41 protein-coding genes, 7 pseudogenes and 1 other annotated feature (1 of these 49 running past the window's edge) are annotated in these 56,264 nt (G+C 71.0%); of the genes and pseudogenes, 27 read left to right on the forward strand and 21 right to left on the reverse strand.

Annotated elements, in window-relative coordinates; all coding sequences use genetic code 11:
* The 3 genes from J0910_RS31060 to fxlM all read right to left on the reverse strand — a co-directional run.
* On the reverse strand, positions 1-1,326 hold the start of the coding sequence (locus tag J0910_RS31060) for a lantibiotic dehydratase (RefSeq protein WP_420162329.1). Its footprint begins 1,683 nt before the window's first position; the window shows 1,326 of its 3,009 coding nt (coding positions 1-1,326); its start codon is at positions 1,324-1,326; its stop codon lies off the left edge, out of view.
* 86 nt (positions 1,327-1,412) lie between these two features.
* Positions 1,413-1,625 carry an FxLD family lanthipeptide gene (locus tag J0910_RS31065; protein WP_420162330.1) on the reverse strand — a complete coding sequence of 71 codons (213 nt, stop codon included), beginning with the start codon at positions 1,623-1,625 and terminating at the stop codon, positions 1,413-1,415.
* A 61-nt stretch (positions 1,626-1,686) separates the two neighbouring features.
* Positions 1,687-2,925: a methyltransferase, FxLD system gene (gene fxlM / locus J0910_RS31070; RefSeq protein ID WP_420162331.1), complete on the reverse strand. Its 1,239-nt coding sequence runs from the start codon at positions 2,923-2,925 to the stop codon at positions 1,687-1,689.
* Positions 2,926-3,159: 234 nt separating this feature from the next.
* Here fxlM and J0910_RS31075 point away from each other — a divergent pair, with 234 nt between their 5' ends.
* The 4 genes and pseudogenes from J0910_RS31075 (at position 3,160) to J0910_RS31090 (ending at position 6,155) form a co-directional block, all read left to right on the forward strand.
* Complete coding sequence (locus J0910_RS31075) at positions 3,160-3,432, forward strand: hypothetical protein (protein ID WP_420162332.1); 273 nt, start codon at positions 3,160-3,162, stop codon at positions 3,430-3,432.
* Positions 3,413-3,931, forward strand: coding sequence for a DUF6879 family protein (locus J0910_RS31080; protein WP_420162333.1), 519 nt, complete (start codon positions 3,413-3,415; stop codon positions 3,929-3,931). Before J0910_RS31075 ends, J0910_RS31080 begins: the two co-directional genes overlap by 20 nt.
* A gap of 15 nt (positions 3,932-3,946) precedes the next feature.
* Positions 3,947-4,795: a helix-turn-helix domain-containing protein gene (locus tag J0910_RS31085; RefSeq protein WP_420162334.1), complete on the forward strand. Its 849-nt coding sequence runs from the start codon at positions 3,947-3,949 to the stop codon at positions 4,793-4,795.
* Between the two features lie 93 nt (positions 4,796-4,888).
* Positions 4,889-6,155, forward strand: a pseudogene (locus tag J0910_RS31090) (IS3 family transposase).
* Positions 5,167-5,280: a sequence feature (AL1L pseudoknot), on the forward strand. It overlaps the preceding pseudogene by 114 nt.
* On the opposite strand, the gene J0910_RS31095 reads toward J0910_RS31090, so the two are convergent.
* The 3 genes from J0910_RS31095 to J0910_RS31110 all read right to left on the reverse strand — a co-directional run bounded on the left by J0910_RS31095 (position 6,152) and on the right by J0910_RS31110 (position 9,247).
* Positions 6,152-6,586, reverse strand: coding sequence for a hypothetical protein (locus J0910_RS31095; protein WP_420162335.1), 435 nt, complete (start codon positions 6,584-6,586; stop codon positions 6,152-6,154). The pseudogene J0910_RS31090 and the gene J0910_RS31095 overlap by 4 nt on opposite strands.
* Positions 6,587-6,765: 179 nt before the next feature.
* Positions 6,766-8,250 (reverse strand): hypothetical protein, encoded by a 1,485-nt coding sequence (locus tag J0910_RS31100; protein ID WP_420162375.1) that lies wholly within the window; start codon positions 8,248-8,250, stop codon positions 6,766-6,768.
* Positions 8,251-8,611: 361 nt separating this feature from the next.
* The gene (locus J0910_RS31110) at positions 8,612-9,247 is read right to left on the reverse strand and encodes a helix-turn-helix domain-containing protein (RefSeq protein ID WP_420162336.1); all 636 of its coding nucleotides are present in this window, start codon (positions 9,245-9,247) and stop codon (positions 8,612-8,614) included.
* Between the two features lie 548 nt (positions 9,248-9,795).
* Here J0910_RS31110 and J0910_RS31115 point away from each other — a divergent pair.
* Both J0910_RS31115 and J0910_RS31120 read left to right on the forward strand, forming a co-directional pair.
* Positions 9,796-10,752, forward strand: a complete 957-nt coding sequence (locus tag J0910_RS31115; RefSeq protein WP_420162337.1) for a hypothetical protein — start codon at positions 9,796-9,798, stop codon at positions 10,750-10,752.
* 408 nt (positions 10,753-11,160) lie between these two features.
* A pseudogene (locus J0910_RS31120) lies at positions 11,161-12,148 on the forward strand (IS630 family transposase); the annotation flags it as partial.
* Here J0910_RS31120 and J0910_RS31125 read toward each other — a convergent pair.
* Positions 12,148-12,282, reverse strand: coding sequence for a hypothetical protein (locus tag J0910_RS31125; RefSeq protein WP_420162376.1), 135 nt, complete (start codon positions 12,280-12,282; stop codon positions 12,148-12,150). The pseudogene J0910_RS31120 and the gene J0910_RS31125 sit on opposite strands and share 1 nt — an antisense overlap.
* Before the next feature lie 5 nt (positions 12,283-12,287).
* A complete protein-coding gene (locus J0910_RS31130; RefSeq protein WP_420162377.1) occupies positions 12,288-12,767 on the reverse strand; it encodes a hypothetical protein in 480 nt (159 codons plus the stop codon).
* A 541-nt stretch (positions 12,768-13,308) separates the two neighbouring features.
* On the opposite strand from J0910_RS31130, the gene J0910_RS31135 reads away from it, so the two are divergent.
* The 4 genes from J0910_RS31135 to J0910_RS31150 all read left to right on the forward strand — a co-directional run bounded on the left by J0910_RS31135 (position 13,309) and on the right by J0910_RS31150 (position 16,041).
* Positions 13,309-13,566, forward strand: a complete 258-nt coding sequence (locus J0910_RS31135) for a hypothetical protein (RefSeq protein WP_420162338.1) — start codon at positions 13,309-13,311, stop codon at positions 13,564-13,566.
* A gap of 146 nt (positions 13,567-13,712) precedes the next feature.
* Positions 13,713-14,327 (forward strand): hypothetical protein, encoded by a 615-nt coding sequence (locus tag J0910_RS31140; RefSeq protein WP_420162339.1) that lies wholly within the window; start codon positions 13,713-13,715, stop codon positions 14,325-14,327.
* Positions 14,328-14,797: 470 nt separating this feature from the next.
* On the forward strand, positions 14,798-14,920 hold the full coding sequence (locus tag J0910_RS31145) for a hypothetical protein (RefSeq protein WP_420162340.1): 123 nt from the start codon (positions 14,798-14,800) through the stop codon (positions 14,918-14,920).
* A gap of 23 nt (positions 14,921-14,943) precedes the next feature.
* Positions 14,944-16,041, forward strand: a complete 1,098-nt coding sequence (locus J0910_RS31150; RefSeq protein ID WP_420162341.1) for a methyltransferase domain-containing protein — start codon at positions 14,944-14,946, stop codon at positions 16,039-16,041.
* On the opposite strand, the pseudogene J0910_RS31155 reads toward J0910_RS31150, so the two are convergent.
* A pseudogene (locus J0910_RS31155) lies at positions 16,038-17,266 on the reverse strand (IS701 family transposase). The gene J0910_RS31150 and the pseudogene J0910_RS31155 overlap by 4 nt on opposite strands.
* Before the next feature lie 228 nt (positions 17,267-17,494).
* Here J0910_RS31155 and J0910_RS31160 point away from each other — a divergent pair.
* Positions 17,495-18,468, forward strand: a pseudogene (locus J0910_RS31160) (IS5 family transposase).
* A gap of 56 nt (positions 18,469-18,524) precedes the next feature.
* Here J0910_RS31160 and J0910_RS31165 read toward each other — a convergent pair.
* Entirely contained in the window at positions 18,525-21,284 is a 2,760-nt protein-coding gene (locus J0910_RS31165) for an IS630 family transposase (protein WP_420162342.1), read from the reverse strand.
* Positions 21,285-21,987: 703 nt separating this feature from the next.
* Here J0910_RS31165 and J0910_RS31170 point away from each other — a divergent pair.
* Positions 21,988-23,058, forward strand: a complete 1,071-nt coding sequence (locus J0910_RS31170; RefSeq protein WP_420162343.1) for an ABC transporter ATP-binding protein — start codon at positions 21,988-21,990, stop codon at positions 23,056-23,058.
* A 15-nt stretch (positions 23,059-23,073) separates the two neighbouring features.
* Positions 23,074-23,937 carry an ABC transporter permease gene (locus tag J0910_RS31175; RefSeq protein WP_420162344.1) on the forward strand — a complete coding sequence of 288 codons (864 nt, stop codon included), beginning with the start codon at positions 23,074-23,076 and terminating at the stop codon, positions 23,935-23,937.
* A 93-nt stretch (positions 23,938-24,030) separates the two neighbouring features.
* Here the strand turns inward: J0910_RS31175 and J0910_RS31180 are convergent.
* A pseudogene (locus J0910_RS31180) lies at positions 24,031-24,800 on the reverse strand (DegT/DnrJ/EryC1/StrS family aminotransferase).
* 95 nt (positions 24,801-24,895) lie between these two features.
* A pseudogene (locus J0910_RS31185) lies at positions 24,896-25,042 on the reverse strand (IS5/IS1182 family transposase); the annotation flags it as partial.
* A gap of 273 nt (positions 25,043-25,315) precedes the next feature.
* Here J0910_RS31185 and J0910_RS31190 point away from each other — a divergent pair.
* The 11 genes and pseudogenes from J0910_RS31190 (at position 25,316) to J0910_RS31240 (ending at position 42,601) form a co-directional block, all read left to right on the forward strand.
* Entirely contained in the window at positions 25,316-26,437 is a 1,122-nt protein-coding gene (locus tag J0910_RS31190; protein ID WP_420162345.1) for a nucleoside hydrolase, read from the forward strand.
* A complete protein-coding gene (locus tag J0910_RS31195; protein ID WP_420162346.1) occupies positions 26,437-27,063 on the forward strand; it encodes a hypothetical protein in 627 nt (208 codons plus the stop codon). Before J0910_RS31190 ends, J0910_RS31195 begins: the two co-directional genes overlap by 1 nt.
* 218 nt (positions 27,064-27,281) lie before the next feature.
* Entirely contained in the window at positions 27,282-27,527 is a 246-nt protein-coding gene (locus J0910_RS31200) for a hypothetical protein (RefSeq protein ID WP_420162347.1), read from the forward strand.
* Positions 27,528-28,769 carry a zeta toxin family protein gene (locus J0910_RS31205; protein ID WP_420162348.1) on the forward strand — a complete coding sequence of 414 codons (1,242 nt, stop codon included), beginning with the start codon at positions 27,528-27,530 and terminating at the stop codon, positions 28,767-28,769.
* A 215-nt stretch (positions 28,770-28,984) separates the two neighbouring features.
* Positions 28,985-29,299 carry a hypothetical protein gene (locus tag J0910_RS31210; RefSeq protein WP_420162349.1) on the forward strand — a complete coding sequence of 105 codons (315 nt, stop codon included), beginning with the start codon at positions 28,985-28,987 and terminating at the stop codon, positions 29,297-29,299.
* Positions 29,300-29,499: 200 nt separating this feature from the next.
* A pseudogene (locus J0910_RS31215) lies at positions 29,500-30,601 on the forward strand (IS701 family transposase); the annotation flags it as partial.
* 65 nt (positions 30,602-30,666) lie between these two features.
* Complete coding sequence (gene mobF / locus J0910_RS31220; protein WP_420162350.1) at positions 30,667-33,825, forward strand: MobF family relaxase; 3,159 nt, start codon at positions 30,667-30,669, stop codon at positions 33,823-33,825.
* A 439-nt stretch (positions 33,826-34,264) separates the two neighbouring features.
* A complete protein-coding gene (locus J0910_RS31225; RefSeq protein WP_420162351.1) occupies positions 34,265-38,716 on the forward strand; it encodes a hypothetical protein in 4,452 nt (1,483 codons plus the stop codon).
* Positions 38,717-38,997: 281 nt separating this feature from the next.
* Positions 38,998-39,255 carry a hypothetical protein gene (locus J0910_RS31230; protein ID WP_420162352.1) on the forward strand — a complete coding sequence of 86 codons (258 nt, stop codon included), beginning with the start codon at positions 38,998-39,000 and terminating at the stop codon, positions 39,253-39,255.
* Positions 39,245-40,471 (forward strand): zeta toxin family protein, encoded by a 1,227-nt coding sequence (locus J0910_RS31235; RefSeq protein WP_420162353.1) that lies wholly within the window; start codon positions 39,245-39,247, stop codon positions 40,469-40,471. The genes J0910_RS31230 and J0910_RS31235 overlap by 11 nt, the downstream gene beginning before the upstream one ends.
* 111 nt (positions 40,472-40,582) lie before the next feature.
* Positions 40,583-42,601 carry a hypothetical protein gene (locus tag J0910_RS31240; protein ID WP_420162354.1) on the forward strand — a complete coding sequence of 673 codons (2,019 nt, stop codon included), beginning with the start codon at positions 40,583-40,585 and terminating at the stop codon, positions 42,599-42,601.
* 45 nt (positions 42,602-42,646) lie between these two features.
* Here J0910_RS31240 and J0910_RS31245 read toward each other — a convergent pair whose 3' ends face one another.
* The 9 genes from J0910_RS31245 to J0910_RS31285 are packed head-to-tail and all read right to left on the reverse strand — an operon-like array spanning position 42,647 to position 52,215.
* Entirely contained in the window at positions 42,647-43,411 is a 765-nt protein-coding gene (locus J0910_RS31245; RefSeq protein ID WP_420162355.1) for a hypothetical protein, read from the reverse strand.
* Complete coding sequence (locus J0910_RS31250; protein WP_420162356.1) at positions 43,408-43,929, reverse strand: DUF4913 domain-containing protein; 522 nt, start codon at positions 43,927-43,929, stop codon at positions 43,408-43,410. The genes J0910_RS31245 and J0910_RS31250 overlap by 4 nt, the downstream gene beginning before the upstream one ends.
* Positions 43,926-45,665: a type IV secretory system conjugative DNA transfer family protein gene (locus J0910_RS31255; protein WP_420162357.1), complete on the reverse strand. Its 1,740-nt coding sequence runs from the start codon at positions 45,663-45,665 to the stop codon at positions 43,926-43,928. Before J0910_RS31255 ends, J0910_RS31250 begins: the two co-directional genes overlap by 4 nt.
* Entirely contained in the window at positions 45,665-47,254 is a 1,590-nt protein-coding gene (locus J0910_RS31260; RefSeq protein ID WP_420162358.1) for an ATP/GTP-binding protein, read from the reverse strand. Before J0910_RS31260 ends, J0910_RS31255 begins: the two co-directional genes overlap by 1 nt.
* Before the next feature lie 9 nt (positions 47,255-47,263).
* The gene (locus J0910_RS31265; RefSeq protein WP_420162359.1) at positions 47,264-48,760 is read right to left on the reverse strand and encodes an SCO6880 family protein; all 1,497 of its coding nucleotides are present in this window, start codon (positions 48,758-48,760) and stop codon (positions 47,264-47,266) included.
* Entirely contained in the window at positions 48,747-50,456 is a 1,710-nt protein-coding gene (locus tag J0910_RS31270; RefSeq protein ID WP_420162360.1) for a TrbL/VirB6 family protein, read from the reverse strand. Before J0910_RS31270 ends, J0910_RS31265 begins: the two co-directional genes overlap by 14 nt.
* Before the next feature lie 2 nt (positions 50,457-50,458).
* Positions 50,459-51,253, reverse strand: coding sequence for a DUF8175 domain-containg protein (locus J0910_RS31275; RefSeq protein WP_420162361.1), 795 nt, complete (start codon positions 51,251-51,253; stop codon positions 50,459-50,461).
* A 60-nt stretch (positions 51,254-51,313) separates the two neighbouring features.
* On the reverse strand, positions 51,314-51,607 hold the full coding sequence (locus tag J0910_RS31280) for a hypothetical protein (protein WP_420162362.1): 294 nt from the start codon (positions 51,605-51,607) through the stop codon (positions 51,314-51,316).
* Complete coding sequence (locus J0910_RS31285) at positions 51,604-52,215, reverse strand: DUF6668 family protein (RefSeq protein WP_420162363.1); 612 nt, start codon at positions 52,213-52,215, stop codon at positions 51,604-51,606. The genes J0910_RS31280 and J0910_RS31285 overlap by 4 nt, the downstream gene beginning before the upstream one ends.
* 328 nt (positions 52,216-52,543) lie before the next feature.
* On the opposite strand from J0910_RS31285, the gene J0910_RS31290 reads away from it, so the two are divergent.
* The 3 genes from J0910_RS31290 to J0910_RS31300 all read left to right on the forward strand — a co-directional run bounded on the left by J0910_RS31290 (position 52,544) and on the right by J0910_RS31300 (position 55,918).
* Positions 52,544-53,629 (forward strand): VldE C-terminal domain-containing protein, encoded by a 1,086-nt coding sequence (locus tag J0910_RS31290; protein WP_420162364.1) that lies wholly within the window; start codon positions 52,544-52,546, stop codon positions 53,627-53,629.
* Between the two features lie 1,040 nt (positions 53,630-54,669).
* Entirely contained in the window at positions 54,670-55,425 is a 756-nt protein-coding gene (locus tag J0910_RS31295) for a MinD/ParA family ATP-binding protein (protein ID WP_420162365.1), read from the forward strand.
* 10 nt (positions 55,426-55,435) lie between these two features.
* A complete protein-coding gene (locus J0910_RS31300) occupies positions 55,436-55,918 on the forward strand; it encodes a helix-turn-helix domain-containing protein (RefSeq protein WP_420162366.1) in 483 nt (160 codons plus the stop codon).
* The last annotated feature ends 346 nt before the right edge of the window (positions 55,919-56,264 follow it).

The raw sequence follows: 56,264 nt of genomic DNA on the forward strand, positions 1-56,264 counted from the left end.
AGTACCGCCGGCGGTGAGCCGGTCCAGGTCATCGGCGCCCAGAACGATCTCCTCCTCCCCGCTCATCAGCGCCTGCTGCACCAGCTCCAGCAGGACGGCGTCGCGGGCTTGGTGCGGCCGAGGGGCCATCTGGTGGGGCGAGTCCAGGAAGCCGGCCGGAAACCCCAGGCCGCCGTCGCCGACCAGCGCCAGAAGCGGAACGGCGGCGCCGGGACCGTAGCGGTCGCGGAAGCGCCGGTGGTAGTCGTGCCAGTGCGGCGCGCCGTAGGGGAACGGGGTGAGTCTGAGGAAGAGCTCTGCGGCGCGCTCGGCTTCGCGGCCGACAGCGGACGGGACGGCGATGTCGCCTTGCAGCGCCGTATCGGCCGCCAACACGCCCCCTGGGGAGCGGTGGCAGTGGCGCATGCGGCGCACCGCCTCGGCGAGGGAGGCCGGATCCGCGGTCGTGTAATCGCGCCCCAGTTCTCGGTGGACGGCGTCCAGGTCGTCGATCAGCGCCTTGGCCTCGGGGATCTCGGCGGCGCTGATCTCGGTGAGGACCTCCAGCAGGTGGGCCTGCGCGTCGACGCGGCCCATCGGCGCCCACACCCCCTCCAGCAGCAGCCCTTGCTCGAGGAGCCCGTCGAGCAGGCGGATGGTCCGGGCTTCGGTGGCGCGCGGGAACCCTTCTCCGATGCGGTCGGCCAGCTCCCCGTAGGCGATGGGCGTGCGGGCCGCTTCCAGGGCCGCGGCCGCCGGGGCGCTGCGGCGCACCGAGACCTCCACCGGGGCCGCCTGCACCGCCTGCTCGTCGGCGGGCTTGCCGGGGGCCACCAGCCGTCCGCCGCGGGGGTGCACGCAGGGGTTGGCCAGAACCGGGGCGCGCCACCGCAGTTCGGGGATGGCCAGGAGCCGGTCGATGACGCCGGCCAGCCATTCGGAGCCCGGTCGCAGGCCCAGCCGGTGCTCCTCTCCCCATGCGGCGCGCGCCGGGCCGAGGGCCAGCGGGGCGATGCCGGCGAACAGGCCCGCCGGGGTCGGGCGGTGCCGCCAGCGCAGCGCGAAGGCCGCCGAGGACAGCAATGCCTTGGTCTCACGACGTCCCAGCGGCGCCTCGCCGCTGCGGCCGTGCACCTTGGCGAGGCGCCGGTGCAGGACCGGGGAGGCCGAGCGCAGCGCCGCGTCCGGCACGGGGCGGCTCCACAGCCGTTTCGACCAGGAACGCAGCTGCTGCGCGCCGACGGCCTCATCCGGGTCGATCCCCGAAGGCGGGGCCGGATCTCCTTCGGCGGTGGTGGCCCGCACCATCGCCGCGCACACCCGGTAGCGCTTTTCCCGCTCCCCCACTTTCACCCTCCTGTCTATGCCCTGCGGAGAAGGAAGCGGGGGCGACACCGGTCGGCCCCCGCGGCCTGCGGTCCTCAGACCAGGGATCAGAAGGGGTCTCCGACGAAGCTGTTGCAGGCCGAGGCGCCGTTCTGGCAGGTGCTGCCGCACCCGTCGTTGGTGGTGCAGGCGAGCTTGCCGCTGGGGTGGGTGGTCAGCACCACCCGCACGTCGAGTTCGAAGTCCTCATCGAGCTCGGACGGCCCGGTGTCTGCTGCGGTGATGGACGGCGCCGGTTCCAGCAGGAGGGGGGTGGCCATGTTCTTCTCCGTTCCGATCGTTCACTGCCCGGCAGGGGCGATCCGGTCTCGCCCTGGGTGCTCAGGCTCCCTTTGGCCAGGCCAGGGTGATGCGCACATGCTCCTTGTCGATGACGGTGTCGCCTTCCAGCTCCTCGTCGGGGGTGGAGGCGGGGTAGGCGGTGATCTGGGGGCCGGGGCCGCCGCGGTGCAACCGGTCCCAGGCCGCCAACAGGCCGCACACCTCGTCGGCCAGTTCTGCGCCGCGGGCGCCGAAGGCGTGCACCCCGTACTCCACGTCCTCCCCGTCCGGGGTGCGGCGGACCAGCAGGTAGGCGAAGCTGTCGCCCTGGACCGCGGCCATCGAGAAGTAGGGGTTGCTGGGCCGGACCGGCCCGGTGTCAGCCTCGGGATCCACGCTCATCAGGCAGAACCCGCTCAGATGCGTGGCCAGGTAGAGCTGCAGGCCCATGACCGGTTCCTGCCGCCCCACCTCGACGCCGCTCCACACCTCGGTGCGCGGGCCGCGCACGGCGTTGTCCAGCAGCGAGGGGTCGGCCGGTGCGCCGTCGTCGAAGCGCAGCCCGACCGACTCATCGCCGTTGGCCAGCACCACCTGCTCGGCCCGGGCACCGGCCCCCTGCATCGGCACGAACCCGCATATCAGCGCCGAGTCGCCGACCAGGCGCTCCCCGCGGCGCTGGAAGGCCACCGAGCGGGTGAGCGAGCGCATCCGCAGCGGCACCACCAACCGCCCGGTTCCGGTGAGCTGGGCCCTCCAGGCCGGGGGGATGTCCCAGGCGCCGGCGGTGACGACGATCCGGTCGAAAGGGGCCTGCTCAGGCAGCCCGTCGGTGCCGTCGGCGGTGACGACCTGGACCTGCGGGTAGCCGGCCTCGGCCAGCAGCTTGCGGGCGCGCTCGGTGACCTCGGGGTCGATGTCGACGCTGGCCACATGCCCGGAGGGGCCGGCCAGCTCGGCGATCAGGGCGGCGTTGTAGCCTCCCGACCCGAGCTCCAGCACCCGCATCCCGGGTTCGACGCGGGCCTGGGCCAGCATCATCGCCTGGACCTGCGGGGCCGAGACCGAGCTGAGCGCCACTCCCCTCTCGTCCTGCTTGGTCTCCACCGCGGTGAACGGGCTGTGCGCGGCCTCCAGGTCGGCCCCGGGGGCGAACAGATGCCGCGGAACCTCCAGCAGCGCCCGCTCCAGCCGGGCCGGCAGCTCCATCCCGTTGAGCGCGCCGGGGGCTTTCAGCGCCTCCACCATCTCCCGGCGCCATACCTCGGGGGCCTTGGTCTTGTCGGCGGTTTCGGCCAATGGTCGTCCTCAGGGTCGCAGGGCTCCGGGAAGCGGTCGGCGGCTCAAAGCCGCCCCGCTGCCTCGACCGTAGAAAGACCGGTGGGGACGCCTCAATCAAGTTGCACGAAGTTGCACGGAATCCTGTCTAGCCGCCCGGCCGCCAATCCCTCCTCGGCCGGGCCCTTGCTCTGAGCAGCCAGAGGCGCAAGGCTCGTGCACGTTCGTGCGATCCACTCGGCGACAGGAGCGGCCGTGCCCCTAGAGTTCCTTGGGATCATCCCTGACACTCCGACCGATGAGTCACCGACCATCTGGCGCGACACGGAGACCGGAGACCTGCTGATCCAGTCCTACAAGGCGACCGACGAAGAGGTGAGGGCCTGCCAGGAGATCGGATCGATCCCCGGGCACTCCACGGACGTCCCCGAGCACGAGACCGTCATCCGCCTCCCCGCAGTCATGCTGAACTACATTCCCCGCCCCGACGACAACGGAGAGAAAGCAAGTGCAGCCACCCGCGCGTAACGCCCTGGCCCAGGCCCGGCACTCGGCGGTCCACCTCGAGATGCGCGATTCCTACATGCTCGACGATCCCGGCTTCATCGCCTGGCAGAACGGCCGACGCTTGGACCCCACCGACCGGGAATCGTGGTGGAACGGCTGGCACGACGCGGTCCGCGACGCCGTGGACCGCGGTGTGCAGGTCCGGCGCGCCCGGATCGTCTCCGAACCCCTCAGCGACTACATACGCTACGAACTCGATCTGACCTTCACCAACATCGCCGCCGGTGAGCAGGTCCGCTGGCTGCCCCGGCGCCGCACCACCGACCTGGCCCTGCCCGGCACCGACTTCTGGGTCTTCGACGCCGAGCTGGTTCTTCTCCACCACTTCACCGGCGATGGGCAGCTGGACGAGGACGGCCGAGAGTACACCGACACCCCTGAGCAGGTGAAGCTGTGCACCGAGGCCTTCGAGGCGGTATGGCGGCGCGCGATCCCCCACCAGGGATACCAGCCCTGCTGAACCGCCCCATTCCCCATGGCCGTCTCCGCCTCTTCCAGCGCCCAGCAGGCCCGGCAGGCCCTGGCCGACCGCCTCGCAGAGCTGTGCCGGGACGCCGGGCTGAACGGCCGCGGCCTCGCCGCTCTGTGCGGGTGGCACCCCTCGAAGTCCTCCCGGATCATCAACGCCCGTACACCGCCCTCTACTGAGGACATCCGGGCCTGGTGCCGGGCCTGCGGAGCCGAAGAGCAGGCAGAGGACCTCATCGCCTCCATGCGCACCGCCGAGGGCATGTGGGTGGGATGGCGGCGCATGGAACGCGCCGGGTTGAAGCAGGCCCAGCAGGCCCGTCTGCCTTTGTTCGAACGCACGCGCCGGTTCCGGGCCTATTCCTCCTGGCTCGTGCCCGGACTACTCCAGACGCAGGGCTACACCGAGGCCGTGCTGCGCGCGATCCAGCGCCGAAGAGTCCCCGTGGATGATGTCGCCGAAGCGGTGACCGCCCGCATGGAGCGCCAGCGCGTCCTGCGCGAAGGTCGGCGGCGGTTCGCCTTCATCGTTGAAGAGCCGGTCCTGCGCAACGGCCTCGGCGGAGCGGACGTACTGGCCGAGCAGCTCGACCGCCTGGTCACCGTCGGCTCCTCGCCCAACATCAGCCTGGGCGTGGTGCCCATGCGGGCCGACCGCTCCAGGATGCCTGTGGAGGGCTTTTGGATCTTCGACACCGCGCAGGTCAACGTCGAGCTGGTCTCAGGCCACCTCACCCTCACCCAGCCCAGCGAAGTTGCCATGTACGCCGACACTTTCGCCCAGTTGTCCGAGCTGGCCGTCTACGGCACGAAGGCCCTGACACTGATCGCTTCGGCCCGGGAGACGCTCGGCTGACTGCCCTCCCGATCATTCCAGAACCGCGGCGGCCGCCCTGATTGTTTCGTTCCGGGTGTGCTGGAGGCTGTCAACCCGGGAAGGAAGAGAAGCATGCCGGCACCGAGGAAATACCCCGATGAGCTGCGCGAACGAGCGATCCGGATGGCCGTGGAGGCCCGCCGGGACCCGGCCACCCGCGATGGGGCCATCGCCCGGATCGGCGACCAGCTCGGCATCGACCGCGAGACGCTGCGCAACCGGGTCCCCCAGGCCGAGACCAACGGCGGCGACCGCCCCGGCACCACCACCGACCAGGCCCGGCGCATCGCCGAGCTGGAGCGGGAGAACCGGGAGCCGCGCCGCGCCAACGCGATCCTCAGATCCGCGTCGGCTTTCTTCGCGGCGGAGCTCGACCGCCCGCACACCGGGTAGTCGCCCACGTCGACGCCCACCGCCAAGAGTTCGGGGTCGAGCCGATCTGCAGGGTGCTGCAGTTCGCCCCGTCCACCTACTACGCGGCCAAGACCCGGCCGCCCTCGGCCCGCTCACGCACCGACGCGGCCACGACCGAGGCGATCAGGCGGGTGCACGCCGACAACCACGGGGTCTAGGGGGTGCGCAAGGTCCACGCCGAACTCAACCGGCAGGGCCGGCGCGTGGCCCGCTGCACCGTCCACCGGCTGATGCGGGCGGCCGGGCCGCGCGGCATCGCCCGCGCCAAGACCCCGCGCACCACGAGGCCCGCACCCGTCCCTGACACGCGTCCGGACCTGGTGCAGCGCGCGTTCACCGCCGGCGGGCCCGACCGGCTCCGGGTCGCCGACATGCCCTCCTCGCCCGCCCTCGGGCAGGAGGGGCCCTCTATATCCGCACCTTCGCCGGCTGGTGCTGCGCGGCGTTCGTGATCGATGTGTTCTCCCGCCGGGTGGTGGGATGGCAGGTCTCCAGGTCGCTGCGCACCGAGCCGGCGCTGGACGCGCTGGAGATGGCGGTATGGAACCGCGAGCACGTGGGGCGGAGCCTGGACGGGCTGGTCCACCACTCCGACCGCGGGGCGCAGTATCTGGCGGTGCGCTATACCCGGCGCCTGGCCGAGGCCGGGGCGGTGGCCTCGGTCGGGACCACCGGGGACTCCTACGACAACGCCCTGGCCGAGGCGTTCCACTCGCTGCTCAAGGCCGAGCTGGTGCGCAACCTGGGGCCCTGGAAGGACATCGACGGAGTGGAGATCGCGGTGGCCGAGTACGTCGACTGGTTCAACCACCGCCGCCTGCACGGCGAGATCGGCCTGGTCCCGCCGGCCGAGTTCGAAGCAGACTTCTACCAGCACGATCACGCCTCAACAGAGGCCGAGGCGTTGCTTACCAGCCTCCACTAAACCCGATACGGAACACCATAGGTGCGTGCGGCCTTCCCACAGCCGGTCCGGCAGATCAGCCCCGCCGTCACCGCCGGCGCCAGGTTCCCGGCGAGCAGATAGGCGGCCCGGGCGGCCGTCTTCTCACCGGAGTCGGGCCGGACCGGCTGCAGCACGACGCGCCCGGGTCCCCGTAAGCCGCTGGCCGGCCCCCTTCCTTGCGCGTACGCCGGCTCGGCCCACCGCTGCACGGCCAGTCCGACGTTGCCATCGATGGTGGCCCCGCTTCGGCCTGCGCGGGGCTCCTCATCGATGCCCCCGATCTCCGCGCTGCACCCGAACCAGCGCGCGGCCACCGCGTGGCCGCGCTGCCGGAGCGCCGCGTCCTCGAGCCTCTTGAAGCCCGCGTGGGCCACCTGCGGGTGGGCGGACATGATCACCGTCGCCAGCATGATGACCGACTTCTCGCCATCGGTGTCGGACAGGACCTCCGGCAGCCGTCCCGCCGCTTCCCCGGTGCCGGCCGCGGTCTCCGAGCCGGGACGCTCGACAATCTAGGACCTTCTTGGCGGAATCCGTCCCGTCCGGCCCCGAACTCACCCCACCACGCCACCGAAGCGCCCCTCCGCACTCATCGGGTCAGCCAGTCCCGCCATGCCTGGGCACCGGTGCCCACCTCCTCAGGGATCCCGATACGGGCCAGTGCACCGGGATAGCAGCGCTCATAGACGGCATTGCACCGGACGGCGAGCTCGGGGGCGCGCAGCAGCCATGGGGCGGGCAGCCGCCGCGCCCGCAGCACCATTCCGTAGACCTCCCCGCTGTCGGCGCCGATCAGTTCTCCTTCGACCACGCCCCGGCGGATGAGTCCCGCGACCAGCGCCGCCCGCTCCTCCTCACGCCCCACCGGCCACGGTTGGTCCTCATCGGGGACCGGGTCGCCCTCCACGATCGCCGGCAGGCTCCAGGAGGGGGCCGACGGCGCATAGCTCACCGAGGCCGCCAGCCAGGGAAGACCGAGCAGCGCCGCGGTGTGGACGCGGTGATTGCCGTTGGCGCCGACTGCATAGACCGGCCCTTCCCAACCGGGGATCCGCACCAGATGTATCTCGTCGCTGACGAACAGCTCCTCGGTGAAGGAACCGGGGTCTGGGCCCTCTCGCAGCGCCGCGGCGATCTGGGCGGATACCTCGGGGCGATGATCGCCGAACCGGCCCCATCGCGGGTGCCAGGTCGCCACTACCAGACGGGTCGGCACCCACTCTGCGCTCTCCCACCTCCCCCAATGGTCGGGATTGCGGGGTTCACCGACGTCGCCGATGGCCTGGCAGTCCTCTACCTGCGGTGACCGGGCGTCCAGGGCTGCGGCGCGCCCGCCAAGCAGCGCCTGCAGGTCCTTGTCGGAAAGGCTGGCCAGCTCGGCCGAGGTCTTCTCCACCGCCGCCAGGTGCTCCTCAAGGCAGGGGCCGCCCGCGGCCACCAGCTCATCGGTGCCGACACCGGCCCCTGCCGGCAGGGCCACCGCGCCGTACCGTGGCCGCAGTGCCCCTGAAGCGGGAGGATCCTCGGTGACGGTGATCTCGGGTACCTGAGGGGACAGGCAGGAGGCCAGGGTGTAGGCGGCCGAAGCGGGGGTGGGGGCGGTTCCCCAGCCGCGCAGCGGCCCCCGCCCGGAGGGGTCAGGGTCGAGGCGGTGGGCGGTGAACCCTCCGTCGGGGCGGTAGCCGATACTCCACCGGCCCGCCGCCGGAGCCGGTTCGGGGCGCACCTGCTCCAGCTCGGCGTCCACGATGCGGGCCCGGTGCACGGCCAGGCGGCCCTGCAAGAGACCGGGGTCTTCCTCAGGGCAGGGGGCCAGGTCGTGGTGCTTGGCCCCGGCGAGCAGTGCTCGCAGCTGTGCGACCTCCTCGGCCAGGGCGCTGATCCGGCCGGACAGGCAGGCTGTTTCAAGGTCACCGATGGCCTTCAGCTCGGTGGCGGCCCGGTGCAGCAGAGTCTGGGCGGTGGCCGCGCGCGAGCACGCCGGTCCCCACCCTGAGGCGGCCGGGGCGGGGGCGTCGGGTAGGACGACCAGCGCCAGACGGGTGCGCTCACCGGCCGGAACCCAGCGGGCCAACCGCGGCACGAGGTGTTGGGCGGCCGCTGCCTGCAGGCGGCCGGAGTGCGGGGGCCGCCCGGCCCCGGTCGTGGTCGTGCACGGCTCACCGGGATGGGCGGCGCAGGAGGGGCAAGGCGGGGAGTACAGGCTCATGAGGGGACTGTAGGCCGCCGACCGGGGCGGCGCCGAGGGTTCACCACACCGCCCCGGCCGCTGCGCCCTGCCGGCAGTCCTCCTGTTCCTCGGCCGCTTCGGCCGACCGAGGACCTCCGCGGCACATCGTCTCGATGCAGGTACAAGAGGAAGGGTGCGGATCTTCCGTTTCCTCCCCCTCATACTCCCGGCGATACCGCGCGTGCCCGTCGACCTGCCGCCCCTGCTATGGCGGGCCCCACCGGAGCCTGCAGTCGGCGACTCCGCAGCGCCTCAGCCCTTCCGCCCGCATCCGGAGCCGCCACTCCCGGTGGGGGTAGGCCAGGCGCCACCAAGCGCTCCTCCAGGCGTCCACCGCCTGCTCGCCGACCCCGCAGGCCCGCACGTAGGCGGCCACCACGGCCAGGCTGGCACTGCGATCTCCACGCAGGACCGCGCCCACCGTCGACCGGGTGAGCCTCCTACTGCTGTCCCTCCGGGCGACCTCCCTCTGGGAGAGCCCTCTCTGGACGCGCAGCCCGTCCAGAGCCCGGAGGAAGTCGCGGTAGTCCGCCATCCCCCGCGGGGGCATGCCCCCGGCAGCGCAGCCCCGCAGGTCCCGCTCGAGCTCCTGCTGCAGGGCATGAGCGCGCTCCCAGCGCTGCTCCGTCTGCTCGATGCCCACCCCGACCAGCTCAGCGATCCGCCTGACCCTCTCCAGGGGCGGCAGCTCCCTCCCGGACAGGGCCCGCGACACCCTGGAGCGGTCGCACATGAGATGGGCGGCGACCTGCCTCTGGGTCAGCCCCTGCTCGCGCATCCGCCTCCGCAGGGGCCAGACGAGGTCCGCCAGCGCCCCAGCAGGGGCAGACCACGAGTACACGGCATCTCCCCCTCCTCCCGGACATGACACGAGGAGCTCCTCTCCCACTCGCTCACCGCGGCCTGCGATCGGCCGGTACGACAGGAGACTGCACCATGGTCCGCCCTCACGCCCCAGGCAGCGGCCGGCTGTGCGGGAGTGGCTACAAACACCTTCTCCTCAAGAGATAAGGCCAGGTCAGCGCCCACTAGAGGTCGTCGGAGGGACCGCCGGAAAAGTTTTTGTGCGTTTTCCTGCGACAGGCTCCTGGGAGGGGCTGCTCCTCTTCTCCGCGCACTCTCAGAACCTGCAGGTGCCCATGAAGCACGGGCCGCATCCCTCGACCGCTCCAACACAGGCCTTCTTAGCGGTGGAGGGGATTTCCGGTCGTCTGCTGCCAACCGCTGGGATGTCGGTCAGGGCGCCGGTGTCCCTGGAGGGCTCTGCCACGGTCCGACCGGCAGAGCTGCGGGGCACTCGCCTCGTTCTCCACTGCCGCGAGGTGCTCCGCCGTCGCCGAAAGGCGATAGAAAAGACAGGAAACGGTGCCACCTCAATACGGAAGATCCATGTCCCAAACCTTCTGCGTCTATGTCCCCCAGAAGTCGCTCGAGAACTTCGACATCGGCCGCGCCCAGCAGACCTGGGGGTGGCTTCCCGAGGCTCTCCAGAACAAGGTCGGCGGAGTGCCGGCCGACCAGATGGCCGCCTCCATGCAGCCCGGGGACACCATCCTCCTCGGCCACCACGCCAACGTCGGACCCCGCGTGCCCCACGGCCACATGGCCGACGCGGTGTTCGTACGCGTCGTGACCGGGAGGATCGAGGGAGCGCTGCATGAGGACGCCTCCCAGCTGTGGCCCAACGCCGTCTATGACAAGCGCGTCAAGTTCGAGCTCGTCAGCGAGACCGATGACGTTCCGGTGGCTTCCCTGGGCGGCCCTCAGGTCGCCGAGGCGTTCCGCCTGTCGGGCATCCACCGCGGCGTTCCCGTGATGGTGGATGAGAGCAAGCAGGAGCTGGCCGCAGCATTCGCCCTTCTCGACTCCGACCCGCAGGAACAGGATGAGGCGGACCAGCCCGACCCCGCTTCCTCCGGGCACATCGCCCACACCGGGGCCGTGGACACCGTCATCCTGGCCAAGGCCCGCGCCGAACACCGCAAGCTCAAGCAACAGAAGTTCGGCAAGGCCCCCACCATCGAGTGCTCGCTGTGCGGGCGGACCCTCCCGCGGCGGCTGGTGCGCGCCGCGCACATCAAAGCCCGCAAGCACTGCACCGACATGGAGTTCTTCGACGTCGCCAACCTGATGCCGGCATGCGCGCTGGGCTGCGACGAGCTGTTCGAACACGGCCACATCTACGTCGACGGCGAAGGGGTCATCCGTCCCGGGAGCAATACCACCGCGACGAAAGACTTGCAGAAGGCCGTGTCCCTTCTCGAAGGGAAGGAGTGCGCGGCCTTCTCCGACGACAGCAGTGCCTACTTCGCCTTCCACCGGCAGAAGACGGCCCATCCGGTGTAGGCACCGGTTCCACCGCCTCGCGAACGGAAAAGCCCGCACCGCCGCTCGTGCCCGCTGATGTCCTCAAGGGGCCGTAGGCGATCACCCGGGTCGCCTCGACGCCTTGCAGGAAGGCGATTTTCAGTGCCCCGGTGCTCCATCGATCCGCTCGCCTCCTTCGCACAGTCCCTGCGGGGCCGCGCTGCCGCAATGGCAGGCGCGGCCCTGCCGCTGGAAGGCCCCGGACCCACCCGGGTTCTAAGCGCCTTTCCTGAAGTCTTGCGCGTAACCAGACCAGGGCGCGGCGACAGACGCCCGTTGACAAGGACCCCGTCGGGAGTTGGATCGAGGTTGGAAGACCATCCCACTACCCGGCAGGGTCGTGATCAGTATGCGCCCGCCCACCCCCCGAACCCGCGGACGGCCCAGCTGCACCGCCACCTGCGCGGCCCATGGCGCCAGGCCACACGAGCGGTCATGGTCCTGCTGTCCCTGCACGGCCTGCCACCCGCCCTCATCGCCGACCTGCTGGACTACGACCCCGCCACCATGCGCCGCTGGATCAACCGCTACAACCACGAAGGCCTGGCAGCCCTGGCCGACCGGCCCCGCCCCGGGCGCCCCCGCCTGGGCGGCCCACACCTGCTCAGGCGCATCACCGCCCTGCTCACACGCCCCGGACCATGGACGCTTTCGCGCCTGTGGCGCTACCTGGGCCGGCCGCGCTTGAGCCCGCGCACCCTGTACCGCCGGGTGCGCCAGATCGCGGTGTGGCGCCGCCCCAAAGCCGTGGCTCGCGGCGATCCCGCACGCCAGGCCGTGCCGCGCCCTCACCGCACGAATACGCCTGCTCCCGGCCGGATCCGCCATCTGGGTCGCAGACGAGACCCACCTGCACCTGCTGTCCGCTCTGCGCGCTCTGCGCGCCACCTGGACACTGCGCGGGCACTGTCCGCGCATCCTCACCCCTGCCAGGAACCGGCAGATCACGGTGCTGGGAGCGCTGGAGGTGAACACCGGACGAGGGGTCTACCGGCTGGGCAGGCGGCGCGCGGCCGACTTCGTCGCAGCGCTGGAGCAGGTGCTGGCGGTCTTCCCGCACGCCCCGGCGGTCGTGGTGATCTGCGACAACGACAGCATCCACCACGCCCGCGCGGTGCGGGAGTTCGTGGAGGCCCACCCGGGCCTGCACGCGTGGTTCGGGGCGCGCTACAGCCCGCACGACAACCCGGCCGAGCGCGTCTGGGCCGCGCTCAAGGCGTTCATCGCCAACACCGCGGTGAGCTGGCCGGGTCGCCGGCGGCAGGTGCATGCCTTCTTCCGTGCTCGTTCGCCCGGCCAGCTACTTGCCGGCGCCGCGCCCTGGACCAGCCCGTGGTTCCCTGCTGGTTACGCGCAAGATTTCAGGAAAGGCGCTCAGCCGAGGCCGCCTTTGTCGCGGAGCCACCACACGAACCGGATGATCGCGAGGCCGGTCTGCATGATGGAGAGGACAAGCCGGGCGATCCACGATGCGGTGGGCTCACCGAGGTTCTCCTTCTTCTCCCTCAAGGCAATCACCTCCTTCCCGGGGCGGTGGCCCCGCGCGGCTGGTCACCGTCTCGGGAAGGGTGAGGCTCGATTCCTGTGTCGGCCGCGCAGGGCTTCGCGGCGGGGTCAAGGCAGGTCGATCTCGTCGGCGAGCAGCATCCGCAGCGCCGGTGCGCGAGCAGCGCGACGCCCTCCTCCGACCCCGCATGTGGTAGCCGTCGGCCCGCGGCGAAGCGGGCGAAGTCAGCTGGCCCGTCCGGGAAGGCCGGCACCGGGACCGGGATCGCGGAGAGCAGCGGCCGGAGGCGCAGCGGGGGCAGCTCGCCGGGGTCAGTCAGCCGCACGCCGAGCCGGGTGTTGCGGGGCAGCCCGGTGCCCGCGCCGGCCGGGAAGTCCAGTCGGGCCCGGTAGGTGTCGATGTGCCCGCGGTGCCACTGGCGGCGCGGCAGCGGGTTGAGGATCGCGGTGCAGTGCCGCCGCGCCCACCGCGCCAGTCGGACGTGCATCCGCCCCGACCGCCGCTCCTCCGACATCCCGTCGGTGCACAGCAGCAGGTCGGCGACCGAGGGCGGCGGTCACCTGCACCGCCCACTTCCGCTCCCGGGCCCTCCGCACCGGCTCTCCGCTCACCCTGCCGGACCTGCCGCGCGCACCGCTCGCTCATCTGCTGCTGGCGCGCCGCCCTTTCCTTTTCGCTCTGGGCCGTCTTCACCATCGCTGCAGCCCGCAGCGTCGCCCCTCGCCACCTTCCCTTCCTCCGGGCTGCGTCCAGGCACTGGGCCCGCGGCCGGGTTCACGGCGCCCTCGGCCCCGCCGCCTCACCCGCCGAAGACCCCCGGCACGGGAGGGCGACAGGCGGCCGCGCGCCTTTCCGGAGCTCAAGGCCGGAGGGCGTGGGCGGTGCACCTGAAGAGGACTGCGCGAAGAGATTCTGAAAGGTCTCCAAAACCTCGTGAACAGGACCCGGCGAGCATCTGCCGGTTCACCCCCGAAGGCCTCCGCTCCGCCGCACACGGGGCGGCCGCACTGATATCGGAGGATGAGGATATGAGGAATATCGATCCTGAGACCCCTGACGCGATGGTCGCCGACGTCCTGGCGCAGACGGCGTCCCTGGTCGCCGGGAAGTACGGGCGCCTGGCGATGAAGGCCCCCACCCCCGAGGCCAAGGAGGCCGCGAAGGCCAAGATGGCCGACGCCTGGGACAGCGCCTACCAGAACCTCGGCAGGGACGGCATGATCGCCGAGATCCAGCGCCTGCGCTCCCTGCTCGACGAGCTCGAGGGCGCCCCCGATGACCGATGACGCCTACCAGGCCGAGGAAGGCGTCCTCCGCGGATCCTCGGTGACCGCGTCGAGAAGGGCCTCCGTGCTTCGCCGTGCCGGGGCGGGCACGACAGGCTTTTGGAGGCGACCGGCCGTTCGTGATGTCGAGATCGTAAGGACCTGTGATGGAAGAGGCCGTTCGCTCCCTGCCAGGGAACGAGGCCCTGCTATTCACCTGGTCGTGTCTGGAAACGTCGAAGGCCTTCTACCGCGCACTCGCCTCACCCGCCCAGCGCGGCTTTCTCGACGCCTTCACCGGAGAGATGCTCCGAGCCGCATCCGGCGACGGCTCCCCCTCCCCAGTCGTCTTGGACTCCCTACTGGGCCAGCTGTGGCCCGACGATCCGGACGAGGAGGAGGACGTGGAGCTCTACGGTCCGGCCTATTGCAAGTATTCACCGCTCAGGCTGACCCGGCTCGCCACCTGGGAGCTGGCCGGCGGCTCCTTCAGGTGGGCCGCCGTGGTGTGCGGAGGCGCCCTCCTGGAGGAGCTGAGGGGCGTGCAGGCCAACATCGACAACACCCCGGACTTTTCCACCGGCCTGGTGGCCGAGCAGAAGGCGGCCTTCTCCCGCATCGTCGAGACGCTGCGCTCCCCGGCCCCGCTGCCGTCGAAGGCCGAGCGGGTCGTCTCATCCGCCAGAGCCCAGGCGGCCCGCCTCGAAGCGGTCTGGCTCCCCCGGTGGATTTCGGCGAACGGCTGGTCGGAGGAGATGCTCGCCCAAGCACGGAACAACTGACCACCGGCTCCGAGAGCGCTCGGCCCCTGACGGCGGTCCGGCGGCAACCGGCTTCACCGGCATCCCCAGGATGCCGCTGGGTGTCCGGTCAACGGCGCCGCTGATGTCGAACGGGTTCCGATGATGGGGCTCGAGAAGCCAGCGGTACACATGCAGGCGTGGATGTGCCGACGCGACACCCAGCGTCCGAACCAGGGGACACCGGGATCCTTCCGACCGCGATCCGCACGGGCTGGACTCCCCTGCGTATACGGGGACGACCGGGCCAGGAGCCGGATCGCCTAAGTGCGCTGGGAACTACCCCCGCGCATGCGGAGCAGGGATCGCTCAAAATGGTGTTCTTCCTGGTGGTGCGTGTTCACAGAGTCACCGGCATGCCGCAACCGGTCACCCCGCTCTCGTTTCGGGAGATCCGCGCCCGGGGACGGCTGAACACGTCCGGCCGTTCCCCCGACTCCGGAGGTGCCGCAGTGAGCAAGCACGACGACCCGTCCCGCTGGGACGGCCACAAGGACAAGCCCGTTCCTCCGCCGACCCCCGACGGAGGAGGAAGCGGCGGCGGGAAGCACGAGAGGGACGAAGACGGTAAGTGATCCCTGAGGAGCTTCAGGCCCGCTTGGCCGGGAAGATGCCCCCGGAATGGCGGGCCGCGTTCATGGCCGTCCCCCGGCACCTGTTCATCCCGGACACTGTCTGGGTCCGCGAAGAAGGCCGCCCCGCCCCGCTGGACAGAGCCGACTCCCCGGAGCGGTGGCTGGAGGTCTGCTACAGCGACGAGCCCATCGCCGTGCAGCTGGACGACGGCGAAGGCGGCGGGCGCGGCTACGTGACGTCATCGGCGTCCATGCCCAGCGTTGTCGCGCTCATGCTGGACGCCGCAGAGCTGCACCCGGGGAACCGGGTCTTGGAGATCGGCACCGGGACCGGGTTCAACGCCGCCCTGATCGCCTCCCGTGTGGGAGTCGACAACACGACCACGGTCGAGGTCGACGCCGAGTTGGCCGAGCAGGCCCGCGAAGCGCTGAAGAACGCCGGATGGCCGGTGGAGACCGTGGCCGCGGACGGGACCCGGGGCCACCCGCCGGACGCCCCCTACGACCGGGTCCTGTCCACCGCATCGGTCCACGAGGTCCCCTATCCGTGGATCGAGCAGACCACCCCCGGAGGGAAGGTGGTCACCCCCTGGGGAACCGCCTTCCACAGCGGCGCCCTGCTCCGCCTGCACGTCAGCGGCGACGGGACCGCCTCGGGCCGCTTCGACGGCGACACCGGGTTCATGTGGGTCCGCAACCAGCGCCCCCCGCACGGCGCGGTGGAGGACCGGGTGCGCCCCGAGCACGACCACGCCGAGACGGTCACCGATATCCACCCCTACGAGCCGGTCGGGGACTTCTCCGCCTCGTTCGCGATCGGCGCCCTGGTCCCGGGGATGACTTCGACACTGGTCTACGACCGGGACGATCCCGCTTCCCAGCGCTACACCGTCTACCTCATGGACCCCGGGTCCGGGTCGTGGGCCTCCTGGCGCATCCAGCCGGGCCCCCGCGCATACGCGGTGAAGCAGCACGGACCCCGCAGCCTCTTCGATGAACTGGCCCGCGCCTACCAGTGGTGGAAGGACGCCGGAGAGCCCGACCACACCCGCTTCGGCCTCACCGTCACCCCACGCCGGCAAACCGTGTGGCTGGACGACCCGGCGCACCCGGTGGCCTAGTACTGCAACGACACTTCGTGATGCACTCTGCGTCTGTAATGGCTGCTGCGAGCTCGGGCCTGGCTTCTTCTTCGCCACTGGGACCAGGCAAGGGCGTGCCGGGAACCGTTGCGAACCGGAAAGGTGATGCGGTTGAAGAGCCGCCGGGCCTCGTTCATCGTCACGGGCGCCAGGGGATGGCCGGCTACAGTCTCCGCATCCCCCTTTTTGCCTCCGCTCGCAGGATGGCGAGAAAGGCGAGGGCGGCCATGGACAGGGTTATATGCCGATACCATGCGGTGTAGCCGCGGACCTGGTAGTGGTCGAGTCCGGTTTCATTCTTCGCGGCCTGGAAACACTCCTCGACCATCCACCGCGATCCCGCGACCCGCGCAATCTCTTCCAGCGCCGTCCCCGCCGGGCAGAAGCAGATGTAGTAGGCGATGTCCGCGGGGTCGGCGATACTGCGCCGCGCCAGCAGCCAATGGTCCCATCCTTCACGCCTGAAGGGCCGGACCGCAGCTGCGGCCCAGTCGTAGACGCGCGGGCCGCGGGCGCCGCCGCCGCAGCTCAGGCGCTCCCATGCCTCGTCAGGCAAGTCGCTGACCAACTGGTGCGCACGGGCCTGGCCGAAGAATTCCATCGTGATGACCATCTGCGATTTCGGGACGGCCAGGACATGGGGGATGTCGTGGGATTCCAGCCACACCCGGATACGGCTCGTCTGGCCATAGAGTTCATCCGCGGTCACCCATCCGAACGGGATTCCCGCCCCCGCCGCGCGCTGGAGCATGCGTAGGCCCATGTCCGGCTTGGTGGCGAAATCGATGTCATCGCCGATTCCGGCGGCCCGGCAGCGCTCCCGGTCCTCGGTCCAGGACTTGGGAAGGTAGAGTTCCCGGTCGATCAGCGCTCGCCCCCGGTCCGACCCATAGGCCAGGAACACTCCGATCTGGGAATTCTCGATCCGGCCGGCCGTCCCTGAGTACTGGCGCGCCACGCCGGCGGACCGGACCCCTTTCTTGAGGAATCCCGTCTCGTCGAGAATGAGGACTCCTCGTTCGGGGTCGCCGATATGCTCCATCACCGCATCGCGGACATCATCGCGCAACGCGTCTGCGTCCCACAGGTAGTGGTTCAGCAGCCGCTGCATGCCCTGGGGGCCGTCGTCCCCCGCGGCCTCCGCCAGGGTCCAGCCGTTCTTCCGCTCTGTCTCGCTCAGCAGTCCCCGCAGGTAGGACACCATCCGCCGCCGGGGTTCCACCCGCCCGAAACGTCCCGCGAACCGGGCCGTGAAGTCAAGAAACGCATCTGACCGGCCTTCGATTGTCTGCTTCACCACGATGCGGTCAACGATGCCACGTCCCCCCGCATCACGGAGTGTCGTTGCAGTACTAGGTCCTGTCTGGAGTTCGGATCACCAGTTCGGCAGATCGCCTGCGCACCGGGAGAGGGCCTTGATAGAGCATCTGCCATGGCACGAGGCGACCTCACCGACGAACAATGGGCCCTGATCGAGCCCCATCTCCCGATCGCCGCGGTCGGCCCGGTCCCCGACCTGCGCAAACACTTCAACGCGGTGATGTGGCGGTTCCGCGCCGGCGCCCCCTGGCGCGACCTGCCCGCTGAGTTCGGGCCCTGGCAGAGCGCCTATGACCGCTTCCGCATCTGGGCGCGGCAGGGCGTCTTCCAGCAGCTGATGGAGGCGGTGATCGCCCAGGCCGCCGCACGCGGCCAGACCGATCTGGGCCTGGTCAGCGTGGACTCCTCAACCGCCCGGGCCCACCACCACGCCGCCGGGATGGCCCTGGCCCCCGAGCAGCTGGCGGCCCTGGAAGCGGCCGCCGAGGCCGAAAAGGGGGCGGGGCGAAGGGACAACAGCCCCAAGACGGACAGGCGGGCGCCGAGCGCCGGCGCCTGCGCCGGCGGCGCAGGGCCCGTTTGAAAGCCGCAGGGCTGGGGCGTTCCCGGGGCGGGCTGACCAGCAAGATCCATCTGGCCGCCGACCGGCGCTGCCGCCCGCTCTGCTTCGTCCTCACCCCCGGCCAGGCCGGCGACAGCCCGCAGTTCGTCCCGGTCCTGGGGCGGGTGAAGGTGCGCGGACCCCTCGGGCGCCCCCGGACCCGGCCGGGCGCGGTGGCCGCCGACAAGGCCTACTCCTCCCGGCGCAACCGCGGCTACCTGCGGCGGCGCGGCATCCGGGCTGTGATCCCGGAGAAGGACGACCAGTCCGCCGGCCGCAAGAGGCGCGGCAGCGCCGGCGGGCGGCCGGTCTCCTGCGACGGCGCCCTTTATGCCGAGCGCAACACGGTCGAGCGGTGCATCAACCGGCTCCGGAACCGGCGCGGTATCGCGTTCCGCTTCGACAAGACCCCGCAGAGCTATGAGGCCGGGCTGCACCTGTGCGGTGCGATGCTGTGGATCCGCAGCATCACACCGCGTTCATGACCCGAACTCCAGACAGGACCTAGTGCGGTGACTGAAAAGGTTCACCGGGTTGGGGGTCATGCCGCGGTGGCCGGTGGGCGCCCTCCCCAGCGCAGGCCTTTCTCGCTACGCGCCCGGGCCCGCTCGCGGCGTTGGGCCGTGAGCACGTCCGGGTCGCGGGCGTTGGCGTTGCGCCACCGCAGGTAGGCGTGCAGCGCCCGGGTCTGCACCGTGTGGTCGGGGTGGTGGGAGTTGGCGATGGTGAACCGGCGCAGCGGCCCGAAGTGCGCCTCGATCGGGTTGGCCCAGGAGGCGTAGGTGGGGGTGAAGCACGACTCGACCTTGTTGCGCCTGGCCCAGGCACGGATCGCGGGTCCTTTGTGTGCGGACAGGTTGTCCATGATCACGTAGACGGGTGCGCCGTCCGGGCGGGCCGAGCGGATCGACTTGAGCGCCTTGAGCGTGTTCGCGCCGCCTTTGCGCCGGTGGTTGATGCCCCACAGGGTGTCGGAGCCCACCGGGTAGCAGCCGTGGAAGTAGGTGATGCCGTGGGTGCGCCGGTAGGTGGCCGGGATCCGGTCCGGGCGGTTGCGTGGGGCCCAGCCGGCGCCGTGGGCGGGGCGGATACCGAGCGGCCCGAACTCGTCGAAGGCGAAGGTCCGGTCGGGGAAGTGGGTGGTGACGTGCTCGATCCGCTCCAGCTTGGTGTCCGCCTCGGGGTCGGGTGGGTCCTTCCAGGTGCGGGTGCGCTGGAAGGTGGCGCCGCGGCGGTGCAGGATGCGGCGCAGCGTTTCACGGCTGATGCGCAGCGGTTGTCGGGGGTCTTGGCGCAGGTGGTCGGTGAGTTTGCGGATTGACCAGTGGGTGAAGGGTTTGCCGAGTGCGGTGGGGCGGGTGGTGGCCGTCGTGGCGACGTGTTCTTCCTGCTCGGTATTGAGTAGGCGGGGACGGCCTCCCGCCCGGTTAGGGTCCAGGCAGTCCAGGCCGATCCGGTTGAAGCGGTGGATCACGTCTCGCACGGTGTCCTCGTCCGCGGCGAACAACGCGGCCTTGACCGGGTTGTGGTCCCGCCCGATCCAGATCCAGTCGAGGAGCCGATCCCGGTCGAGCGCGTCACGCAGGACGTCCGGATGGTAGCTCTCGGCCAAGGTCCGCGCATAGGTGGTGGTGGGGCGGGCAATGAAGCGAACCCGGTCGTCGGCGAACCGTTCGATCGAACCGCCGGGAGCCAGGAGGAAGGCGCGGTGGCGGGTGAGGGTCCGGTAGGTGTCAGTGAAGCCGGCCACGACCTCTTCGAGGTAGGCGAGCGGCTCCGCGGCGGTCCCGTCGAGGACGGGTCGGTTGTCGCCGCCCGGAATGACCTGCCGGCCGCGCTCCAGCCGCATCTCGTCCGACCCGTAGTCCTCCCAGCGGGGCATGAGGAAAGGTGTCTCTTGGCCGCCCGGCCCACCGAGCCCGCTCGTCTCTGTCCCGGTGTCCTGGTCGTCTCCGTTGAGGTACCTCCGCCGGGGGAGGAGCCCGGTCTGCAGCACCGACTCGCCCAGCACCGTGTTGGCCGGGGCGACAGAACCGGTCCCCCTCCAGTGGTTGGGATGGAACAGGGTCTCCAGGTCCACCAGGACCGGGTGCGGGCCGGCCGCGATGAGGTTCTCGAAATGGAAGTCCACCGCGTGCAGCACATGCAGCAGCACGAGGTATCCGCCCTGGCGCCGGTAGAACTCGCTGACCTCTTCGGCCGAGGCACACGCCTGGGCCTCGACGAACTCTGCCCAGCCGTGGTCTCCGCGATCGAGCACGCTCAGGACGCGGAACCGCGGTCCCCGGCCGTGGGCGTTCACCCACTCCAGTAGCTCCTGGAAATGGACGTCGACCGACATCGGGCGCGGCTTGTAGACGATTCTGGTGCCGGAGTCGAACAGCAGCGCGCTCACACTGCGCCCGTCAGCGTGCCGGTCGCCCATGCCGGACGCGACGCCCACCAGGGTCGTCGCGCTCTCTGGAACGTCCAGGGCGGTGCGGATGTCGGTCCAATCGGCCGCCAGGTCCGCCAGGAGGCCGAGCGCGGCGCGCACCCACTGGTCGACCCTGGTGGCCGCCTGCGGGGCAAGGACCGGGTACTCGGCGAGGATCGTGCGCGCGAGGCCCGGATCCCGCAGGGACCCGATGAACTCCTGGAAGCGCTCCTCAGGGCTGGGGGCGGTGAGGCGCCCTTCCAAGCGGGCGACGTTCAGCTCTAAGACCATGGTCCGGCTGAGGAGCACCGTCAGGTCCCTGTGCAGCGCCTGGAGGAGGTCGCGCTCGATGGCGTCGCCCGCGATCCGCAGGGGCAGCCTCGCCCCGATCTCTTCGACGCCGGCACGCAGCCGCTCCCGCCCCCGGTCGATCAGCGGGCCGAGCAGGACGAGGAAACCCTCCAACGCGGCGGAGTCTCCGCTGTCCGCCGCCCCCTCTGACCGCGGCGGGGCCGTCCGATCCAGCGTGGCCCGGGGTGGGAACGCCTCCTCCAGCTCCGTGTACCAGCCCGGTACGTTCCCCAGGCTTTCCAGCACGGCTTCCGAGGGTTCGTCAATCATGCGCAGTAGCCGTCCGGGGCTGAGCCCGTCGCATGCCAGCCGCTCCTCCAGCAGGATGTCCTCCCCGTTGAAGGGGTGCTGTGCCAGCCACTTCTCGAACTTGCGGTGGGCCTGGGGACTGACGGCATTGCCGCGGGTGCTCGGCCCGTCGGCCCCTCGGTGGAACGCCCCGGCACGTTCCCGCAGGCTGAGAGCTGCCCACCACGGTGCGGTGACCGCGGCACCCGCCTGGCGAAAGGTGCTCTCCGGGGACCGAAAGCTCATCTTCTCGGCACACTCCTCGTCATCCGTGGCAGCCCGCCGGCATCGTGTGTTCGACGCGCAGTGCCTTTCGGTGTCCCAAAGACCGGTTTCTGTGCCCGAGGTCTTCCGTCTCGGCCTGCTCCGCCCGTTTTATCGGTAGGGGGCGGTGGGGGATTGCTCTACGACGAAGAGAAACATAGGCAGTTCTTGTGGAATCGGAGTCGTGCCGCGGTGGAATCTAAATGGCTCGTGTTTGCATTCGGTGGAGCCGTCCACCCGCGCCGCTGCCCGAGGTCGAGCCGGCTCGGAGCCCGGAGGAACAGCGGCGCCCGGGAGGGCGTGCTCTCCCGGAAGCGATGGCTGCGCGGCCCTGTGAGCGGTCGACCGGGACCCGTCGTGGAGAGCGGGCTCGCCGGCCTCTCTCCCGGCGGGGAGACCTGCCCCGGGGCGGCTGGCAAGTCCCCGCCGCCGGCGAGGCCGGAGAGAGGCGGCCGATGCCGGGGGCCGGGCGCGGGTTCGGTGGTGCCGGGCGGGTCCGCGATCCGGCCGGCGCGAAGCGCCCTGGGCGAACGGGCACCGCCGCCTGTCCGCTATGCCGGTTTCCAGTGGCCATCTGAACGGTGTCCGGGTTTTAGGGTCTGTTGCTGTCGCAATCGGCATCATCTAGCGTGGTAACACCTGCCGTGCTCGCACATGATTGAGCAGTCTGGGGTTCTGATAAAGCATGACCTCTCCTTCGGATCAGCAGTCGAGTGTTGTGGTGAATTCCAATATCGAACCCGCGATAGAAGTTCGTGACCTGCGATTCCGTTACGGTGAGTTCGAGGCCGTGGCCGGGATATCCTTCGACGTCCTCCCAGGGGAGCTATTCGCCCTGCTCGGCACCAACGGGGCGGGCAAGACCACCACGATCGAGACCCTGGAAGGGTTCTCCCGCCCCAGCGCCGGGCACGTATCGGTACTCGGCCAAGACCCCTACCGCCGTCCCCCGGAGTTCCGGGCCCTCACCAACGCAGTCCTCCAGCACAGCGGGACGTTCCCGGAGTTCACCGTCCAGGAGACCATCGATCTGGCGCGCGGCCTGGCCAGGCATCCGCGACAGCGCGAGGAGCTGCTGGACCGGCTCGGGCTGGCGCATCGGCGCCGCGTCTGGGTCCGCAACCTCTCCGGCGGGGAGCGGCGCCGCCTGGATCTCGCGCTGGCCCTGGCGACACGGCCCCGGGTGCTCTTCCTCGACGAGCCCACTACGGGAATGGACCCGGAAGGCCGGCACGAGGTGTGGGAGGTGCTCAAGGAGACCGTGGCCGAGGGGGTCACGGTGCTGCTCACCACGCACTACCTTGAGGAGGCCGAGCGGCTGGCCGACCGGCTCGCGATCATGCACCGCGGCGAGCTGCGGATCGCCGGAACCGTGGCGGAGGTCCTGGCCCGGTGGGGCGACCGGATCGAGTTCGCGCTGCCTCCCGGGGTCCGCGCCGAGGACCTCCCCTCACTCCGCGGTGCGCGCTGCGCCGTCGCGCCCGATCGCGGTGACACATGGGCCACCTACACGGTCGGCGGGGACGCCGGCGGCGAGATCCGGGAGCGCGCCTACACCGCGACGTCGGCCCTGGTGCACTGGGCCGAGGAGCGGGGGGTGGCACTGCCCTGCCTCAGAGTGCGAAGCGCCTCGCTCGAAGACGTGTTCCTGGAGATCGCACAAGGAGTGCAAGGAAAAGAAGAAGCGGACAGCGGTATGGGCGGCGGGGCGTACCGGTCGGAGATCCCGTCTTCGAGCTCCTCCGCCCCAAGGTGAGTCAAGGAGTTCCCGGTGTCAGGTGAGCATGTCGAAACCCGCCCATCGGTCCGTGCGGACATGGCGGCGGAACCGCCGAAGTGGTCCCGGCAGCTGCTGCAGCTGGTGAGGGCCGAGTTCCGCCAGATCCGGCGGTATCGCACCGCCCTGTTCTACGTTGTCAGCTTCCCGGTGGTCCTCGCCGTCGTCTCACTCATGTCCCAGGGACAGTACGCCGGCTCAGGGGTCGATGCCGGGGCACTGAGCCTGGTCAGCCTGCTGCCGGTGCTGGCCGCCGCCTTCGGTCTGATGCACGTGTCCAACGTCTATGCCGTCCGCAGGGAGGGCTCCATCCTCAAACGGCTGCGGGTCAGCGGTGTCCCGCCCTCCGCGATCATCGGAGCCACCTGCGTGACCATCGTCCTCCTGGTGCTCGCGACGGCCGCGCTCATCGTCGGCCTCGGGATCGCGGCGGCACGCCAGTTCCCGGCCGACCCGGTGATGCTGCTGCTGGCCGTCGTCGCCTCAGGGGGCATCATGACCCTGCTGGGGGTCTGGTTCACCCGGTTCACCAGCAACGCGGAGAGCACCCAGATGGCAAGCCTGATCCCGTTCCTGCTGGTGCTGTTCTGCAGTGGAGCCATGCTCCCCCTGGAGTTCTACTCCGACTGGGTGGCCCGCGCGGTGTGGTTCACCCCCCTTGCGCCGCTCACCGACCTGTACCGCAGCGCCTACTTCGGGCACGACTTCTTCGGTGGACGGGTGAGCGGCGCCGAGGCCCTGGGCGGTGTTGAGCTGTGGCTGGCGGCCGCTCCCGCGCTGCTGGTCACCGCTGGGTGGCTGGTGCTGTCCTGCTATCTGGCGCGGTCGGTCCGCTGGAGCCCGAGGGAGGGGCAGTGACGCGGTCCGCGGCTGCTCCGGCGCTGTCCCCGTCCGTCTCCGCCGGGCGGGGCGGAAGCGCAGGGCCGCCGCGGACCGGCCCTGTTTTCAGATCTAGGCGAGGACACCGCGCAGGGCGGTGATCACCCTGTCCTGGACCTCCTCCGTGAGGGTGGGGTACATCGGTAGCGAGAAGACCTCCCGGGCCAGGGACTCGGTGACGGGGAGGCTCCTTTCGGCGTAGCCGAGATGGGAGAACCCGCGCATCATGTGCACCGGCCACCGGTAGCTCACGCCGAGTTCGATGTCGTGCTCCTGCAGGGCGGTGAGGATCGCGTCCCGCTTCGGATGGCGGACCACGTAGAGGTAATGGGAATGCGTGTTGCCCGGTGCCGTTTCCGGTAGCCGCAGTGCGGTGTCACCCAGCCGCGCCGTATAGCGATCCGCCAGGGCGCGCCGCCGGCCGGCACAGCGGTCGAGCCGGCGGAGCTTGCGCCGGAGGATCTCGGCGTGCACCTCGTCCAACCGGCTGTTGTACGCGGGGATCTCCACGGTGTGCTGGTCCCCGTCCGTCCCGTACTGCCTCAACCGGCGCAGACGCCGGGCGACGGCCGGAGCGGTGGTGAGCACGGCGCCGCCGTCGCCGTAGGCCCCTAGACCTTGGTGGGGTAGAAGGAGAAAGCCGCCGCGTCGGCCATGCTCCCCGCCGGCGCGCCGAGCTGCCGCGCGCCGTGCGCTTGTGCGCAGTCCTCGAGGATCACCAGGCCGTGCGTGTCGGCGATCCTCCGCAGCGCGGTCATGTCCGCGCACTGGCCGTACAGGTGGACCGGTAGGAGGGCCTTCGTGCGTGCCGTGATGGAGGCCGCCGCGTGGGCGGGGTCCATCAGGAAGTCCTCTGCACGCACATCGGCGAAGCCGCCGCCTTTCTGACCTACTCAGGGGATCCGGACAGAAGCCGAACGGGTTCAGCGAGCCATTTTCAACGTGCTTCACGGACCTGCAAGACCAGCACCGCTCGGGCGATCTCTCCGATCCGATAAGGGCAGCAGTGCAGCCTGCGCAGAACGACCCAGATCTTGAGCCGCACATTCGCCCGCTCGCCAGGCCCCCGAAGCCGGGCATGCTCGGAGTCGACTTGCTCTTCCCCGGCGGGCCGTTCCCCTACCCCCACCTATGCGCCCCGAAAAACCATCGCCCCTCAATTCCCATAACAGAGACCGGCCAAAAACCAACAGGAATCCCCCCTCCCCTCCTCCCTCGATCAGACCGACATCCTGAGACGGCCCCCGGCACCCCCGGAACGAAGACCACTTCTGGCCACCCCGCCACGCCCCCAGCCATCCCTTACCGTTTCGCATATGGAACGATCGATCGCCGACCACCGATAAGAGGGAGGGAAATGAGCGACGAAGACCCGGGCGGCGCCGCGGAACTCGAACGACACCCCCGAAACCTGATCGACCTGGGAGAGGCGCTGCCCGGCACCGGCCTGGAGGCGACCGCCGAGGCCCTCCGGCAGAGCGGCCCCTGGCCCGAGGACCTGCGCAACACCCCGCTGATTCTCGACACCGACATCGGCGGCGACCCCGACGACGCCATCGCCGTCGCCGCGGCCGCCCGTCGCGCCCCCGAACTCGCCCTGCTCATCACCACCGACGAGATCGCAGGCGACCACCGAGCCCGCTTCGCACGCCACCTCCTGGACACCCTAGGCCTTCCCGAGCTGCCCGTGGCCGCAGGCGCCGACCTGGGCAACACCCGCTACCACTGCGTGCAAGGACTCACCCCCGATTCGGTCCCCGCTCAGACGCTCGACCCCATCGCGGCCATCCGGGAAATCGCCGCCCGAAGCTCCGGCCCGATCCGCTGGGCGGGAATGGGCCCGATGACCAACCTCGCCCGCCTGTGCCAACAAGCCCCCGAACTCCTTCCACGGCTGCGCCTGACCCAGATGGGCGGCGCCCTGCGCTACCGCGACCCCCGGCAGGCCGAGCACAACCTCCGCCTGGACCCCGAAGCGGTGCGCACCGTACTCGGCCACACCGCGGAGGGCCGCCTGGCGACCCCAGAGCTCATCACCTCCGAGATCACCTTCGTCCCCGACACCGAGATCACCGCCGACCACCCGCTCTACCGCGCACTCGCCTCCCCCGGCGCCCCGGAGTGGGCCGGGCTGCTGGTCGCCGGCATGGACCGCTGGTTCGAGAGGTTCTTCCCCGCCACCAAGCAGCACGACGCTCTCGCCCTGAGCGCCGCCCTGGAGCTGCCCTTCGTCGACTCCGACCCCATGGAACTGGAACTGGACGCGATCGGCCGCACCACCGCCTCCGAGAAGGGCACCAGGGTCCGTGTGAGCACCTCGGCCCACTACCCCGGCTTCATGGCCTGGCTGCACGACACCCTCGACCCCGCCGCTTCACCCGCCGGAGGGGCGCGGGCACGAGAGGAGCGAGGAGTGACCGCGGCCGATGCCCGCGGAGCCGGCCGGTCGGCGGTACCGAGGATCCAGGAGGAGGCGTGATGGAGCCGGCGCTGGAGGAGGCCGTTCACCGCCTGCCGAAGAACGAGGCCCTGCTGTTCACCTGGTCCTGCCTGGAAACGGCGAAGAGCCTCTACAGGGCACTCGCCTCGCCTTCGCAGCTCGCCGCTCTCGATTCCTTCACCGGAGAGATCCTCCGGGCCGCATCCGGTGATGGCTCCCCCTCGCCGGCGGTCTTGGGCTCCCTGCTGGGCGAGCTGTGGCCCGACGATCCGGACGAGGAGGAGGATGTGGAGCTCTACGGCCCGCTCTACTGCAAGTACTCGCTGCTCAGGCTGACCCGGCTCGCCACTTGGGAGATCGCCGGCGCCTCCTGCGGCTGGGCCGCCGTGGTGTGCGGTTGCACCCTCCTGGAGGAGCTGAGGGGGCTGCAGGCCGGCATCGAGGACACCTGCGGCTCTTCCACCGACCTGGTATCGGAACAGAACGCGGCCTTCTCCCGCATCGTCGAGACGCTCCGCTCCCCGCTCCCGCTGCCCTTGAAGACCGACCATGTCGTCTCCTCCGTCGAAGCACGGGCGGCCCGCCTCGAAACGGCCCTGGTCCCCCGATGGATTTCAGCGAAGGGCTGGTCTGCGGAGATGCTCGCCGAAGCACGGAACGGCTGACCGCCGGCCCGGTCGGTGAGGCGCCCCGCTGGTTCCGGCCCCTCTCCCCACGGAGCTTCCCCGCTGCGCCCTACCGGGCACCGAATCGGCGCAGGTTCTCGAAGGCCGCCCCGGAGGGACTCACCCGCCGGGGCCGCGTTTCCGGAAATCGCCTTCTGAATATGCTTCCAGCAATGCCCGTTTCCGAAAGTCGGGCGAATGCGCCCCGAGGAGGGTCCGTGGACCGTTACGAGAACGACGACGACATCGTCGTCTACGACGCGATGAGCGAGACCGCCAACCGGCTGATCGGGAGGTACGTGTCCCTCAGCCGCTCCGCTTCCACCCCGCAGGAGAAGGAGGAGTGGATGCAGCAGGTGTTGCGGGTGCGCGATGAGCGCCGCGGGATCGACCCCGGTGACCGCGCGGCGATGCGCGAGCACATGGACCGGTGGGCCGCCGAGTACCAGCGGCTGGAGAGCTGAGTGGTCCAGGTCCCCGAACACGAACTCGACCGGATCTTCGCCGAGGAGGTGCGCCGCTTCGTCTTCTCCGGCCACCCCAAGCCGACCGGTCGGCCGACGCTGGTCCTGCTGGGTGCCCAGCCGGCCGCGGGCAAGTCCAGCGCGGCCGCCGCCCTGGAGCGGCGGCACCCGGGAGGCGCCCTGGTCCCGCTGACCGGCGATGAGCTCCGTCCCTTCCACCCCGACTACCATTCGATCGTCGCCGAGGACCCGCTGAGGATGCCGAACGCGACGGCGCAGGCCTCGGGCCAGTGGGTCAAGCGCTCCATCGACCACGCCGAGCGCGAGGGCCACAGCCTCCTACTGGAGGGAGTCTTCCGCGACCCCGCAATGGTGGTGGGAACCGCCGAGCGGTTCGACCGCGCCGGCTACCGGGTCGAGGCGGTCGGCCTGGCGGTGCGCGCCGAGGAGAGCCTGCTGTCGTCGGTGGGCCGCTACCTCCGCCCCGGCGAGGATGTCGATATCGGCCGGTGGACTCCGCTCAGCGCGCACGAGTCCGCCTTCCCGATGATCCCGGAGACCTTGCGGGCCTGCCAGGACAGCCCGTATTTCTCCCGAATCTCGGTCACCGACCGCACCGGCGGGGAACTGTACGTGCTGGAGCGCGGGCCGGACGGGGCGTGGATCCCCGATCCCCGCCACCCCGATCCGTCCGCCGGGGAGTTCGCAGAGCGGCACCGCTCCCGGCCCCTGGAGCCCGCCCGGGGCGAGGCCTGGTTGGCCGGCTACTGGCGGTACGCCCAGGAGATGATGGAGCGCGGCGAGCTGAACGCCGTCACCGCGCCGACGTTCCTGCGGCTGCACACTCATGCCGACCGGGTCGCCGAGCAGGTCTACGGCCAGGGCCGCACCGTCCAGGACCGCACCGTCCAGGACCGGGACATCCCGCATAGCCGTGAGGAGCATGGCCGCTGGCAGCAGGTGCAGAGGGCGGTGTTCATGGCCGCTGAGCGCGGAACCCCCGACCCAGGTCTCCCCCACCGCCCCGACCGGTTCCTCGAGGCCGACGCCGAGGAGCGGCGGAAATTCGTCGCCGTGCTGCACGAGAGCGGCGCACAGGCCCACGGCGATGCCCGAGAGGCCGCGTCCCGAGGACGCCTGGGAATGGGGCCTCCCGGCCGGGGACGGCCTCAGGACCACCGGCCCGGCGGGGCCGCCGAGCGCCCCCGCGGCAAAGAGCAGGACCCCGGTCTCGAACGCTGAGAGGGCAGCGACCCCTCTCCTGGAACGGCGGCCCGGAGGCGCCGCCGTCCGGTGACGGGGGTACGGGCCGACCGGGTAGCCGGTGTGCACTCCGGTCTCGGTGGCGGCCAAGCGCAGGCCGGGATGTTCCGCCTGCACCGGCCTGCTACCTGGCCGCCCAGGAGGCCGCGAAGAAGGACGTCATACCCGCACCGATCCCGGTCCTCGGCGAGGACGTGCTCCTGGCCCCGGACCGGTTCGCGGCCGAGGGCGACCGCGTCCGCATCCTCGACCGGGAGTCCCTGGCCCCGCTCGACTTCGCCGCCTGCCAGAGCCCCGACTTCAGCGCCGCCGGCTTCATCAACACCCCGACCTCCTCGTCCCCCGAACCTCTTCACCGAGGCCGAGGACTGATACCACCTGCGGTTCGACTCCGCAACTCCTGGACGGCGGCCCATGAGCAGTCCGCGGTGCAGATCCCGATGATCCGCCCACGCGAAGAGAGCGACTTCGCCTTCGACGAATACGACGATGAGAAGGACGAGGAGTAGGCCCCGACCCGCGCCCTCCCCGGGTCAGCGCCGACCCCGAGCCGGGCCGCCCTCCCGGCGGACCGGACGGCGGGACGGGCCCCGCCGCGCCGCCGCCCGGGAGGCTACGGGCACCCTCCGGCGCCCCCCGGCCTGAGAAAAGCCTGAGTACTGCAACGACATGTTGCGACGTGGTGGACACACACGGTAGGTAACCGTGTGTGTCCACCACTGATCTCAAGACCTGGTCGCGGTCCTTCTCCGAGTTCACCGCCTCCTTCGCGCACCGCTTCCCTCGCGTGGAGTCCCGCCACCAGGCCACCTCCTACCTGCGCGGACTCCTCAGCGAGCTCGAGCGTGAGAATCAGGTGGACCCTGGCCGAGATGACGGGTGAGCACGGCCCCGAACGCCTCCAGCGCCTGCTCAACTTCTACGCCTGGGACACCGACGGCGTGCGCGACGACGGCCGCGACCTGGTGGTGGAGAACCTGGCCGATCCCGATAGCGGTGTGCTGATCTTGGACGAAACCGGGTTCCTCAAGAAGGGCACGAAATCGGCAGGGGCGGCCCACCAGTACTCGGGAACCGCCGGAAGAATCGAGAACTGCCAGATCGGTGTGTTCCTGGCCTACGCCGGCGGCAAGGGCCGGGCGTTGATCGACCGGGAACTCTACCTACCCAGAGCCTGGACCGAAGACCGAGACCGGTGCCGGGCCGCCGGCATCGGTGACGATGTCGCCTTCGCCACCAAGAACGAACTCGGTCACGCGATGCTGGAAAGAGCGGTGGCCTCCGACATCCCTTTCGGATGGGTCACCGCCGAGGAAGCCTACGGGCAGGTGAGTCGCCTGCGGTTGTGGATGGAAGAACACGACATCCAGCACGTGGTCGCAGTGCCCGAATCCCAGATGGTCATCACGATGGACCCGGGCCAAGAGCGCGCCCACCGTTTGATCGCCGACCTGCCCGAACAGGCGTGGAAGCGGTTGAGCTGCGGTGACGGAGCACAAGGGCCGCGTGTGCACGACTGGGCCCGGGCCGATATCCGCCCCTGGCGTGAGCCGGGCAAGGGGCATTGGCCTTTGGCTCGTAAAAGCATCACCGACCCCACCGATATCGCCCACTGCATCTGCTTCGCCGGCCAGGACGCCGCACTGGAGGAATTGGCGCGGGTGGCCGGGACCCGGTGGGCGGTCGAGGAGTGTTTCCAGGCCGCGAAGAACGAGACCGGGCTGGACCATTACCAGACGCGGGGGTATCGGGCCTGGTTTAGTCCGGTCATCCCATCACAGGCTCAAAGCCTAGTGCGCAGGTATCTCCGATACGATCCCCTCGGCGTGTCGCCGAGGGCAGGCATACGACAGGCGGAACTGAAGGGGGCGGCCGGGTGCGCTGGACTCCCCTGTACGACATGGAGCAGGTGCTCTACCGCCTCTCCCGGCAGGGCGGCTGCAACCCCTATGACACGCCCGAGCGCACTCAGGCCCAGGCCCAGATGCGCTACCGGCTCACCGGCGCCGACCGGCCGATCGTGCGTATCGGCACCGGGTGGAGCGAGTTCGGGTTGGCGGCGGGCACCGCGCTGGAGACCAAGGCCGATTACGACGGCGTGCTAGAGGTGATGAGCGGCCGTACTCCGGACGGCAGGCACCAGCTGGTCGAGCCGAAGAGGGCCGTCTCCCCCAAGGCCAAGCTCGCCGCGCGTCCCCTCGCCGACGCGGTGGAGGCGATCGCCGAGGCGGCCCACTGCTCCCCCGAGGAGCTACTGGCCCACGACGAGGCTGCGGCCGAGCGGTACGCGCAGATGTGCAGGATGGTCCGGCGCGACGGCGAAACCCACCGCGTCCCGGTCAAGGACCTGAAGCGCATCGCCGATGCGGCCGGGGTGGCCCTGGGGGTGCTCTACGAGGGTGATGAGCTGAAGAGCGCCTACGCCCACGCCGACGAGCGGGTGCGCACCGGTGTGCGGGCCTTCGACGGCGTGCCGAACATGCCCGGCTCCACCAAGGTCCTGCTCGGCGTCGCCGAGCAGGGCATGGCCGCGGCGATCGAAGCGGAGTACCACGCCGCCGTGGGCGATGCCCTGCCCACGCTGCAGGAGTGGTGCGCCTACGGGATGAAGGGCCGCCATGGCGGCGGCCGCAGCGCCGAACGCGTGGCGACCAGCGGGTTCATCGGGACGATGACCACGCACCTGTCGGCGCGGCCGGTCGACGGGCAGGTGGGCGATCCGCATCTGCACGTCCACCTGATGCTGGCGCACATGGTGCGCTGCTCTGATGGCGAGTGGCGCACCGTGGCGGCCGGCGGCCGGGATCTGATGCGCCACACCGCGGCCTTCGGCGAGCTGGTCAAGGCCCGCTTCCGCGAGCGCCTGACCCGTCGCTTGGGCGTGCGGTGGGCCTGGAGCGAGCACTCCGGGGAGTGGGAGATCGCCGGGGTCACCCCGGAGATGATCGCCGTGTTCTCGCGCCGCAGCGCCCAGATCCGCGAGGAGGCCGGCGCGGACGCCACCGCCGAGCAGAAGCGCGCCACGGCGCGCAGGACCGCGCACGCCAAACAGGACGTCACACCCGTCGACATGCGCCGGGCCTGGCATGCCCGTGCCGAGGAGGCCGGGATCGACCGGGCCGCCCTGGTCGCTCAGGTGACCGGGCGCGGCCCGGACAGCGGCGGGGCCGGCATGGGGGGCGGCCAGGGCCCGCAGGGGCCTGCGCCGGATCCGGACCGGGTGGCCGCGGCGGTGTGGGATCCGGAGACCGGGGTGACCGCGCACGCCAAGGTGGTCTCCCGCGCCAAGGTGCTGGCGGCGGTCGCGGCGGCCTGCCCGGGCGGGGTGTCCGGCCCGGCCGAGCTGGAGGCGCTGTGCGATGAGGTGCTGGCCGCCCCGCGGGCGGTGCGCCTGCCCCGGCCGGGTGCGGCGCACATGTCCAACAGCGACCGCTACACCTCCAGTGACGTGCTGGAGGCCGAGCGCACCGTCACCGGGGCCGCCAAGCGGCGGCTGCGCACCGGTGCGGCCCGGGTTCCGGCCGAGGCCGTGCTTGCGGCGGTGCGCGCCTTCCAGGATCAGCGCGGCTTCACCCTGTCGGAGGAGCAGCGCCGCACCCTGTCGCGGCTGCTGGTGGGCGGCCACGGCATCGATGCGGTGATCGGTGTCGCCGGGGCGGGCAAGACGACGATCATGGCGGCGGCGAAGGCCGCGTGGGAGGCGGCCGGGTTCAGTGTGGCGGGGGCCTCCACGGCCGCCGTGGCCGCGGGGAACCTCCGGGTGGAGGCGGGGATCGACTCGCGCACGGTGGCTTCGTGGGTCAAGCGCATCCGCGAGGGGGCCGGAGGATTGGACGGTGTGGACGTCCTGGTCGTCGACGAGGCGGCGATGGTGGACGACCGGTCGCTGGCGCTGCTGGTGGCCGAGGCCGACCGCACCGGCACCAAGATCGTCGGGATCGGCGATCCCAAGCAGTTCCCGGCGGTGGGGATCGGCGGCGGGTTCAAGCGGATCTATGAGCTGGTCGGCGGTGTGGCGCTCACCGAGAACCGGCGCCAGCGGGAGGAGGCCGACCGCCGGGCGCTGCAGGTCTGGCGCGCGGGCGGGCGGCGCACGACGCTGGCGATGTGGGGCGAGCGGGGGCTGGTGCACGCTCCGCCGGACGCGCCGGCCGCCTACGACCGGGTCGCCGCGGCCTGGCGGGCCGACCGGCGCGAGGCCGGCGGTGTGCACGAGGCGATCGCCGACGTGCTGGTGATGGCCGCCTACAACCGGGACGTGCGCCAGATCAACGCCCGGTGCCGGGCTGCGGCGCGCGCCGACGGCCTCCTCGGCGAGGAGGCCGCCTTCGCCCTGGCCGGCGGGGAGAGGATCCATCTGGCGGTGGGCGACCAGGTGCGCGTGACCCGCAACGACTACCGCTCCCGCCGCCGGGAGAGCCGGGGCGAGCCGGACGTGCTCAACGGGTTCCGCGGTGTCGTGCTCGATGTGGACCGGCGCCGCGGTGCGCACATCGAGTGGCGGTTCGGGGGGCGCACCCGGCGGGCGTGGATCGCGCCGGAGGCGATCGCGCGCGGGGACCTGGTGCACGGCTATGCGCTGACGATCGCCGGCGCCCAGGGGCTCACCTGCCGGCGCGCCCATGTCTACGGGGTGGGGGCCGATGCCCACAGCCTCTACCCGGGGATGTCGCGGGCCAAGGAGCGCTCGGACCTGTACCTTCCGGCGGCGGAGCTGGAGAGCGAGGAGATGAAGCGCGTCCTGGGGCCGGCGCGGACCGATCAGGAGCGGCTGGGCCGGGTGCTGGCGGCCTACGGGGCGGCGCTGACCGATGAGGACGAGGGCATGGTCATCGACGAGCTGAAGAAGGCCGGGCAGAGGCCGGGTGAGGAGCAGGTCGGGGCGGATCGGCTGCCCGAGTGGATGCTGGACCCGGCTGCGCGCAGGGCCCTGCGGGCCCCGGGCGGGCGGTTCGAACCCGTCCCCGGTGGCGGGGGGAGACCGACCCCGCCGACGCGGCTGGAGGCCGATCCTGCGCACGAGGTGTCCCGGTAGGTGGGCACGGAGCCATGGCTTCGGCGCTCGATCGTTTTGTTCCTTGTTGTGATCTCGGTGTGCGGGGCGAAGGGCGTCTCTGGGGTGCTGGATTCGAGGTACCGGGTTCCTGTCGGCGGTGACCGTGGAGTGGAAGGCGGGGGCTCGGGCCCGCTCGCGCGGTCTTTCCTGTGGTGGCTGAAGCGCGCAGTTCTCCCCGGGGGCAGGGCAGCCCCGGTCCAAGGGCCTTGACCTGGTACACGCACGAAGGAGGCCCGCGCCTGCTCCGACAGCTATGCCCTGCAGGGTATGGTCGTCGGTCAGCCGCGCTTCGGATTCGTTCCGTCTTCCGCCCTCTCGGGTCTTGGCTCCCATTGGCCGGGGGTGAAACGTCGGAAACCGGAGGCCGGGACCGCGGCGCAGAGAACGAAGGCCTTGGTGGTCGCTGGGGTGGGGGAACGTGAGTCCACGGCTGGGAGGCCAGTCCGACAAGATCGGCAACCGCTATGAGCGGGCCTGGACAACGGCTCGGCTCCTTGAAGTCCTCGCGGGCAGAGCCGAGTGGGTGAGGGTCGAGCCTCTCGGTGATCTGGGGAAGGGCGTCGAGTTCGTCCTCAGAGGGCCTCAAGGCCTCGATGAGGCCCACCAGGTCAAGAGGCAGTCCGGGAATGCCAACGAGTGGACCTTCGCCAGGCTGAAGGATCTCGGGATCTGGGAAGCCGCCTGGAAGCACATCGAGGCGGGCCGTGACTACCACTTCGTGTCAACGGTTCCCTTTCGCCCCCTCCAGGAGCTGACCGATCGGGTGCGCGACTCGAACGACTTGGCCTCGTTCATCCAGGAGTCTCTGCCCGGAACGCTGAACCTGCTCTTCCAGCAGGTCGTCAGCCTGTGCGGTGGAACGCCTATCGCCTACCGCCTCCTGAGGCGGTTCCATGTCCGGCTCATCGACGAAGCCGAGCTCAGGCGCAACAACAACGTGATGGCCGAGTGGATGCTGGAGGGCGGCTCAGGGGCCCAGTCCAGCGCGCTGCTCGGGGAGCTGGCGGATGACAGCTTCGATGCCGTGCTCACGGCCGACCGCATCCTGGAGGCCTTGCGCCCCCATGGGCTCCGGCGCCGGTTGGCCGTCAGTTCCCGCGGTTTGGCTGAGAGGGTCCACGTCCAGACGTCTTCTTGGTTGGCGCAGGCCGGTCTCCAGATGCTCAACCCCGTCATCGCCCGGAATGAGGCGGAGCGGCTGCGAGGGCTGGTCTCGGCCGCAGAGCGGGTGCACTTCCTCACCGGCGCGGCCGGGAGCGGGAAAACGGCTGTCCTGCACCAGGCCGTCACCGGCCTGGTGGCGGAAGGTGTGCCGACCCTTGCGGTGCGCATCGACCGCTTCGGGGAGCTGGGCTCGACCGCCGATCTGGGCGAGCAGTCGAACCTTGGTGTCTCCCCGGTGGCGGCTCTCGCGGCTGCGGCCGACGGTCGGCCCGCTGTCCTGGTCATCGACCAGCTGGACGCCGTGAGTTCTGCTTCCGGGCGTCTGAGGAACAACTTCGATGTGGTCGCCGGACTGGTCATAGAGGCGATGGCGATCGCCGATCTCCACGTCGTGCTGGGGTGCCGCCGGTACGACCTTGAAGAAGACCACCGCATCCTCGCCCTCAAGAAGCGATACGAGGCGACGGTCCTCTCCGTGGCGCCATTGGACGAGGGGCAGGTCGAGGCGGCGGTGGTCTCGCTCGGGCTTTCGGCCGCCGCCCTGTCCCCCGGCCAGCGGGAGCTCCTGAGATTGCCGCTGCACTTGATGCTGCTGGCCGTCATCGCCGACGAGCCGGAGGCTCTGGACTTCACCAGTGGGCAGCGCCTCTTCGATGCCTATTGGGAGCACAAGCGCCGGGCGGTACGGGAACGCCGGGAGCCGTGGAAGGTCCGCTTCGGTGAGGTGATGGGCCGCCTGGCCGAGGTGATCAGCGAGCGCCAAGAGCTGTCCGTGCCGGTCAGCGCCCTGGACGCTGAGGATCTGGCCGATGACGCGGATGTGCTCGTCTCAGAGCAGGTGCTCGTGAGAGACGGGGGCAAGATCGCCTTCTTCCACGAGTCGGTGTTCGACTATGCCTTCGCGCGTCAGTGGGTGAATCGCCGCAGCTCCATCGTCGACTTCCTGACCTCAGGTGAGCAGGAACTCTTCCGGCGCGGGCAGGTGCGCCAGATCATGGTGCACCTCCGTTCCACCGATCCCGTGCGCTTCGTCGAAGAAGCCCGCGCCCTGCTGGTGAGCGAGAGGGTCCGCTTCCACATCAAGGATTCGGCGCTGGCCGTGCTGAGCCGGTTGGAGGACCCGGGCAGTGCTGAGGCGGACATGCTGCTCGAGGCCGGGGGCGTCTGGTCGGAGCTCGGGCCGCGCCTGCGGTCCCGGCTGCGCTCGCCGGCCTGGTTCGCGCGTTTGGATGCCGATGGCCATGTCGCCGTCTGGCTGCGGGCCGATGCGGTGCGCCAAGAGCACGCCCTGGGCCTGATGGCCGGCGCGGTGAGCGCTCTTCCGGGCCGGGTGGCGGAGCTGCTCGCCGAGCACACCGAGACGCCCTTCTATCCTGCCTGGCTGCGCCAGGTTGCGCGCTTCGCCGACCCGGGGGCCGACCGGGCCCTGTTCGACCTGGTCCTCGGGGGCATCAGGGGCGGACACTACGACGGCCATGAACGCCTCCTCTGGCATACCGTCCATGGCCTGGTGGAGGGGCACTGCGAGTGGGTCGTGGAGGTCTTCGCGGCCTTCCTCGCCGAGCGTCCGGCAGGGTTGGCGGTCGATGGGAGCGGGCGGGTCGCCCTCTTGAAGAGCCGCAGCCACCAGAGCAGCGGACTCGTGCGCAAGACCGCTGAAGGAGCCCCGCGCTGCTTCCGTGATGCGCTCCTGCCGTATCTTCTTCAGGTCATGACCGCCACGGCCAAAGGCTCCGATGGTGGTGGAAGGCGACTGGATGCCCAGTTCTCCCTTCGGTTTCCTGAGGCCGACTCCGGCCATGACCTGGGGCGTGAGCTGTTCTACGCCATGGCCTGGGTCCTCCGCTGGTCGGCGGAGACCGATCCGGTCGAGGCGCGGCCTGCGCTGGAGCGGCTCGCCGAAGACCCGCACGAGAGTGCGCAATGGCTGCTCTACCAGGGGCTTTCGGGGGGCGGTGCCGCTTATGCCGAGTGGGCCGGCGAGCTGCTGTTGCAGGGGCGGCACCGTTTCCTCAGCGGTTACTCCTCGAACGGCGTGTGGGCGGCGCGCCAGGTCTTGGAGGCGATCAGTCCGCACCTGAGCGATGCGCTGTTCGGTCGGCTTGAAGCCGAGATCCGCGACCTGCGTTTTCCCTGGGAGCAGGGCCGCCCCGCCTGGTACGCCTTCACCCTTCTTTCCGCGATGGAGGAGGGCCGCCTCTCCGAGGCGGGCAGGCGCCGGTTGGCAGAGCTGCGCCGGGCCGTCGGGACGGAGCGGCCTCCCGAGCCCCAGGGGGTCATCACCGGGCGGGTGGAAGCGCCGATCCCCGCTGAGGCCGCTGCTCGCATGAGCGATGGCAACTGGCTGCAGGCGATGGCCAAGCACACCGGCCGGGGCGAGGGCGCCTCGCCTTTCAAGGGCGGAGCGCTCGAACAGTCCCGTGTTCTGCAAGAACAGGCCAAGCAGGATCCCGAGCGGTTCGCCCGCCTGGCACTGCGGCTCACCGCAGAGGTCGACCCCGTTTACGGAGACGCCCTCCTCATCGGTCTGGGCGAAGCCGGCCCTCTCGCCGAGGAGGACCTGGTCTTCGATGCGGTGCGGCACATCGCCTCGCTCGGTCACAGCGCCAACGACTGCCGCCTGGGCTCGGCGCTGCTGCCGTATTCGAAGACGGTGCCGCTCGACCTCGTTGAGTTGCTTCGGGACCGCCTGCTGTGCGCGGAGGATCCGGCCGACGACGGTGTACGGATCTGGAGCGGCGATGGTGCGGGGAATCAGGTCCCCGATGTCTGGTTGTCGGGTTTCAACACCGCTCGGGGTTCCCTGCCGGAGATCCTGGCCGAGCTGCTGTTCCGTGATGTGGACGGGGAGCGCACGGCGCTTGTGGCCCCGTACTTGGACCGTCTTGCGGAGGAGCCCGCCATCACGGTCCGGGCCTGCCTGGCCCGCCTGTTCGCGGCCGCCATGCGGCATGCCGGCCCCATCGCCACCGCGGCCTCTTGGAAGCTCCTTAGAGCCGACGACGCTTTGCTCGCCGAGCAGCCGGTGGTAGGGCTCCTCGTTCTCCTGGGCGGCGAGGATCCTGGGGCGATCGCGCCGGTCGTGACGCGCATGCTGGCCGCCCAGGGGGAGGCGGTGCGCGAGACCGGCGGGCGGCTGGCGGCGTTCGCAGGCTTGGAGTGGGGCGTCCCCGCTCATCTGGACGCGGTGCTGGCCAGTGAGGACAGCGCCGCCCGCAAAGGCGCCGCAGGGCTGGTCGCGCAGCGCCTGCCGAGCGCCGGCGGTACCGGGATCGCCGCAGAGGCGCTGACGGTTTTCATGAACGACACCTCCGATGAGGTCCGGCGAGAGGCCGCCCAGGTCGTCGGAGCCCTGCGCGGCCATGCCCTGCGGCCGTTCGAAGGAGTGCTCACCGCGCTCATGGCCTCCGCCTCGTTCCCGAACGCGGTGCCGTATCTGCTCCATACCTTGGAACAGGCCCCGGACAGGGTCGACCGGCTGGTACTCGCCTGCGCCCGGCGCTACGTCGAGGTCTTCGGGGCCGAGGTAGCAGACCTGCGTACCGGCGCCGCGGCCGATGCCCGCGAGGTCGGCCGGCTCGTCATCCGGGGGCTTGCGCAGACCCGCAGCAGTGAGGATCGGGCGGCGCTGCTCGATGTGCTCGACCGGCTGCTTCTCTCTGACGCCTACGGAGTCGATGAGTTGGTGAATGCCTTCGAGCGCTGAGCGGCTCCGGGCGGGGGCTCGCCAAGTCTCATCGGTTCCGGAGGGCCCGTCGCGACCCGCCCCGGATTCGCCGCTCGAATTCCTTATGGATATCGTGTTCCTGTTCTTTATAGGCTCAAGGTCGAAGGGCGCGGGTGGCGAACCTGAAGAGGTCTGCACGGAGCAAGTACGAAAGGTTTCAAGGGAACCTCGCGAACAGGCTCCCGGCGAGTATTCAGTGGTTCGGCTATAAATACCGCCGTGCACCGGAGCGGCCGCACTGATATCGGAGGATGAGGATTATGAACGACATCGACCCCAAGACCCCTGACTCGGTCGTCGCCGACATCCTGGCCGAGACGGCGACCGACCTCGCCGGGGAGTACATGCGCCTGGCCGAGAACGCACCCACCCCCGAGGCCAAGGAGGCCGCGAAGGCCAAGATGCTCGAGGCCTGGGGCAGGGCCTACCAGAACCTCGACAGGGACGGCATGATCGCCGAGATCCAGCGCCTGAACGCCCTGCTCGACGAGATCGAGAGCGACCCGGATGACCGATGACTCCTACGAGGTCGACGAAGGCGACTTCCAGCGGCTCTTCGACGAATACATCGAGAAGGGCCTCTTCCAGAAGATCACCCCCGTCCAGAGTGGGCGTCCGACCGCCGTGATGTTGGGCGGCCAGCTCGCCGCTGGCAAAACCACCGCCCTCAGGCACATCGCCGAACGCTACGGCGGCGACATCGCACGCGTCTCCCCCGACGACTTCCGCAAGCTGCACCCGCACCGGCACAGGATCATGCGGGAGCGCCCCCACGACTACGTCGCGCTCACCTCCCCAGCGATGTACCGCTGGAACGAGATGACCCAGGAATATGCCCACGAACACGGCTACAACCTGGTCATCGAGGGAACCCTCCGCTCTCCTGAGTGGGTGGTGCACGACATCGGGAAACTGGCCCGGCGCCCGGAGTCGGGCCGCCACGAGGGGTTCAGGGCCGAAGTGGTCGGGCTCGCCGTCTCCGAATACAGGAGTCGGCTGGACATGGTGGGCCGCTACGTCGGTCGCCCTCCGGGAAAAGGCCGCTGGGCGGATGCGGCCGGCCACGACGAGATCTACCGCGGGCTCCCCGGCACCTTGGACGCGCTGGAGGCCGATCCCAACGTCTGGAAGGTCATCGTCACCGACCGCGACGGCACCGTCCACTACGAGAACACCCGTGGTCCGGACGGCCGGTGGGAGCATGAACCGCGCGCCGGGGCGGCCCTGAAAGAGGCCCGTGGCGAAGGGGAAGTGCCCTTCGGGCGCGAGGAGGCCCGAGAATGGCTCGAATCCTACTGGGAGCACTCCGAGGCCCTGATGGACCGGGGCGAGCTCAACCCCACCACCGCCCCCACCATGCTCGCCCTGCACTCCGATGCCGACCGCGTCGCCCAGGTCGCCTACGCGGACGCCCCCGAGGCTCTCACCCGGCACGGCCACCGGCAGGCCCTGCAGAAAGCGGTGTTCCAGGCAGGGGGGCGGGGCGTCGACAACTCCGAGCTGCCGCACACGCCCGAGGAGTTCTTCCAAGCCGACCGCAAGGAGAGGGGCGCTTTCCTCAAGGCGATGGGCGCGGCTCCCGCCCCGGCCGAGCAGGGGCGTTCCGATCCGGCGGCGCAGGAAGCGGTGCGCCGCGCCCAGCAGGGCATGGGCTCCCCCATGCAGAAGGGCCCGGCCCCGGGGCGCGGGCGTCCCCGCGGCCGCCAGGACCCGGGGCCGGGGGTCGAGCGCTGAGCCGCCCGGGCGGTCCGGGCGCCCTGCGCAAAGCTGTCCCGGCCGGAGCCGCCTTGCCGCCTGGAGGAACCTCACTTGTCATGAGCGGCCTGACTTATGGAGGGAGACCACGTGTCCCGACCGCCTTCTGAGGAGCAGGACACCGAGCAGCGGGTTCGGGAGGCTCTGGGGGTCCTGCGGGGCGGTGAGGGGCCGTCTGCGGGGGCCGTTCCCGCCGCCCGCCGCACCTTGGAGCGGGCGGTGCGCGACCTCATGCGCGGCGGGCGGGCCTCCCGGGCCTTGGACCTGGTCAATGCCGCCAACGCCGCCGACCCCGAGTGGACCTGGCGGCGCGAGCCCGACCGCGGCAGGTTGATGTGGCGGGGCGGCGAGGCCGCCCGCCGGGCGCTGGAGGGCCCGGTGATCCGCATCGACCACGGCCCCAAGGAGAGCCTGGTGCGCGGGGTGGACCCCAAGGACGCCCGGGTGCGCGCCGAGCTGAAGAAGCTGGGGTTCCGCAAGTCGTGGAAGTCCAAGGGGACCTGGCGGCTGCGCAAGAAGACCACCGCGCTGGACCGGCTCACCCGCGTCTCCCGGCTGAGCGCGGTCCTGGACCGGCTCGGGCGCGACCGCATCTCCGAAGGGCTCTACAAGCAGCTGGGCGAGCAGGTTCGCGAGCAGCGCGAGGCCCAGGCGCGCACCTTGGTGGCCGGGGTGGAGCCCGAGGTCGCCGAGGCGGTGCGCCGGGCCGAGCAGGAGGGCGCCTACCGGCAGGCGCTGGCCGGGATCGACGCCGCGCATGCCGGGTTGGCCGGCCACGATGTGCCTGCGCCCTGGGCCGCCGAGCGCGCCGAGCTGCTGCTGCAGGCCCGCCGGGCCACCGGGGAGATCACCCGGCGCCTGACGCAGGCCATGCAGGAGGGCCGCCATGAGGCGGCGATGGTGCTGTTCGGGGAGCTGGAGGCCACTGCGCCGCCCGAGGACATGAACCTGGTTCAGCTGAACCGGTTGAAAGCGGCGCTGATACGTCGCGACACCGATGCCCCGCGGTCGGCTTCTCCGCAGGGGGCGGCCCGCGCCGGGGCCGAGGTCGGGGGCGAGGTCGCCGCCCGGGCCGCGCCCGCCTCTGAACAGGTGTCCGGGCAGGGGTCTGAGGCGCCGCCTCCGGCCCGTGAGGAGCCGCCCGCGCCCTCCCCGACCGTCATGGAGCCCGCCGGGGAGGCCCTCCTCCCGGCTCCTGCCGAACCGGTCCCTCAGGAGTCGGCCGCCGCCCGGCTCGGGCCGGTTCCTGCGTCGGCCGGTGGCGTGGTGAGCATCGATGTGGGCGACGCCGAGCCCTACTCCAGCTACCAGGCCTCGCAGAAGGCCGCGTGGTGGATCGAGGAGAACGGGATCTCGGCTTGGGAGGGTACGGCCACTCAGGCGGAGGCGGTGGCGGCGCGGGAGCTGCCCGCTGAGGACAGCATCGCGCTGGCCGAGGCCGTGCGCCGGGTGCGCGGTTTCGAGCCGGCGCCGAGTCTGATGCACACCGCCGACGGCTATGGGCGGCTGGCCGGGGCCGCGGGGGCGCTGGCCGAGCGCATCGGCCTGGATCGGTTGCACCTGGCCCAGGCCGCGACGATGGCCCAGGAGCACGGGGCCCGGTTGCAGGCCACTCATGCGGTGCGTGTGGCCCGGGCCCAGGGGGAGGATCCTTTCCGGGTGGAGCAGGAGCTGCAGGTCGCGCCCTATGCCGATCTGAAGGAGGCCCGGGCGGTCCAGTACAGCATCGATGCGGTGATGCGGCGCTGGAGGGCCACTGCGACCGCGGGGCAGATTCGGGATTCCTTCGCCCCGGGTGAGGACGCCGCTCTGCTCTCCGAGGTGCGCGGGCGCCTGCCCGTCGGGCCGGCGGCCGATTCGAAGGAGGTCACCGCGAAGGACGCGCAGCGCTATTTCGAGCTGTCCCAGGCGGCCGGGAGGCTCAACCTGCGCTTGGAGGCCGACGCGGGCCGGCTGGAGCGGTTGGGGCGGTACTCCGCCAAGCACGCAGCCCGGCTGGTCGCCACCTACATCCAGCAGGTCCGGCCCGCGCAGGCGGGCCCCGAGCGCGCGGCGCAGGCCCGCCGCGCGGCCGGGCGCGGAGCGGAGCAGGGGGTCGGGGTCGGATGAGCACCGGCCGGCGCCCCCTTCCTCGCGGGGCGCCGGCCGGTGGTCTCAGCGCCCCTGGGAGGTTTCCAGGGAGCGCGGCTTCGGACGGGTGGCGCGGGCGCCGAGCCGCTGCCGGCCCCGTGGCGCCTCCCTCGGGTCGCTGAGGCCTTGCCGGACCCGGTCGACCGGTTCGCGGATCTGGAAGTCGATGTCCTCGCGCGGTTCGCGAGTCTGCTCGCTCCGCTGGGGTTCTCCGGTCTCCTGCTGCTCCTGCCGGAGCTCTTCTCGGGCCTGGGGGTCGTGCTGGTGTTCCCTGTCGGCCTTCTTCCGGCCGGAGTCCTGCTCGCGGTCGTGTTCTGCTTCCTCGCGGTCGGGGCCGCCCCTGGCCTGCTCGGCCTCTTCCAGGCTCTGGCGGGCCTCTTCGACCATCTGGTCGACGGTCTTGTTCTCCCGCAGGTCGACCCCGTAGTGCTCGCGCACCCTGTGGTGGATGAGCTCTTCGGCCTCTTCGGCCTGCACTTCGTGGTCGCGCCAGCCCAGGGCGTGGCCGTAGACCTCGGCGATCTGGGCGGGGGTGGCCTCGCGCCACCACTGCGGGTCGTGGACGGCCTCCAGCTTCTCCCGGGACTCCTCCCATGCCCCTTTGTAGAGCCTGCGCGCCTTCTCGCGGTACTCCTTCGTCTCCTGGCGGCGGCGCCAGACCTCCTTGAGCTTGGGCAGGGCGGTGGAGATCTTCTGAGAGAGGCTCTGGTAGGAGGCGACGGCGGCGCGCCAGTTGGCGCTCAAGGCCTCGGAGATGCCGTCGTCGGCCTCATGGTAGCCGGTGCTCACTGGCGGCCTCCTGTGCGCGCGTCGGGGAACAGCCCGGGCGGGGGCGGGGTGTAGGGCAGGGGTTCGCCGAGCTTGTTCTCGTCGGTGGAGGCGGCGAAGGGCCCGTCGGGGTCGAACAGGGCGCTCATGTGGTGGTCGGCGTGGTCGCGCCACCAGGTGCTCATGCCGGTTCCCCCGTCCAGGCGCAGGTTCTCCCAGGCGCGCCAGAGCGATTCCAGGCGGGCGATGGCCTCGGGGTTGGTCCACCATTCGGCCGACCAGCGGCGCTGGCCGCGGGCGGAGACCTTGCGGCGGTAGAGCGGGGTGATGTATTCGCGGACGAATTCGTCCACCGAGCCGAAGTAGAGCTCGGCCTGGTCCTGCTCCGCCTCCTCGTCCAGGGGCGAGGGTTCGTCCTGCTGGGGGGCGGTGAGGCCGTTGGCGGCCTCGTCGGCTTCGATGAAGGCCATCATCTCGGCGAGGGCGTCCTGGTAGGCGGCCTCGTCGGTCTGCTGCTCCGGGGTTTCGGGGCGGGTCATGGCTGTCGCCTCCCGGGTTCGTGCGCGGCGATGGAGTCCTTGACGGCCTGGGCGCGGGGGCCCGCCATCCAAGGGACGGTCTGGATCAGGGTGGGCGGGGCGCCGGAGGCGATGGCCACGGCCCTGCCGCGGGGCAGTGCGCCCAGGTCGGCGACGTCCATGGTGGTCATGTCGTTGAGCGAGCGGGTGGTGGAGCGGCTGTCGCTGCTGATGCTGGCCGAGACGGAGCGGCGGTCGTGGTCGCCGATGAGCTGGGACAGCTCCTGCAGGAAGGCGGTTTCGGAGACGCCGCCGCCGTAGACCTTGACGTTGGCGGCCGACCACAGTTTGCGCATTCCCGCTTCGCCCCACACTTCCACGCCCTGGGACCACGACTGCAGGATGGCCATGAGCACGATGCCGCGGGAGCCGTAGTGGGAGTACTGGTTGGGCAGGTCGGCCCACTTGCAGACGTTGGCGACCTCGTCCAGCACGCCCAGCATCGGCCGTTCCAGGCGCCCGCCCCGGGATCGGGCGCCCAGTTCCTCCCCTGCTTCGGCCACGGCCACGGTCAGCGCGGTCACCAGGGGTCCGGCGGTGCCGGCTCCTTCTTTGGACAGGCTGTAGAGGGTGTGGCCGCCGGTGGCGAAGGCGTGCGGGTCGAAGTGGGGGCGGGTGTCGTGGCCGCCTTGGCGGGTGATCCAGGGGTGGATGCGGGTGTTGGTCAGGCAGGCGGCCATCTGCGCGGCGGTGCCGGCCACGCCGGCGCGCTGCTTGTCGGGGGCGTTGACGTTCTCGGAGACGGCGTCGGCCTGGAGGGGGTAGTCGTGGTCGGCGAGGATGCCCACCGGGGTGTCGTCGGTGGGGCGGGTCAGCCAGGTGTAGACGTCGGTGATGGGGCGCTCGTCCAAGGCGGCGGCCAGCAGCAGTCCGGCGAGCAGGTTCTTGCCGGCGCCGTCGAAGAAGGCATCGGTCTGGGCGGAGGCGTCGCGGGTTCCGGAGGCGAAGTGGCCGGCGAGCTGGGCGGCCTTGACCTCGTCGGTGACGTAGGAGAGCGGGTTCCACCACCAGGTGGGCTCTTCGGTGGCGATCTGCTGGGGGTCGAACACCCAGGGGGTGTTGCCGGTGATGTCGGCGCGCACGTCGCGGGTGGCGTCGGTGGCGTCGCGCTTGTTGGAGGTGACCAGCACGCTGGAGCCGGCGGGGGCGGCCAGGATCGCCGGGATCGCACGGGAGGTGGTCTTTCCTGTGCGGGGGCCCCAGATGTCGATGTGCATGTCCTCCCAGGAGCCGTAGAGCATCTGGGAGCCGTCGACGGTGCGGCCGATGGGCACTCCGGGCGAGTCGGTGATGCCGAGCCGGCGGGCGGTGGCGGCGGCGCCCTGTTCGGTCAGTGCGGCGAGTTCGTCGCCGGAGCCCATGTAGGTGGCGGCCGCGTCCACGCGTGAGCGGGCCTTCCTGCCGCGGCGGCGCAGCCAGGTGATGAGCACCGCAGTCCCGGCGGCGAGCAGGACCTCGGCAGCGGCGACGGCGGTGGCTCCGCTGCTCCAGGAGGCCTCGCCCAGGGCCAGGGCCACGATGAGAGTGAACGGGTTGGCCGGCAGGTCCTGGGCGGGGTCGGCGAGCAGGTTGGCCAGGTGCAGCGCGGCCCAGGCGCCACCGACCAGCGCGGCCAGGGCCACAAGGGCGATGGCGCCCAGGATCGCCTCGGCGCTGACGGTGGAGGGCTGGGAGGTGCGGCGGTTGGTCGCGGGCATCAGCCCACCTCCGCCGGGGCCGTGCCCCCGCCGATGCGGCTGGTCTCGTGCCAGCGCTTGTTGGTGTCGTGGACGGCGGCCTCGGCTCTGGTCAGGGACACGCGCAGGGGGATTCCGGGGCGCCCGCCGACCTTGGCGAGGAACTTGCCGAGCCCGGGCCGGGTGCCTTCACGGCCGGCTGCGGCGTCCCAGGCCGGGGGGTCCTGCCAGCTGGCCAGCAGCCGCTGCTCGGCGCGCGACATGCGCACGGCGGCGTTGAGCATGCCCATCTCGGCTTCGGGGAGCCCGCCGCAGATCACCATTCCGGAGCGCTCCACGAGTCCGCGGGCCTTGGCCCGGTCCTCTTCGCTGGGCAGGGCCATCAGGTCGCTCATGGTGTGGGTGATCATGGTGGTGCCCACCCCGTACTGGCGGTTGAGGCGGCTGAGGGAGTCGACGCGGTCGACCAGGCCGCGCCCCACGCGCAGCGCCCGCCACAGCTCGTCCATGACGACGTAGTAGTGGCGGCGGGGCTCCAGGCCGGCGTCGGCCAGGGCGTGGGCGACGTTGACCGAGGCGAACCCGTTGGACCAGCAGGCCAGTAGCACGGCGGCCTGCAGGTCGGTCTCGGAGTCGTCGATGGAGGAGACGTCGAAGACGACAGGCCGGTCGAGCTTCATGGGGGTGGTGGTGGGGGCGGAGAAGATCTCGCCGAGGCGGCCTCCGCCGGTCAGCCCGATCAGCGAGGCCTCCAGGTGCTCGGTGATCTCGCGGTAGCGGTCCATGGATCCGCGGTCCAGGGCGACGTGGCGCACTTCCTCAGGGGCGTCCTGGATGACCTTGAGCAGGTCGGGCAGGACCGGCACCCCCTCGTGGCGGTCGTCTAGGACCTTCAGTGCCCGGTCGAGGATGGTCTCCTCTCGGTCGGTGGGCGGGGCCGAGCGCACGATCGTCAGCAGGGAGGAGACCATGGTCAACCGACGCCCGTGCGCGTCGGCGATGACCTGGGAACGGGCCTTGCCGGTGAGCCGGTCTGCGGCGGCCCTGGCTTCGCCGGGGTCGAGCACGTTGAGGTGGCCCAGCCCGCGGCCCAGGCTGATGACCTGGCCGCCGAGCGCTTCGATGAGGTCGACGTAGTCGGGTTTGAGGTCGCCGAGGACAAGGGGCTGCACCCCGTAGCCGGCCAGGCCCAGCGCCATGCGCCGCACGATCGTGGACTTGCCCAGCCCGGGCAGGCCGAGCACGAACGCGCTGGGGTTGGAGATGAGGTTGGCGCGCTGGAACCAGGAGATGGGGTCGCAGCACACGGTGGCGCCGGTGGTCAGGGAGCGGCCCAGCGGCACGCCCACCATCGGGGCGCCGGCCCCGGCGGCGAAGGGCCACAGCCCGCACACCTGCACGCTCGTGCCCCGGTATTCGTCGGCCATCTGCACCAGCAGGGACGCACCCCCTCCCCGCCCGCTCCAGCCGCGGGCCCCGGGCCGCTTGGGCGCGGCGGGCGCGGCCTTCTTCACCTTGGCCGGCTTTTCAGCGGTGCGCGCCTTCGGCGCGCCCTTCTCCTGCTCCGCTTCTGCGGAGGTTTTGGAGGATTTGCGGTGGCGTTTGAACATCTCGTGCTCCTAGAACTGGTCGCGCAGCTCGGCGGGCACGCGCAGGTGGCGGGGCAGCACCAGGCCCAGCGGCAGGCCCGCGGCGAACGCGGCGTCCTGGGAGCCGTAGGCCGTGCGCAGCCGCAGCCGGGCGGTGGCCGCGAGGTTGTCGACGGCGGCCTTGGCATCGGGCAGGCGGGCCGGGTCGGTCACGGTGGCGGTGACGAGCACCCCGAAGTTGACCAGGGCGGCGCCGGTGGCCTCCTCGTTGGCGGTGGCCTGGGCCTGGCGGGTGGCGACCATGTCGCGGGCGGCGGGTTTGCGGTTGGAGGTGGCGCGGAACTGCGCGGCTCTCAGGTCGGACTCGACCACCGCGGCGGCCCGCGCCGGGTCCAGCGGCCGGTACAGCAGGGTGACGCGCTTGCGGGCGATGTCGCGGTGCGGTTTGACCAGCCGCTCCAGGATGGCCGACTGCACGTTGCCCCGGGGGGCCTCGGTCATGGTCCACGACACCGACAGCCCGCTGTCGTGGCGGTAGTGCTCCCAGAAGGCCTCGGCGGCGGCCGGGCCGACGTTGGCCCAGTCCATCTCGGTTGCCTCCCCGTCCGCGCGGGCCTGGTCGATGATCTGGGCGGCGGCCGGGTCGTAGGCGGTGCGCACCGCCTCGCACAGCTCGGCGGCGGTCAGCGGGCGGGCGGCGCCGGCGCCGGTGGCCGCCAGCCGACCGGTCAGCGACGGCAGCCGCGTGGCCAGGTCGCGGCCGACCTCCTCGGCCTCGCGGCGCTTGCCGGTGGATCCGACGGCCTTGAAGGTGACGGTGATGTAGGCGCGCACCTGGGAGGACCCCGACGGGTAGGTCCGGGTCACCTCCTCCAGCATCTGCTTGGCCAGGGCCGGGGCATCGGGGTCGGTGTTGGCGGTGATCTCCCGGCGCAGCCGGTGACCGGTGTCGGGCGCGGTCTCGATGGTGACCTGGGCGGCCTCCACCCCGGGCTCTTCTCCCAGGTTGGCCAGCCACGCCCCCCACCCGGCGACCCACTGGTCGACCTGGGAGCGGTCGACCAGGGAGGCCCCGTCGGGGTCGGAGCCCAGCACAACGGTGTAGTGGGAGGTGAAGGGCACGTGGATGAGCGCGAACTTGCGGCCGTAGGAGTCCTCGTGCTCGCTGAGCCGGGAGGGGGCGGCCAGGCCGGGCAGCTGGTAGGTGCCCCACCCGGCGCGCCCCAGCGGCCCGGACCGGTACAGGTGGGATCCGGCCGAGCGGGCGTTGGCCCAGCCCAGGCGGATCCCGGCACGGGAGAGCAGGGACCGGCCGTGGCGGTCCTTGACCAGCAGGACCAGCAGGACGGTGCCTAGCAGCACGGCGGCGACGGCGCCGGCGGCCAGTCCGCCGGCCATCACCGCGAACACGCTGATCATCAGCCCCAGCAGCAGCCCGACGGTGCCCAGGGCGCCCAGCCCCATCAGCCCGGGGGAGGCAGGGCGGCGCCAGTTGCCGTAGGTGCGCGGCTTGTCAGTTGCTGCCATCGGGCCCCTCCGTCGCTTCGCGGGCGGTCCCCTCTGCCCCGGCTTTGACCGCGTCCCCGGCTTCCTTGACGGCTTCGGCCGCCTCGATCCAGGGGGCGGCGCCGGCGGCGGCCGCGCCGGAGGCGGCCGCGCCGCCCGCCTCGGCTCCCCCGGTGCCGGTTGGGGCCTCGCTTCCGGTGCCGGTGTCGGCAGGGCCCTCGCCCTCGGTCCGGGCGCCGGTGGGGTCGGTTCCCCCGTCGCCGGTGCCGGTGTCGGAGGGGTCGTCGGCCCCTTCGGGATCCTCGCTCAGGCCTCCGCCTTGCTGCTCGGCCGGGGCGTCGCCTTGCTGGTCTTGGCCGCCTTGGTCCGGTGAGGTGGGGGCGCCACTCGCCGGGCCACCCCCTCCGCCGTCGTCAAGGGAGGCTTCGGACTCGCCCACGCCCTTGCCGGTGCTGATCGCCCCGGAGGCCATCTCCCCGGCCTTGCCGAACCCGGCGGCGGCGACCCCGGCCATGGCACCCACGGCCGCTCCCCCGCCGCCCAGGCTGGCCATGGGGACCACGAACTTCATCAGCGCGGGCAGCGCGACCAGGGCGACCAGCATCAGCGCCAGCCCGGTGACGACGTTGTGCAGGGTGGGGGCGACCTTGTTGCCCTCGCCGACCATGGTGAAGGCGATGGCGTAGACGATGGCCGCAGCCGGCTTGTACAGCAGAAACGCGATCAGCCACCCGCAGGCCTTCTTGAACCAGGACTGGCCCATCTCGGTGTTGGTGAAGGCCGCAGCCAGCGGCAGGACCGCGGTGAGCATCACCAGCATGCCGTCGCGGATGATCATCAGCATGATCTGCACCAGCGACAGGAGCATCGCGATGGAGCCCAGGGTGATGACCAGCATCACCCCGAAGGCGGGCTGGGCGCCGGTGGCCAGCCCCAGCATCGTCAGGACCCGGTTGCCGAAGTCGTCGTTGGTGGAGCCGTCGGCCACCAGCCACTTGGCGAATCCGTCGGAGGCCTGGATGAACCCCGAGATCGCGTACACGCCCGCGCCGCTGACCACGGCGAACAGCAGCAGGGACTTGATCAGGTCCTTGCCGGGGGCGGCGCGCTGCTCCCAGGCCATCCTCGCTCCGGCGACGACCACCGACAGCACGACCGCGGCGCCGATGTACCACCACAGGTGCTGCTGGACCAGGCGCACCGGGCCGGAGGCCATCGCCGAGGGGCCCGAGGCCATCAGGCCGCGCACGATGCCCGAGGAGGAGGCGATGATCACCGAGGCGACCAGGATGGTCAAGATGGTGCGCAGGTGCTCGCCGCCCTCTCCGCGGCGGGCGCGCAGCGCCATCATCGCCCCGGCCGCCATCAGCGACAGCACGCAGATGCCCAGCGAGACCCACACCGTCCACTCCAGGACGGTCTCCAGCCACACCGAGCTCTTGTGCGGGGGCTGGGGCTGAACGGGCCGGTCGGATTCCCCCGAGCGGATCAGGTCGGTGGTGGGCATGTAGACCCACAGCGTGCCCAGGCCCGTGACAGCCTGGCCGACCGCCTCGTTGATCGCCTCGGCGATCGACTGCAGGCTCTCCGACAGGGAGTTGACGAGGAACTCCTTGGCGTCCTCCTTGATATGGCAGTTGGCCTGATACCAGGAGCACTCCGACTCCGGTTCCTCTTTATCGGCGGGCAGGACGCCGGGAAGCACTCCGGGAAGCACGGCTACTTCCCGACCCCGGTGAGGATGTAGCCCGTGGTGTCGTGGATGGAGACCAAGGGGATCACCATCTCCCCGGTCTCCTCATCGGTGACGACCTTCCAGTCGCCGTCCTCCCAGCGCAGGTCCACCGTCACTGATCCCAGGCCCTCGCTGGTACCGTCGCTGGCCCACAGCGCCACGTCCACCCGGGCCCGCTCGACGGCATAGGCCAGCAGCCGTGCCCCCTCCAGGCGACCCCGGGCCTCATCGGCGCCGGCGGGCTCCTCCTCCAGGCGCTTGAGCGCGGTGTCGCGTCCCGGCCCCTTGGCATACATCTTGTCCATCACCTCGCCCATGACCGCGGGGTCGGAGGTCATGCCGACGTAGTTGAGGCCGGCCAGGACCGCGCCCTCCGGTGACTGGGCGTAGCAGTGCCGGAAGCCGCTGTTCTCGATAACGCCCGGCCCGTGGGCCTTGGAGGTGGGCACTTGCATGGTGCCTGCGAAGTCCTTCCAGTGGACGTCGGAGGGGAACTCGCCGAACTCGTCCTTCTCGCTGGCCTTGAGCCCGCAGGTGCTGGAGCTGCCGTCGCTGCGCGGCACCTCCTGCTCGGGGTATTCCTCTTCACCGACCGCGTGGGAGGACGGCGAAGGGGCCGCGCCGCCGGACTCGCTGTCGGGGCCCCCGAAAAGGGTTGTCGCGGTGACCACTACACCGGCGACCGCGATCACGCCGACGATGCCCGCCGAGGCGATGAACCCCTTGCCGGCGAACGGGGACGCCGAAGCGGGGCCTGCGGGGTTTTCCTCGCCGCTCATTGAACCGCCTTTCTATCTGACTGAGGGCTCTACGGCCTGCGCGAACAAGGGCGCAGGACGTCAGCCGCCGGCGCCGCTGGTGCGGACGAGGAACCCGATCATGGAGACTGCGGCGGCGATGACGACCACGCCGCCCAGCACCATGAGAATCCGCCCCATGTGCTCGCCGCCTTCTCCGCGGCGGGACTGGATCGCCATGGTGGCGCCGGCAGCGATGAGCCCGCCTACGCACACCGCCAGCGCGACCCATTTGACCCACTGCAGGATCGTGAGAATCCCCCGGGAGCCGGGCGGGGGCTCCCCCGTACCGGGGTTGGGGATATTCACCGCGATATCGACGAGCAGCTCATTCATTCTGCGGCCTTTCCGGATTCGGGGTTGATGAGGGCCGCGGTATCGGCCAGCAGGCGCCGCACCGGCCGCGGAAGCAGGGAGGGCTCGGGGGGTTCGGCCCGCCAGGCCTCGATCCAGGGGATGCGCCAGGTGCGGGGCAGGCCTCCGGCCACCAGCGCGGAGAAGTCCCGCAGCGCCTTGGGCGCCCGCCCGGGGGCGTCGGCGACCAGCGCCAGGCCGAGCAGGTCGACATCGACCTCGCCGCGGGCCCACTCGGTGGCGGCCTGGCGTGCCCGCTCCAGGCCGTGGAGATGGGTGCGCGCCACCAGGACGACGGCGGGGCGGCCGGTTTCAGCAACCGGCCAGGCGTGTTCTGCGCCGGCCGTGCCGCTGAGGGCGGCCAGTGTGGATTCGCCCGCGCCCCCGTGGACGCCCAGCCACCACAGCCTTCCGCTCCCCGGCGGTGTGCTCCTCCTGGGCAGGGCGGGGCCCGCGGGGGCGGGGATGAGCGGTTGCGGAGCAGGGGCGCCTGTCGGAGGCGGGGCTTCGGCCCCCTGCAGGTCGCCGGCCGCTGGGGCGACAGGGGTCATCGCGGATGCGGCGCTCAGCCACGGGTTCTCCTCGGGCACGGCCGCCTTTCTGGTCCGCTGGTCCATTGGTCCGCCAAAAAAGGAAAATCAACGAGACTCCGCGAGAATGCGGGCCCCTATGGCCGACCACACGTTAGCGCATATCGGTCGGAAGTAAAATCAGATATCAGATACCCCTCAAGTGCATACACTGCTAGCCTGTGGCGGACAATCCCCGCAGTCACCCACTGCAATGCCACCTTCCAGCACTTCAGGGCTTCTAGCTGGACTTTTTCCAGCGTCGCCTTTCGGAAACAAAAAACGCATTGCGCATCACCACTTATTTCTGTACCAAAAAGGAGTGAGAGTGGAGGGAAACAAGGGGGCAATGGCCTTTGCGGCCGGTTGTCTGCCGTTCCTCTTCATCGCCGCGCTCCTCGGGTTCCTGGTGATCTCCCCGGGCGGCGGTTCCTGCTCGCCCACCACCTCGGTCTCCGTGGACGGCGACGTCCCCAAAGGCCCCATCGGCAAAGGCTCCTGGAGCGGAGAACAGCTGGTCAACGCCGCAATCATCATGAACGTCGGGGCCGACATGGGCCTGTCCGTGCGCGACCAGACCATCGGTGTGATGACCGCCATGGGCGAGTCGTCCCTGCGCAACCTCGACCACGGCGACGCGGCCGGCGAGGCCCTGGTGGCCAGCGGCCAGATCGAGGAGGGGTCGCGCGGGCTGTTCCAGCAGCTGGGCAACGGTGCCTGGGGCTCGCATGAGGACCGCACCGACCCCGTCCGCTCCAGCGAGATGTTCTTCGAGCAGTTGGAGAAGGTCGACGGCCGCGACGATATGGAGCCGACCCTGGTGGCCCACACCGTGCAGCGCAACGCCGACGCCTACCACTACGCTCCCCACTGGGCCGACGCCAAGAAGGTCGTGGCAGCGCTGTCGGGGGTGGCCGCCGAGGCGATTCCTGTCAGCTCCGAGCAGTGCGAACTGGCCGGCGGCGGAGGCGAGCCGGTCATCAGCGAGGACTGCGCCCCGGTCTCGGACGGAATCCACCCCTCGGCCTGCCGCGCCTACGCCGCACTGACCGCCGAGTTCGGTGAGTTCTGGGACCCCAACGGCGGAGTGGGCTGCCAGGACCCCCGGGACGGCACCGGCGACCATCCCGTCGGGCAGGCCTGCGACTACATGCTCTCCACCAACAGCCAGACCCCCACTCCCCAGATGCAGGCCAATGCCGTGAAGGCCATCGACTGGCTCATCGCCCACCACGAGAAGCTCGAAGTCAAGTACGTGATGTACGACGAGCACATCTGGAACCCCTCCAAGGACCCGGTGGGCCCCTGGGAGAAGGTCAAGAACTACCGCGGCGGCCGCTACAGCCTGGGGACCTACGGCGGCAACAAGACGCTGGCCCACATCGACCACATCCACCTGTCCACCGGCCCCTGGCACCATTCGAAAGGGAGGTAGCCGTGAGCACCGCACCTGAGATCAGCGCCGAGCTGCGCGCCGACGGCACCGGGCTGCTGCTCATCGGCGGCACCGAGCAGACGATCACCGCCCCTGACTCCACCGCGGTGCGCGCTGAGGTGCTGCGCCGCATCGCCGAGCGCGCTGCGGCCGACGGCCGCCCCCTGGAGGCCACCACCCTCGACCCCGACGGGCGCAGCTGGCGGCTGCTCGTCGGCCCCGACGGCTCCGTCGCACCCGCTCCGCAGGCCCCCCGGGAAGTCGAAGGAGTGCCCCACGAGGCCCCCCTCCCGGAGGGGTCCGCCCCGGAAGGGGAACCTGCTGCTCCTTCGGAGCGCTCCACCCCCGGTGAGAGCGGCGCGGTCCCGGAGAAGGCCCAGGAGGAAGCGGCCGGGGAGGGGGAACCCGCAGACCGCTCCCCCGCTTCCGCTGGCGCCGCCCCTGAGCGGCCTCTTCCCCCAGGGGCCGAGGAGCTCTCCCGCACGCCCGAAGAAGCAGGGCAGCCCTCTCCTCCAGCTCCTGCCCGGCCCTCCGGGGAAGACCGTTCCGGCCGCCGTCCCTCTCAGGGCGGCACCCGCCCTGAGGGCGGCCGACCGGCTCCTCCTCGTCGCTCCCCGTCGGCTCCGCAGGGGCCCCTCACGCATGAGGGCTCGGCCCGGACCGGCCAGGAGGGTCCTGCCAGCCCCTCTCCCCCGTCGGCGGCTCCCCGCGATCATCAGCGGCAGAAGGGCCCCGGGGGAACCGCCGCCGATCGGCTCCCTCCGCACCTCTCCCCCAAGGTCGGAGCGCAGCCGGCTCCCGGGGCGGCCGGGACTCCGCCCCGCGTCCGGCCAGCGGCACCGGACGGCACCGCGGGAGTCCCCGCGGCCGCTCCCCCAGGCTCTGCGGGCGGCCCTTCCAGAGCGCCTTCGCTTCCCCCGGCGCACGCCCCCGCCCCACCCCCGCCGGCCGCTCGGGGCGGCGCACCGGCTCTCCCGAAAGAACAAGGAGATTCGAACCCGCTCCGCAGACCTGCCGCCCCTTCCCAGGTCTGGGACTGCGTGATCGCCGACCGGAACCGGTCGCTGCAGCTGCATACCGTCGTGCTCTCCTGCAAGGGCGGGGTGGGCAAGACCACCACTGCGGTCGGCTTGGGCAGCGCGCTGGCGCTTCTGCGCGGCGAACGGGTCGTGGCCGTGGACGCCAACCACTTCGGAACCCTGGCGGGCCGGGTGCACGACGCTTCCGGAGCGAGCCTGTCAGAGCTGGCCGCCGACGCCGATGCCGGGCGCATCCCAGATTTCAGTTCACTGCGCGGATATCTCGGCCACAACGGCGGGGGGCTGCACACCGTGGGCCATGGCCGCTCCCCTAGTACGGGAGCCAGTGAATACGAGGCGGTGGCCGGGCTGATCGAGCACCACGCCGACGCGGTGCTCACCGACTGCGGGACCGACCTGGACCGCGACCCCGTGATCGCCGCCGCCGTCGCACGGGCCGGCCGCGCCGTCGTTGTAGCCGACCCCACCGAGGATGCCCTCTCGGCCGCGGAGAAGACCCTGGCCTGGCTCGGCGAGGCCCACGCGGCTCTGGCCCGCACCGCTCTCATCGCGCTGTGCCAGCGGGCTTCGCGCACCCAGCGCACCCGGGCCGCGGCCCAGCGCCTGGGCGCTCACGGCGGCACCGTGGTCATCGTCCCCTTCGATCGCCACCTGCAGAAGAACGGAGTCGTGGACCAGCGGCGGCTGCGTCGGGCCACCCGTAGCGCCTATACCAGGCTCGCCGAACTGATCAGCCCGGGAACAGCAGCCTCCTGAGACGGCCTCGATGAACCATCACGCAGAGAACATGCTGAGTTTGACCGCTCAGCACCTGAGGACTCTGGCCCGCTCTCTGGCCTCCGAAGCGGAGAAACCCGACGGGACTCCAGCCGAGGCCGCCCTGTCCTTGAGCGAGCTGCAAGCCCTGACCCTGCTGGGGAGGCTTCTGCAACTGCAGATCGATCAAGCCGCCCATCGGGCCTATCGCGCCGGAGCCAGCTATACCGCGCTCGGTACCGCGGCCGGCCTCTCCCCTGCCGGAGCCCGGGGGCGGTGGTCTTCCCCGGGAATCCTTCGGCGCCCAGGGCGCCGGGCGGCTCTGAAAGAGCGCGATCTTCTGCAGGCGCAGCGCCGGCGCGCCGCCGGTGAGGCGGTCTCCTCGATCGCCGAGGATCTCGGAGTGGACCGCTCCACGCTCTACCGCGCCCTCAAACGGTCCTCCCCCGCCGCCCGGGAGCGCCCCGATCGGGAGGGCTCCCAGGGGCCGTGAAGCGCTCCTGCGCGGCCCTGGTGTAAACCGGGTTTACACCAGGGCCTCTTCTTTCGGGTGGGGTTTTGTTCGGCCCGCTGCCGGGAGAAGCCTCTGCCCGGCCGGATCCGCACGCCCCCGCTCTGGTGAGCGGGGTATTGCGCGGCTTCCCTTGAGAGGAGGCCGTGCAGGCGGAGGCCTTGTTCTTCCCCTGTGGGGGTCTTTCCGGTTCACAGTCCGCCGCCGGTCGAGTCGGCCTTCCCTTGTGAGGCCGCACCGGCCCTGAGCTGATCTCGCTGCTGGAGGGTTCAGCGGCTCAAGGCCGCGTCGGAAGTCTCTGCCGGGTTTTTCCGGTAGAGCGGGAGTT

The sequence above is a fragment of the Nocardiopsis oceanisediminis genome, from assembly GCF_048595525.1.
GTDB lineage: Bacteria > Actinomycetota > Actinomycetes > Streptosporangiales > Streptosporangiaceae > Nocardiopsis_A > Nocardiopsis_A oceanisediminis.

Bases quoted from the DNA above. Each gene is read 5' to 3' on its own strand.
- J0910_RS31065 (WP_420162330.1), bottom strand. From the start codon at position 1,625: ATGGCCACCCCCCTCCTGCTGGAACCGGCGCCGTCCATCACCGCAGCA.
- J0910_RS31085 (WP_420162334.1), top strand. From the start codon at position 3,947: ATGGCCGTCTCCGCCTCTTCCAGCGCCCAGCAGGCCCGGCAGGCCCTG.
- J0910_RS31095 (WP_420162335.1), bottom strand. From the start codon at position 6,586: ATGCTGGCGACGGTGATCATGTCCGCCCACCCGCAGGTGGCCCACGCG.
- J0910_RS31115 (WP_420162337.1), top strand. From the start codon at position 9,796: ATGTCCCAAACCTTCTGCGTCTATGTCCCCCAGAAGTCGCTCGAGAAC.
- J0910_RS31130 (WP_420162377.1), bottom strand. From the start codon at position 12,767: ATGCACGTCCGACTGGCGCGGTGGGCGCGGCGGCACTGCACCGCGATC.
- J0910_RS31135 (WP_420162338.1), top strand. From the start codon at position 13,309: ATGAGGAATATCGATCCTGAGACCCCTGACGCGATGGTCGCCGACGTC.
- J0910_RS31140 (WP_420162339.1), top strand. From the start codon at position 13,713: ATGGAAGAGGCCGTTCGCTCCCTGCCAGGGAACGAGGCCCTGCTATTC.
- J0910_RS31165 (WP_420162342.1), bottom strand. From the start codon at position 21,284: ATGAGCTTTCGGTCCCCGGAGAGCACCTTTCGCCAGGCGGGTGCCGCG.
- J0910_RS31170 (WP_420162343.1), top strand. From the start codon at position 21,988: ATGACCTCTCCTTCGGATCAGCAGTCGAGTGTTGTGGTGAATTCCAAT.
- J0910_RS31190 (WP_420162345.1), top strand. From the start codon at position 25,316: ATGAGCGACGAAGACCCGGGCGGCGCCGCGGAACTCGAACGACACCCC.
- J0910_RS31195 (WP_420162346.1), top strand. From the start codon at position 26,437: ATGGAGCCGGCGCTGGAGGAGGCCGTTCACCGCCTGCCGAAGAACGAG.
- J0910_RS31230 (WP_420162352.1), top strand. From the start codon at position 38,998: ATGAACGACATCGACCCCAAGACCCCTGACTCGGTCGTCGCCGACATC.
- J0910_RS31235 (WP_420162353.1), top strand. From the start codon at position 39,245: ATGACCGATGACTCCTACGAGGTCGACGAAGGCGACTTCCAGCGGCTC.
- J0910_RS31250 (WP_420162356.1), bottom strand. From the start codon at position 43,929: ATGACCCGCCCCGAAACCCCGGAGCAGCAGACCGACGAGGCCGCCTAC.
- J0910_RS31255 (WP_420162357.1), bottom strand. From the start codon at position 45,665: ATGCCCGCGACCAACCGCCGCACCTCCCAGCCCTCCACCGTCAGCGCC.
- J0910_RS31260 (WP_420162358.1), bottom strand. From the start codon at position 47,254: ATGTTCAAACGCCACCGCAAATCCTCCAAAACCTCCGCAGAAGCGGAG.
- J0910_RS31265 (WP_420162359.1), bottom strand. From the start codon at position 48,760: ATGGCAGCAACTGACAAGCCGCGCACCTACGGCAACTGGCGCCGCCCT.
- J0910_RS31275 (WP_420162361.1), bottom strand. From the start codon at position 51,253: ATGAGCGGCGAGGAAAACCCCGCAGGCCCCGCTTCGGCGTCCCCGTTC.
- J0910_RS31280 (WP_420162362.1), bottom strand. From the start codon at position 51,607: ATGAATGAGCTGCTCGTCGATATCGCGGTGAATATCCCCAACCCCGGT.
- J0910_RS31290 (WP_420162364.1), top strand. From the start codon at position 52,544: ATGGCCTTTGCGGCCGGTTGTCTGCCGTTCCTCTTCATCGCCGCGCTC.
- J0910_RS31300 (WP_420162366.1), top strand. From the start codon at position 55,436: ATGAACCATCACGCAGAGAACATGCTGAGTTTGACCGCTCAGCACCTG.